The sequence below is a fragment of the Streptomyces tauricus genome, from assembly GCF_014650955.1.
Lineage (GTDB): Bacteria > Actinomycetota > Actinomycetes > Streptomycetales > Streptomycetaceae > Streptomyces > Streptomyces tauricus.
Genome location: NZ_BMVY01000014.1, coordinates 1 through 57,671, shown reverse-complemented (window position 1 = coordinate 57,671; position 57,671 = coordinate 1). Strand labels below are relative to the sequence as shown.

41 protein-coding genes and 2 pseudogenes (1 of these 43 running past the window's edge) are annotated in these 57,671 nt (G+C 71.2%); 21 read left to right on the top strand and 22 right to left on the bottom strand.

Annotated features, from left to right (window positions below; genetic code table 11):
• On the top strand, positions 1-219 hold the 3' portion of the coding sequence (locus tag IE278_RS22030) for a contact-dependent growth inhibition system immunity protein (RefSeq protein ID WP_246570512.1). Its footprint begins 177 nt before the window's first position; the window shows 219 of its 396 coding nt (coding positions 178-396); the start codon falls outside the window, past its left edge; it ends in the stop codon at positions 217-219.
• A 43-nt stretch (positions 220-262) separates the two neighbouring features.
• Here the strand turns inward: IE278_RS22030 and IE278_RS22025 are convergent.
• The 7 genes and pseudogenes from IE278_RS22025 to IE278_RS21995 form a co-directional block, all read right to left on the bottom strand.
• Positions 263-1,156: pseudogene (locus IE278_RS22025) on the bottom strand (IS5 family transposase).
• 240 nt (positions 1,157-1,396) lie between these two features.
• The gene (locus IE278_RS22020; protein WP_189774860.1) at positions 1,397-4,540 is read right to left on the bottom strand and encodes a type I restriction endonuclease subunit R; all 3,144 of its coding nucleotides are present in this window, start codon (positions 4,538-4,540) and stop codon (positions 1,397-1,399) included.
• The gene (locus IE278_RS22015; protein ID WP_189774858.1) at positions 4,540-5,664 is read right to left on the bottom strand and encodes a restriction endonuclease subunit S; all 1,125 of its coding nucleotides are present in this window, start codon (positions 5,662-5,664) and stop codon (positions 4,540-4,542) included. The genes IE278_RS22020 and IE278_RS22015 overlap by 1 nt, the downstream gene beginning before the upstream one ends.
• Positions 5,665-5,732: 68 nt before the next feature.
• Positions 5,733-7,481 carry an HsdM family class I SAM-dependent methyltransferase gene (locus IE278_RS22010; RefSeq protein WP_189774856.1) on the bottom strand — a complete coding sequence of 583 codons (1,749 nt, stop codon included), beginning with the start codon at positions 7,479-7,481 and terminating at the stop codon, positions 5,733-5,735.
• Between the two features lie 461 nt (positions 7,482-7,942).
• Positions 7,943-8,266, bottom strand: a complete 324-nt coding sequence (locus IE278_RS22005) for a helix-turn-helix domain-containing protein (protein ID WP_189774855.1) — start codon at positions 8,264-8,266, stop codon at positions 7,943-7,945.
• Positions 8,266-8,634: a type II toxin-antitoxin system RelE/ParE family toxin gene (locus IE278_RS22000; protein ID WP_189774853.1), complete on the bottom strand. Its 369-nt coding sequence runs from the start codon at positions 8,632-8,634 to the stop codon at positions 8,266-8,268. Before IE278_RS22000 ends, IE278_RS22005 begins: the two co-directional genes overlap by 1 nt.
• 85 nt (positions 8,635-8,719) lie before the next feature.
• Positions 8,720-9,160, bottom strand: a complete 441-nt coding sequence (locus IE278_RS21995) for a VOC family protein (RefSeq protein ID WP_189774851.1) — start codon at positions 9,158-9,160, stop codon at positions 8,720-8,722.
• Between the two features lie 299 nt (positions 9,161-9,459).
• Between IE278_RS21995 and IE278_RS21990 the strand changes: the two genes are divergently transcribed.
• Both IE278_RS21990 and IE278_RS21985 read left to right on the top strand, forming a co-directional pair.
• Positions 9,460-10,353, top strand: a complete 894-nt coding sequence (locus IE278_RS21990; RefSeq protein ID WP_189774849.1) for a prohibitin family protein — start codon at positions 9,460-9,462, stop codon at positions 10,351-10,353.
• Positions 10,354-10,500: 147 nt separating this feature from the next.
• Positions 10,501-10,866: a PH domain-containing protein gene (locus tag IE278_RS21985; protein WP_189774847.1), complete on the top strand. Its 366-nt coding sequence runs from the start codon at positions 10,501-10,503 to the stop codon at positions 10,864-10,866.
• 100 nt (positions 10,867-10,966) lie between these two features.
• On the opposite strand, the gene IE278_RS21980 is transcribed toward IE278_RS21985, so the two are convergent.
• Positions 10,967-12,172 carry an MFS transporter gene (locus tag IE278_RS21980; RefSeq protein WP_189774845.1) on the bottom strand — a complete coding sequence of 402 codons (1,206 nt, stop codon included), beginning with the start codon at positions 12,170-12,172 and terminating at the stop codon, positions 10,967-10,969.
• An 83-nt stretch (positions 12,173-12,255) separates the two neighbouring features.
• On the opposite strand from IE278_RS21980, the gene IE278_RS21975 reads away from it, so the two are divergent.
• A complete protein-coding gene (locus IE278_RS21975; protein ID WP_189774843.1) occupies positions 12,256-13,446 on the top strand; it encodes an ArsR/SmtB family transcription factor in 1,191 nt (396 codons plus the stop codon).
• A gap of 9 nt (positions 13,447-13,455) precedes the next feature.
• Entirely contained in the window at positions 13,456-13,983 is a 528-nt protein-coding gene (locus IE278_RS21970) for a glutathione peroxidase (protein ID WP_189774841.1), read from the top strand.
• 78 nt (positions 13,984-14,061) lie between these two features.
• Here IE278_RS21970 and IE278_RS21965 read toward each other — a convergent pair whose 3' ends face one another.
• Both IE278_RS21965 and IE278_RS21960 read right to left on the bottom strand, forming a co-directional pair.
• Complete coding sequence (locus IE278_RS21965; RefSeq protein ID WP_246570510.1) at positions 14,062-16,332, bottom strand: DUF8823 domain-containing protein; 2,271 nt, start codon at positions 16,330-16,332, stop codon at positions 14,062-14,064.
• A 181-nt stretch (positions 16,333-16,513) separates the two neighbouring features.
• Positions 16,514-19,390: a D-alanyl-D-alanine carboxypeptidase family protein gene (locus IE278_RS21960; RefSeq protein WP_246570508.1), complete on the bottom strand. Its 2,877-nt coding sequence runs from the start codon at positions 19,388-19,390 to the stop codon at positions 16,514-16,516.
• 240 nt (positions 19,391-19,630) lie between these two features.
• On the opposite strand from IE278_RS21960, the gene IE278_RS21955 reads away from it, so the two are divergent.
• The 4 genes from IE278_RS21955 (at position 19,631) to IE278_RS21940 (ending at position 23,749) form a co-directional block, all read left to right on the top strand.
• Positions 19,631-20,386, top strand: a complete 756-nt coding sequence (locus IE278_RS21955) for a GOLPH3/VPS74 family protein (RefSeq protein WP_107015497.1) — start codon at positions 19,631-19,633, stop codon at positions 20,384-20,386.
• Between the two features lie 510 nt (positions 20,387-20,896).
• Complete coding sequence (locus tag IE278_RS21950) at positions 20,897-21,754, top strand: helix-turn-helix domain-containing protein (protein WP_107015496.1); 858 nt, start codon at positions 20,897-20,899, stop codon at positions 21,752-21,754.
• 225 nt (positions 21,755-21,979) lie between these two features.
• A complete protein-coding gene (locus IE278_RS21945) occupies positions 21,980-22,180 on the top strand; it encodes a DUF397 domain-containing protein (RefSeq protein WP_189774838.1) in 201 nt (66 codons plus the stop codon).
• 393 nt (positions 22,181-22,573) lie between these two features.
• Positions 22,574-23,749 carry an ADP-ribosylglycohydrolase family protein gene (locus tag IE278_RS21940; RefSeq protein WP_189774836.1) on the top strand — a complete coding sequence of 392 codons (1,176 nt, stop codon included), beginning with the start codon at positions 22,574-22,576 and terminating at the stop codon, positions 23,747-23,749.
• 165 nt (positions 23,750-23,914) lie between these two features.
• Here the strand turns inward: IE278_RS21940 and IE278_RS21935 are convergent, their stop codons facing one another.
• Positions 23,915-25,480, bottom strand: a complete 1,566-nt coding sequence (locus IE278_RS21935; protein ID WP_189774834.1) for a sodium:solute symporter family protein — start codon at positions 25,478-25,480, stop codon at positions 23,915-23,917.
• A gap of 173 nt (positions 25,481-25,653) precedes the next feature.
• A complete protein-coding gene (locus IE278_RS21930; RefSeq protein ID WP_189774832.1) occupies positions 25,654-26,439 on the bottom strand; it encodes an SDR family oxidoreductase in 786 nt (261 codons plus the stop codon).
• A gap of 88 nt (positions 26,440-26,527) precedes the next feature.
• Between IE278_RS21930 and IE278_RS21925 the strand changes: the two genes are divergently transcribed.
• Both IE278_RS21925 and IE278_RS21920 read left to right on the top strand, forming a co-directional pair.
• The gene (locus IE278_RS21925) at positions 26,528-27,379 is read left to right on the top strand and encodes a hypothetical protein (protein WP_189774830.1); all 852 of its coding nucleotides are present in this window, start codon (positions 26,528-26,530) and stop codon (positions 27,377-27,379) included.
• Positions 27,380-27,461: 82 nt separating this feature from the next.
• Positions 27,462-27,965: a DUF2165 domain-containing protein gene (locus tag IE278_RS21920; protein WP_189774828.1), complete on the top strand. Its 504-nt coding sequence runs from the start codon at positions 27,462-27,464 to the stop codon at positions 27,963-27,965.
• On the opposite strand, the gene IE278_RS21915 is transcribed toward IE278_RS21920, so the two are convergent.
• Positions 27,962-31,336, bottom strand: coding sequence for a tetratricopeptide repeat protein (locus tag IE278_RS21915; RefSeq protein ID WP_189774826.1), 3,375 nt, complete (start codon positions 31,334-31,336; stop codon positions 27,962-27,964). The two genes, IE278_RS21920 and IE278_RS21915, sit on opposite strands and share 4 nt — an antisense overlap.
• 248 nt (positions 31,337-31,584) lie before the next feature.
• Between IE278_RS21915 and IE278_RS21910 the strand changes: the two genes are divergently transcribed.
• Genes IE278_RS21910 through sigJ form a run of 4 tightly spaced genes read left to right on the top strand, consistent with a single transcriptional unit; the run spans position 31,585 to position 34,162 of the window.
• A complete protein-coding gene (locus tag IE278_RS21910; protein WP_189775060.1) occupies positions 31,585-31,986 on the top strand; it encodes an ATP-binding protein in 402 nt (133 codons plus the stop codon).
• 57 nt (positions 31,987-32,043) lie between these two features.
• Entirely contained in the window at positions 32,044-32,469 is a 426-nt protein-coding gene (locus IE278_RS21905) for a hypothetical protein (RefSeq protein ID WP_189774824.1), read from the top strand.
• A complete protein-coding gene (locus tag IE278_RS21900) occupies positions 32,454-33,236 on the top strand; it encodes an SDR family oxidoreductase (RefSeq protein WP_189774822.1) in 783 nt (260 codons plus the stop codon). Before IE278_RS21905 ends, IE278_RS21900 begins: the two co-directional genes overlap by 16 nt.
• A gap of 29 nt (positions 33,237-33,265) precedes the next feature.
• Positions 33,266-34,162, top strand: a complete 897-nt coding sequence (gene sigJ / locus IE278_RS21895) for an RNA polymerase sigma factor SigJ (RefSeq protein WP_189775059.1) — start codon at positions 33,266-33,268, stop codon at positions 34,160-34,162.
• A gap of 25 nt (positions 34,163-34,187) precedes the next feature.
• On the opposite strand, the gene IE278_RS21890 is transcribed toward sigJ, so the two are convergent.
• From IE278_RS21890 to IE278_RS21880, 3 genes are all read right to left on the bottom strand, one after another.
• Entirely contained in the window at positions 34,188-34,760 is a 573-nt protein-coding gene (locus IE278_RS21890) for a hypothetical protein (RefSeq protein WP_189774820.1), read from the bottom strand.
• A gap of 106 nt (positions 34,761-34,866) precedes the next feature.
• Positions 34,867-37,452 (bottom strand): bifunctional FO biosynthesis protein CofGH, encoded by a 2,586-nt coding sequence (locus IE278_RS21885; RefSeq protein WP_189774818.1) that lies wholly within the window; start codon positions 37,450-37,452, stop codon positions 34,867-34,869.
• Between the two features lie 80 nt (positions 37,453-37,532).
• The gene (locus IE278_RS21880) at positions 37,533-38,381 is read right to left on the bottom strand and encodes an LLM class F420-dependent oxidoreductase (RefSeq protein ID WP_189774816.1); all 849 of its coding nucleotides are present in this window, start codon (positions 38,379-38,381) and stop codon (positions 37,533-37,535) included.
• Between the two features lie 215 nt (positions 38,382-38,596).
• On the opposite strand from IE278_RS21880, the gene IE278_RS21875 reads away from it, so the two are divergent.
• Positions 38,597-40,141, top strand: a complete 1,545-nt coding sequence (locus tag IE278_RS21875; protein ID WP_189775058.1) for a CehA/McbA family metallohydrolase — start codon at positions 38,597-38,599, stop codon at positions 40,139-40,141.
• A gap of 71 nt (positions 40,142-40,212) precedes the next feature.
• Here the strand turns inward: IE278_RS21875 and IE278_RS21870 are convergent, their stop codons facing one another.
• On the bottom strand, positions 40,213-42,060 hold the full coding sequence (locus tag IE278_RS21870; protein ID WP_189774814.1) for a protein kinase domain-containing protein: 1,848 nt from the start codon (positions 42,058-42,060) through the stop codon (positions 40,213-40,215).
• Between the two features lie 109 nt (positions 42,061-42,169).
• The gene (locus IE278_RS21865; protein ID WP_189774812.1) at positions 42,170-43,747 is read right to left on the bottom strand and encodes an alpha/beta hydrolase; all 1,578 of its coding nucleotides are present in this window, start codon (positions 43,745-43,747) and stop codon (positions 42,170-42,172) included.
• Positions 43,748-44,007: 260 nt separating this feature from the next.
• Between IE278_RS21865 and IE278_RS21860 the strand changes: the two genes are divergently transcribed.
• From IE278_RS21860 to IE278_RS21845, 4 genes are all read left to right on the top strand, one after another.
• Positions 44,008-44,403: a nitroreductase/quinone reductase family protein gene (locus tag IE278_RS21860; protein WP_189774810.1), complete on the top strand. Its 396-nt coding sequence runs from the start codon at positions 44,008-44,010 to the stop codon at positions 44,401-44,403.
• Between the two features lie 468 nt (positions 44,404-44,871).
• The gene (locus IE278_RS21855) at positions 44,872-48,441 is read left to right on the top strand and encodes a CHAT domain-containing protein (protein ID WP_189774808.1); all 3,570 of its coding nucleotides are present in this window, start codon (positions 44,872-44,874) and stop codon (positions 48,439-48,441) included.
• On the top strand, positions 48,428-49,162 hold the full coding sequence (locus IE278_RS21850; RefSeq protein WP_189774806.1) for a hypothetical protein: 735 nt from the start codon (positions 48,428-48,430) through the stop codon (positions 49,160-49,162). The genes IE278_RS21855 and IE278_RS21850 overlap by 14 nt, the downstream gene beginning before the upstream one ends.
• On the top strand, positions 49,159-49,890 hold the full coding sequence (locus IE278_RS21845) for an RES family NAD+ phosphorylase (protein ID WP_189774804.1): 732 nt from the start codon (positions 49,159-49,161) through the stop codon (positions 49,888-49,890). Before IE278_RS21850 ends, IE278_RS21845 begins: the two co-directional genes overlap by 4 nt.
• An 11-nt stretch (positions 49,891-49,901) precedes the next feature.
• Here the strand turns inward: IE278_RS21845 and IE278_RS21840 are convergent, their stop codons facing one another.
• From IE278_RS21840 to IE278_RS21825, 4 genes are all read right to left on the bottom strand, one after another.
• A complete protein-coding gene (locus IE278_RS21840) occupies positions 49,902-50,522 on the bottom strand; it encodes an FHA domain-containing protein (protein ID WP_189774802.1) in 621 nt (206 codons plus the stop codon).
• Positions 50,519-52,600 carry an AAA family ATPase gene (locus IE278_RS21835; RefSeq protein WP_246570504.1) on the bottom strand — a complete coding sequence of 694 codons (2,082 nt, stop codon included), beginning with the start codon at positions 52,598-52,600 and terminating at the stop codon, positions 50,519-50,521. The genes IE278_RS21840 and IE278_RS21835 overlap by 4 nt, the downstream gene beginning before the upstream one ends.
• A 61-nt stretch (positions 52,601-52,661) precedes the next feature.
• The gene (locus IE278_RS21830; RefSeq protein ID WP_189774800.1) at positions 52,662-54,362 is read right to left on the bottom strand and encodes a hypothetical protein; all 1,701 of its coding nucleotides are present in this window, start codon (positions 54,360-54,362) and stop codon (positions 52,662-52,664) included.
• Positions 54,359-56,929, bottom strand: a complete 2,571-nt coding sequence (locus tag IE278_RS21825) for a protein kinase domain-containing protein (RefSeq protein WP_189774798.1) — start codon at positions 56,927-56,929, stop codon at positions 54,359-54,361. The genes IE278_RS21830 and IE278_RS21825 overlap by 4 nt, the downstream gene beginning before the upstream one ends.
• A 355-nt stretch (positions 56,930-57,284) precedes the next feature.
• Between IE278_RS21825 and IE278_RS21820 the strand changes: the two are divergent.
• Positions 57,285-57,671: pseudogene (locus IE278_RS21820) on the top strand (macro domain-containing protein); the annotation flags it as partial.

Genomic DNA, 57,671 nt, shown 5'->3' with positions numbered 1-57,671 from the left:
GCCCATCTACTGTCGCTGGCGGTGGAGGTCATTCGGGCCAACCCCCTGGCGGAAGGCGACATGTATGAGGGCGATCTGCTGGCTGCCGTGCTGACCAGGAATGTGGTGGTCTGGAACGAGTTCCCCGAACTCGGGCGAGAGGTCCGTCTGATCGTCTCGGAGCTGGCCGACGTGCCGCCTGCTCTGAAGCGCGAGGTCGAGGGGTTCTTGGCCCAGTAGCTCACCGACAGCAGCTGCCGTCGGTGAGGGGCCAGCGGGCTGTCTACGAGGATTGCCGCACGAGCGGTCGTGGCTCGGGGCGCATCGCAGCACGTCCCCGGGTGAGCCGGCGGACCATGATGCCGATCATGGCCCATCGAATCATCGTCTCCGAGTGGGCCGGGCTGGTCTCGTAGTCCCGGGCAAGGCGCCGGTGGGCGGTGAGCCACGAGAAGGGGCGCTCTACCGCCCACCGCTTGGGCTGGACCTGGAAGCCGCGCTGGCCAGGATCCTTCCGAACGATCTCCAGGTCACGGCCGAGGATGTGAGCGGGCCACTCGACCAGGCGGCTGGCGAAGCCCTGGTCGGCCCAGATCTTCCGGACCCCAGGGTGGTCCAGGCGGGTCCACAGCAACGGCCGCTTCGCGCCATCGCGGTCCTACATGCTCGCCGCAACGACGTGGACGGCCAGGAGCAGGCCGAGCGTGTCGGTGACGATGAACCGCTTACGGCCCTTCACCTTCTTGCCCGCGTCGAAGCTCCTGGTGGCCGCCGGGACGGTGTCGGCGGCGCGGACAGACTGCGAGTCGATCAGACCCGCGCTTGGCTCGACGTCGCGGCCGTCGGCTTCACGGACCTGGCCGCGCAGGGCGTCATGGATGCGCTCGACGATGCCGTCATCGTGCCACCAGGTGAAGTACCAGTACACCGTCGGCCAGGGCGCGAAGTCCTTCGGCAACTGTCGCCAGGCACACCCAGTCCGCACCACGTAAAAGATCGCATCGACGATCCGCCGCCGCGGATGCTTCTCCCGCCGCCCACCTTTCGGCCCCACCCGCGCCGGCGGGAGCAACGGCTCCACCAGCGCCCATTGCTCATCCGTCAGATCCGACGGATACCCACTCCCGACACCACTCACGGCGAGCTCAACGAACCCCTCAGCAACGGGACACGGCAGATCTCAAACGCGGTCTCAGGCCCTCGTTGCCGTCATGGAGGTGAGTGCTCCAACGGCTGATGCTGGTTTCACGGCTTCCCGAGTCAGAGTTCGGTTTCGTGCCGTGCTGGTCAGTGGCCGTCTCCGCGCTGCGCTCGGCTTACTGCATCCGGGCGCTCGGGCAGCAGTGCCATGGATCCTGCTCGCCCTCACCTCCGCAGCGGTGTGGTCTGCTGGGGCGGGACATGGGTGCTGCCGTATCTAAGAATCCACCTGCTGATCGACCGCTGCTTCGTAGAAGGCATCCGCGAGGGCGACGATGATCGAGTTGATGGCCGGCCCGTCGGTGAAGAAGTAGTCAGCCATCGTGTTATGGGCGTCCTGGTTATCTGCGACCGCCTCCGAAACTGCTGCTTGGAAGTCTTGTGACTCCATGAACTGCTTCTTGGAGTTCACCTTGGTCTGGTTGATCAGGTTCGGGTCAGCGAGCAACCGCTGGACGAGCCCCTGCACGAACTCCCGGACCTGGGACTCGGCAAACGATTCGGCGCCGAAGAGGTCGTTCATCTTGGCTATGACGACCTGGAGCGCGACGTACTTCGGATCCTTCTTCGAGCCCGTGCCAGCGGCGCTGATGCCCTTCAGCTGACCGTCGCCCACCAGTGAGATGTCAACCGAGATCGCTTTGTCGTGCTTGACCCCGACCAGCACCACGTCAGAGAGGTCGACGTCGGCCGTCCAGGCGGACTCGGCGATGACCTTCTCCAGCAGGCGCAGGAAGATCGAGAGCATCTCCATGTAGGGGTCGCCGTAGTCGACGATCTGGGACATGAAGTCATAGAGGCGTACGTAGGTGGAGACGTCTTTGCGGAAGAGGTCGAGCGCGTTGAGCGTGACCTTGTCCTCTTCCTCGATCGCTCGCGTATAGCGGCGGCGGAAGTCGTGCTGCGCCGGGCTGATCGCCGCCGAAAGCGCGTTGTTCCCTTTCCGAGTCACCCACAGCTCGGCGACCTTGCGGACGTCGTCCTCCGTGTAGATTCCTGCCTGGGCGAGCTTGTTAGCCAGGTGGACGACGACGTACGGATCGGTCTCGGTCTCCAGGGTCGCGTTCTTGAAGTACGGCTCGAAGGCTGCCTTGATGTCCTCAGGCTTGTTGGCGAAGTCGATGACGAACGTCTTGCGCTTCTGCTCCCCACCAGCTGTGCGGTGAGTGCGGTTGAGCCGCGAGAGTGTCTGCACCGCGGTGACTCCTGACAGCTTCTTGTCGACGTACATCGCCGAGAGCAGGGGCTGGTCGAAGCCGGTCTGGAACTTGTTGGCGACCAGCATGATCTTGTACGTGTCGCCCTTGAAAGCCGCCGCCAGATCAGCCCCGGCGCCGGGGTTCATGTTGCCCTCGGTGAACTCGTCATCCTTCGAGGGCTGCGGGCCCCAGTCGCTATGCCAGGTCTCGTCCTCAGCCATCGTCACCCCGGCGGAGAAGGCGACCAACGTACGGTAGTTGTACGAGGCGTCCTCGGCGCGGCGCCTGGCGATGTAGGCGTCGATGGCCAGCTTGTACTTCACCGCGGACTTGCGTGACCCGGTCACCACCATCGCTTTCGCCTTGCCTTCGAGGAGGTAGGCGACGTTGGCGTGGAAGTGCTCGACGATGATCTGCACCTTCTGGCTGATGTTCGTCGGGTGGAGCTGCACCCACCGCATCAGACCCTTACGGGCCGCGGACTCCTCGACCTCTTCTCCGTCGCCGCTCTCGGCCCTGCCGGCGATCTTCAGCGCGGTGTCGTAGTGCTGGTAGCCCTTGAGCACGTCGAGGATGTAGCCCTCCTCGATCGCCTGCTGCATCGAGTACAGGTGGAACTCGCACGGTTTGCCGTCGTTCCCCTTGCGACCGAACAGTTCCAGCGTCTTGTTCTTCGGCGTCGCGGTGAAGGCGAAGTAGGAGATGTTCTCCGACTCGGCCCGCTCAGTCATCTCCGAGGCCAGCACCGACTCCACATCGACTTCGCCGCCCTCCTCGATCTCCTTCACCTCCTCAGCGGTCAGCACCTGCTTCAGCTTCGAAGAGATCTGACCCGACTGGGAGGAGTGCGCCTCATCGGCGATGACGGCGAACCGCTTGCCCTTCAGGCCGGCGTCGGTCCGGATCTCGTCCAGCGCATGCGGGAAGGTCTGCACCGTCACCGCGATGATGAGCTCGCCGTTCTTCAACGCCTGTGCCAGCAGACCCGACTTCGACTTCGCGCCGGCCTTACGGACGTCTTCGGGGCTGATAGTCGCGACGATCTTGCCGGTCCCGTCGATCTGCCGGATCGCATCCTGCAACTGGGAGTCGAGCACGGTGCGGTCCACGACCACGATGACCGAGTCGAAGAGCTTCTGGTCATCGACATGCAGCCGCGCCAGCCGGTGGGCCGTCCAGGCGATGGTGTTCGTCTTCCCCGACCCGGCCGAGTGCTCGATTAGGTACCGCCGCCCGACACCCTCCTCCTTCACCGCCTCGACGATGTTCGTGACGGCCTCCCACTGGTGGAACCGCGGGAAGAGCATGCTCGTACGCCGCACCGACGTGCCGGTGGTGACGTCCCACTCCTCCTTGGTCTGCACGATCATCAGCCGCCCGATGATGTTCAGCCAGGCGTGCTTCTCCCAGACGCGTTCCCACAGGTACGCCGTCGCCGACCGCCCGTCCGCGCCGGGCGGGTTGCCGGCACCACTGTCGAAGCCCATGTTGAACGGCAAGAAGTGGGTCTTCTCCCCCTCCAGCCTCGTGGTCATCGCCGCCATGCTGTTCAAGACCGCGAAGTGCACCAGCGCCCGGTGACCGAACGACAGCAACGGCTCCGGCCGCCCGTTCGTCAACGGATTGCGCCGCTGTTTGTACTGGTTGACCGCCTCGTCCAGCGACTGAGTGAAGTCCGTCTTCAGCTCTACCGTGGCCACTGGGAGCCCGTTGACAAAGAACACCAGATCGATATTGCGCTGATCGGCGGTCGAGAAGTGCACCTGCCGCACCACCCGCACCCGCATCGCCTCGTAGTGCGCGGTGGTCGACTCGTTGAGCGAGGTCTCCGGACGGAACTGCGCCATCTTCAACCGACCACCGCCGATGTACTGCACCCCGTTACGCAGGATGTTCAGCGTCCCCCCGCCATGCTCCAGCGGCCGGTCGAGCGCCGCGGTCAGCACGTCGAGGAACTTCGCCTGCGAGCCCGCCGCCTTCAACGCCTTCTCGTACGCTGGCCTCTGCGTCTCCTCCAGCCACGCGAACAGATCGACGGGGAACAGCGCACGCTCTCGGTCGTACTCACCACCGTCATGATCATTCGCCGAGTACAACCAGCCGTGATCCCGCAGGTGCTCACAGATCTCCGTCTCGAAGACCACCTCGTTGTGGTCGGCCATCACGCCGCCTCTCGTACGTCGATCTGCCCCGTAACCGCCGCAGTGATCAACGCTGCCCTCCGCTCCCGGGCGAGCTCGATGAACCGCTCGGTCTCCGCAATGAGCGATCCGATCGCGGCTGTCTGCTCGTCGAGGGCCGCGACGGCTCCTCTCTGGTCTTCGATAGGCGGCAGCGCAATAGGAAGGTTGCCGACCGTCCACTTGTTGGTAGCAGCAAGGTTCGTCGTCTGCTTTGCCGTAGTACGGAAATAGGCCCGCGCGACCGGACCATCGAGCCAATAGACCAGAAACTCCGAGTCGAGACTTTCGTTTGGCCTGACTGCGAAGATGTGGTTTTGATGCAGCATATTGGGCAAGTCACCGTGCCAGAGTGCTCCTCGCCCCAACTTATCGATGTCCCCGCCCTCGGTCATCAAGACATCCCCACGCTGGAGCATAGAGCGAACAGCGCGCTCAGAAGGAATGCGGACCGTCTTGATCATACCTAGATCCACGTACCCAACCTGGACATTCGCGACGCGCAGGTACGGCCACTCGGCATCAGCCGAGTCGCCCGCACCGCTCAATGTCACCCCTGTCTGAATCGTCGAAACGTACTTCAGTCTGGTCATGGCGTCGCTCAGCTTGGCCAAGGTGCTCGCGATTACAGCTGCACGCCGTTCGCGGAGCATCTCGATCAGGCGCTGCTGCTCCTCGATGAGCGTGTCGATGCGGGACGTCTCGCGGTCGAGGTAGCCAGCAATGGCGCGCTGCTCGTCGATCTCTGGAAGGAGCACGTCGATCGTCCGAAGGACGGTAAATGGAACCTCCGTCGTGCGAATGCCGCCGTGCTCACCTCCGGCTGAGATCCCACGCTCACGTGCGATGAGTTCGCTGGTGAACCACGAAGATTTCATAAGATGGACGATGTAGCGGGGATCCATTCCCTGCCGAGGCCGCATCACTTCGTAGTGGTAGGTGACCAGTCCATCCTCATGAGCGACGCCCATCGCACCAGAACGGATCTTCATCTTATTGAAGACAATGTCCCCTTTGCGGCACACCTTGTAGGCATCGAGCGACTCTGCACGTTGAGGTGCGTCCGTCAGCTCGCTGCGCCGTACCACACCCTTGGTCTGCGACACAGACATTAGCGGGAGATCAACGCCAGGAATCCTCTCATCGATCTTCTGAATTGCTGCGCCCAACCGGGTCATCCCTCAACCTTCCGCAAGAGGCCCAGAATTTTCGCGACCTGCTTTTCCAGATCGGAGTCGATCTCGGCGAGTGGCCGGGGCGGAACGTATTTATAGAAGTGACGAGTGAAGGGAATTTCGTAGCCGGTCTTGACCTTGGCCCAGTCGATCCAGGCGTCATCGGGGACATGCGGCTTCACCTCGGCATCGAAGTATGCCTGGATGACCTCGATCTTGCCCGCCGGGCCGACGGTGGAGCCGCCGTAGGTGAATGGCACGTTCTCCGTATCACGTTTCTTGGTGTCCGGTTTCGGTTTACCCTTGCGGTCGGTGATCGGTTTGCCGTCCTCATTCAGCAGGGGTCGCTCGACGGTGATGGTCCAGTAGCCGAACTCGTCGTTGCGCAGCACCTTGGAGGTGCCGGGGTCGGCGTTGGTGAAGTCGGCATACAGCTTGACGACCTTCGCGCGGTCGTCGTCGCGGATCTCACGTCCCTTGGAGCCGAGATTCTTACGCATCTTGGTCCAGAACGACGTGCCGTCGATGAGTTGGACCTTGCCTTGGCGGTCGGGATGCTTGGTGTTGTCAAGGATCCAGATGTAGGTGGCAAGGCCGGTGTTGAAGAACATGTTGGTCGGCAGCGCGACGATCGCTTCGACGAGGTCGTTCTCCAGCAGCCACTGGCGGATATTGCTAGGGCCGGATTCAGCGGCGCCGGTGAACAGGGGGGAGCCGTTCATGACGATGCCGACGCGGCCTCCACCGTCCTCAGGTGCGCGCATCTTGTGGGCCAGGTGAAGCAGGAAGAGCATCTGGCCGTCGGAGGTCGCCGGGAGGCCGGGCGCGAAGCGGCCGTAAGGGCCAGCAGAGTCGCGCTCCGCCGTGATCGCCTTGGCGTACTGCTTCCAATCCACTCCGTAGGGCGGGTTGGACATGCAGTAGTCGAACTGGCGACGCTTGAAAGCGTCGTCGGTGAGCGTGTTGCCGAAGGCGATGTTGGTCGCGTCGTGGCCCTTGGCGAGCAGGTCCGACTTACAGATGGCGTACGACTGCGGGTTGTACTCCTGGCCGTACAGGCTCAATTTGGCCTCGGGGTTCTGGGCGAGCAGGTGCTCCTCGGCCAGGGAGAGCATGCCGCCAGTGCCGGCGGTGGGGTCGTACAGCGAGCGGATGATGCTCCCCTCGGTGAGGTCGAGGTCCTTCTCGGCGAAAAGCAGGTCGACCAGTAGCCGGATCGCGTCGCGCGGCGTGTAGTGGTCTCCGGAGGTCTCGTTCGCAGCCTCGTTGAACTTGCGGATGATGTACTCGAACGCGTCCCCCATGTCTGCGTTGGACACCACGTCGGGATGCAGATCGACGGCGCCGAAGGACTTAACGATCTCGCGCAGGAGCCCGGCCCTTTCCAGAGCCAGGATCTCCTTCTTGAAGTCGAAGTACTCGAACACGTCTACGTCGGCGGAGAACCGGTCGATGTAGTCAGCCAGGTTGTCCGCCAGTCCGTCCGCATCGGCCAGCAGGTTGGCGAACTCGTAGTTGGAGATGTTGTAGAAGGTCCGCCCCGTGGCCTTCTTGACCTCGACCTTGAGCCGGTTCGGGTTCTCGAACTTCGCCGCCAGCTCTCGCACTGTCGCGCGATCGGGCTCGAGGATGCAGTCGAGCCGCCTCAGGATCGTGAACGGGAGGATCACTGTCCCGTACTGGTTGGGGCGATAGGGGCCCCGAAGCTGATCAGCGATTGACCAGATGAAGCTACCGAGCGTGCTCACAAGTTCCTCACGAGAATCGTCTAGCAGTGCCGATCACTTTGCCAGAGGCAGCAGCCACCGTCCCATGGTTCAGCCATGGGCCCTCTTGACATGCTCTTGCCGACCGGCCCGGGGCTTGCACGTGTTGCCGGAGAGGCAACTCCGCAAGGCGTTGGAAGATGGCAAGAACGAACCGGGCGCGGCAGACGACACTACGGCGGGATGGAGATGCGCCGGCACGACACCGAGGTGCCTCAGGCGCGTGAGCGATGCGTGAGCGGACTGCCTGATACAGGGCGGCATGAGCCGGATCAAGTGGCTCGCCGCGCGGCTCTGAACAGGGGAAACAGCACCGCGCGGCAGCGCCAGGCACCACCCGGCAAGGATTCGATCCCACTCCTAAAGCGGGTGTCGCAGGTTCGAATCCTGCCGGGGGCACAGCAAAGGGCACCTACGGAATCTCGTAGGTGCCCTTCAGCGACTCAGGCGGCGTGCGGGGTGAACGTGACGTGCGAGTCGCCTTCGTCGATGGTCAGGTTGAGAGTGCCGTCCAAGGCCTTGGCCAAGCGTCGCAGCAGCGGAAGAGTCGGCACGGTGTCGCCGCCCTCCGTCCGGGAGACCTGGGGCTGCGTCATCCCGGCCCGCTCCGCAAGCTCCGTCTGGGACAGGCCGAGCTCGATGCGACGGTCGTAGACCGCTTGACCCAGGTCGCCGGCCAGGCGGGCGTCGGCGTACTCCTGGTCGTACTCCACGGCCTCCCCCGCGAGTTGCCGGGTCCGGCGCGTCTTCCACGTGCTGTGGTTCATCAGCTCTCCTTGCGCCGCTCGTACCTGTGCTGGGCATGGCCGTGCTCGGCCTCGCAGACCTTCTGGGCCTGGTGCGCACGCTCGACTTCCACTGCTTCACGCATCCTCGTCTTACGGAAGACCGTCAGCAGCACGATCCGTTGCCCCGGTGCCAGCCAGTACGGAATGCGTACGGCCTCACCGTCCAAGTCAAAGCGCAGCTCCCGGAGCTTGCCTCCCAGATGCCGCGAGTACGGCTCGCCGAGGGTCGTCGGCTCGTCCAACAGTCGGTCCGCCTTGTCCTCGACCCGCCGGTAGAGACGGAACGGAAGGAGTTCCAGCCAATCCCGCACCTCAGGCTCGATCTCGATCTGCCACGGCTCCGTCATGCAACCAACGGTATATACCTCGGAATGCATACCGCAAGCCGAGACCCTGCTCGGCCCAGCCACGCGAGCGTTCCTGACCCCCGGCTCAGGTCAGTTGCTCCGCCAGGCCGACGATGATGCCCTCCGGGCCGCGGACGTAGCAGAGCAGGTAGCTGTCCTCGAACCGGGCGATCTCGCCGAGTAGTTCGGCGCCGTGCGGGCGCAGGCGGGTGACGGTGTCCTCGATGTCGTCGACCGCGAACATCACGCGGTGCGTGCCCAGGATGTTGTGCGGCCGGTTGCGCGGCCCGTCGCTGATCGCGGCGGGGCTGCGGTACTTCGCCAGTTCGAGCCGGCTGTGGCCGTCCGGGGTCCGGACCATCGCGATGTCACAGCGGACGCCGTCGAGTCCGGTGCACTGGTCGGCGACGAGGCCCTCGACCCGCGCCCTGCCCTCCAGCTCCATACCGAGTTCCACGAAGAACGCGATGGCGGCGTCCATGTCCTCGACGACGATGCCGACATTGTCCATCCGCTGAATCGCCATGCTGATCTCTCCTTGTACGTCGGGTCGGGTGCCAGGTCGTGTCCACGGCGTGTTCTCCGTCGTACGACCGGTGGTGACCAGTGGTGGTCGCTGATGTCTCTGGGACGGAGCCGGTGCCGCGTTCTCGACATCCGCGATCCCCCAGCTCCTCTCAGCTCCGGCACGATCCCGGCCGATCGCGTCCGCTCGCGTCCGCTCCCGTCCGATCATCCAGTCACCCCCCACCCGTAACCCGACCTCGCTACGATGCGCCGCGCCGCGCCTGGGGGGCGCGGGTTCGTGTTTCTAGGGGGAAAGCTGTGTTCGTACTGTCCATCCTGCTGCTCATAGCCGCGGTGGTGCTCTTTCTCGTCGGCCGTGGTGGTGGCCGCACCACCTCGGGGTGGAAGCTCGGGGCGGCGCTCAGTGCCGTGGCGGGTCTGCTGGCCGGCGTCTTCGCCTGTGTCCATGTCGTGAGCGCCTACGAGGTCGGCGTGCCGGTGACCTTCGGCAGGATCGGTACGCCCTTGTCCTCGGGCGTGCACTTCAAGTCGCCGTTCACCGACGTCACGTCCTTCTCCACCCGCCCGGTGGACCTGAACCTCAACGACGACGACGTGGTCGAGGTGCGCTCCTCGCAGGGCGGTGTGCTCTACGCGGACGTCACCATCAAGTGGGCCGTGGTGCCCGCCAAGGCGGTCGGCCTGTACCGGCTCGCGGGCAGCGAGGAAGCCGTCGAGGAGCGGCTCGTGCTGCCGGACAGCCGCGAGATCATCCGCAACGTGTTCGCCAAGCACACCAGCGAGGAGGGTTACGCGTCCGCGCGGGAGCAGATCGGCTCGGAGATCGCCGATCTCGTGAAGGAACGCCTGGCGCCGCGCGGGATCGACGTCACCTTCGTCAACCTGCGCAATGTGCGGCCCTCGAAGAAGCTGCAGGAGCAGATCGACAAGAAGATCCAGCAGGAGCAGGCCACCGAGCGGGCCACCGAGGCGTCGCGTACGGCCAAGGCGGATGCGGAGCGCAGGCGGATCGAGGCGGAGGGCATCGCCCGCGCCAACAAGATCATCGACAAGTCGCTGAGCGACAAGGTGCTGTACAACCAGTGCCTGGAGGCGTACAAGGAAGCCTCGAAGGCCAACCCGGTGTACGCCGTCCCGTGCGGTACCGGCTCGGACGGCACGCCGGTCATCGTGGACGGCAGCAAGAGCTGATGCCACCCGGGCCCCGCTGAGCCGGGGCACAGAGCGGCTGCGTTTCCGGGCTGTCGCGCTCTTGCGACAGCCCGGAAACAGAGCATTGCTCCGCATGGGCTCCGGTGCGAGGATCTTGGGACTTCAACCACCTGATGGGGGTTCGTCATGGCGCTGTTCGGAAACGCGCACACCGTCGATCCGGCGAAGGCGCAGAACGACTACGCGCGACTGCTCGGGCAGAACGAGCAGGTGTACGCCGCCTTCCAGTTGATCCGCGACACCATCCTCTTCACCGACCGCCGGCTGATCCTGGTCGACAAGCAGGGCATCACCGGTAAGAAGACGGAGTACCACTCCGTTCCGTACCGCAGCATCACGCACTTCGCCGTCGAGACCGCCGGGACCTTCGACCTCGACGCCGAGCTGAAGATCTGGATCTCCGGCACGCCCACGCCCATCGAGAAGACCTTCACCAAGGGCGTCGACATCTACGAGGTCCAGGCGATCCTCACCCAGTTCGTGGCGCGATAACCGAGCGGGATCGGCTGCCGGACCGGCGGCAGGGGCGGCGGTGGCAGCCACCCCTGCCGCCGTCCGCCGCAGTCGCCCTGCCGCCGTCGCCCCGCCGCTGTCACGCCGTGTCCCGTGCGGGGGACGGCGGCCGTACGGAAGACGGCTGGCGTACGGGCCTCAGCCCCCGCGCCAGCGTCAGCGTCACCGCGATCGACGCGACCGCCGTCGCCGCCATCGCCGTCGCCGGTGACGTCAGTTGGGCCGCCGTGCCCGCCAGCGCCGCTCCCACGCCCTGCATCGCCAGCATCCCGGACGAGTGCAACCCCAGTGCGTGACCGGCCAGTTCGGGCGGTGTCACGGCCATGAGGCGTTCCTGCTGCAGGAGGCTCGCGCCGAAGCCGACCGAGGCCAGCGCGGCGAGCGCCGCGGCCAGGGACGGGCGCGGGTGCAGGGCGAAGAGGAGATACGGGGCCGCCAGCAGCAGGAGCAGCGGCACGCCCAGACGGGGGCGCAGGGCCGGACCTGCGAAGCGGGCGACCGCCACGTCCCCGACCAGCATGCCGAGCGCCGCGCACGCGAAGAGCAGGCCCGCGTGCGCGGGAGCGTACGGGACGTAGAGGGACTCGCAGCCGACGATCAGGCCGTTGGGGATCCAGAGGGCCAGGTAGAGGTGGCGGCGGGGGCCCGAGGAGATCAGGGTCGTGTTCGTGTGCCAGGTGGCGCGTATCGACGGGCGGCCCTTCGCCCTCGGCGGGCGGGGGCTCAGGGCGCGGTGGGCCACCGCCGCGGCCGTCACGTACAGGGCTGCCGCCGTGAGCAGGGTGCCGCGCGGGGACAGGAGCGCGATCAGGACGCCTCCGGTGGCGTAACCCGCGATCTGGGTGAACCCGTTCGCCATGTTGAAGACGGAACGGCCCACGATGTAGGCGTCCTTGGGCAGGATCTCGTTCAGCAGGCCCCAGCGGACACCTCCGCCGAGGGAGGCCACCAGACCGAGGGCGAGGATCAGCGCGAAGACCGTCCAGAGGGGGGCGGGGAGCGCCAGGAGTGCCGTACCCGCCGCGAACGCCAGCGCCGTGCCCGTCAGCGTGGCGCGCGGGGGCAGCCGGTCGGCCGCCGACAGGAGCGTGGTCGCGCCCAGGACCTGGGCGAGCGAGGGCCCGAACATGCTCAGGGCCGACAGGAGAGGTGAGTCCGTGGCCCGGTAGACCAGGGTGCCGAGCGCGAGTCCGCTCATCGTCTGGGCCGCCACCTGCGCCGAGGAGGCCAGGAAGAGCGGGGTGAACTCCGGGGTGCGGAAGAGGGACCGGTACGTCGTTGGCATGCGCCGGAGTCTCGGGTCCTCGCCCGGGCGACCGTTAGTGTTTCGCGTCCGTGCGAAACGACCATGAACCAAGAGGGGCGGAAATGGGCTGGTGGCAGGTCAACGCCGACACCCTCGCCGGCAGCCGCTTCGTGCTCTCGCCGCTCGCCGAGACCTTCGCCTGTCTGAAGGCACTGCACGTCCGGAGCGCCGCGCATCCCGGCGAACGGGTCTGGCTGGACACCCATCTGCCGGGCTACGAACGGCGGTTGGCGTCCGATCCCGTCACCGCCGCCCTCGTCCGGGCCGGGTTCGGCCGCGAGTGGATCGCCGACTTCCTCACGCCCACCCCGCGCGGCGACGAGGACTTCGCCACGGAGGTCGCCCGGGTACGCGGGGCCTCCCCCGAGGCCGCCCGCGCCCACCTCGCCGTCGCCCTGCGCGGGCCGCTCCCCGCGATCCTCCGGGACCGCGACGACCTTCCCGAACGCGCCGCCGACCTGCTCACCCACGTCTGGACCGAGGCCGTACGCCCCGACTGGCACCGCCGGCGGCGCGTGCTCGAAGCGGACGTCGTGGCCCGCACCGCCCGGCTGAGCCAGGAGGGCTGGGCGTCCGCGCTCGGGGCGATGCGGCCGGGGATGCGCTGGCTCGGCGAGAACCGGCTGCAGGTCAACCTGCACGAGTACCCGCCCCGCGAGATCTCGGGCGCCCGGATCGTCTTCGTACCGGTGACTCCGCAGCGGCACGGGTGGGTGTCGTGGGACGAGCCCCCGCAGCGCCCGCACCCCGACACGGGCCCGCGCCGGTACGGGGTCGTCTACCCCTGCTCGGGCGTACTGGCCCATGCCCGGCACGGGCACACGACCACCCCCGCCTCCGACACCCCCGACCTCCACGTCGCCTCCGTCGCCGCTGCCGCTGCCGTCTCCGTTCCGGGGAGTCTCGCGCGGTTGCTCGGCGGCGCGCGGGCCCGCGTACTCGTTCTCCTCGGGTCCCCCATGAGTACGAGCCAGTTGGTCGCCGTCACCGGGCAGGGACTCGGGTCCGTCGGCCGGCATCTGAAACTGCTGCTCGACGCCCGACTGGTGGGGCGGCGGCGCTCAGGGCGGTCGGTCCTGTACTTCCGGACGGCCGAGGGCGATGTTCTCGTCGAGGCACAGGGGACGCAGGTGGCGCAGGTCACTCAGGCGGCACAGGAGACGCAGGTGCCACAGGGGACGCAGATGGCTCAGGCGGCACAGGGGACGCAGGTGACGCGGGGTGGCGGTCCGGGGTCGGCGGGGCGGAGTTAGCATCCGCTCATGACTACTGACAACGCCTCCGCCTCCGCTGCCGCCTCCGGCGCCTCCGCTCTCGACGTCGACATCGATGCGCTGCAGGGCGGTTCCGCGGATCTCGGCCAGTACAAGGGCCAGGCCGTGCTCATCGTCAACGTGGCGTCCAAGTGCGGGCTCACCCCGCAGTACGCGGGCCTGGAGCGGCTGCACGAGCGGTACGCGGCGCAGGGCTTCACCGTGCTCGGGGTGCCGTGCAACCAGTTCATGGGCCAGGAGCCCGGCTCGTCCGAGGAGATCGCGGAGTTCTGCTCGGCGACGTACGGCGTGACCTTCCCGATGACCGAGAAGGTCGACGTGAACGGGGACGCCCGCCACACCCTCTACGAGCGGCTCACCGGCTTCGCGGACGGCGAGGGGCACACCGGCGACATCCGCTGGAACTTCGAGAAGTTCCTGATCGGCCGGGACGGCACGGTGGTCGCGCGCTTCTCGCCGCAGACCGAGCCGGAGTCCGCCGAGGTCGTGTCCGCGGTCGAGGCCCACATCGGCTGAGCGAGCGCCGGTCCGTCACCGCTGAGGTGCGGGCCCGGTCGGCTGGGCTCGTCCTCCTCAGTGCCCCGGCGGCGCGCGCTACCCCTCGCTGCCGCGGACCTCTTCCCGCAGCTCCTCGGGGCATCCTGTGCCCCGGGGCAGCTGGTAGGGGGCCGCCAGCCGGTACGTGCCGGCCCTCGGCGCCAGCAGTTCCGTCCACTGGTCGCCCTGCGCGTCCTCTTCCGTCTCCATCAGGCAGCCGTTGACGTTGTCGTACGACTTCGGCTCCCCGTCCTCCCGCTTCTTGGACTCCTCGGTCTCCTGCGGGGGCTTCACGCTCTTGCCCTCCGCGTCGACGAGCCCGAGCCACGGCGAGTACGGGATCCGGATGAGCACCCGCCCCGCCCGCTTCACCTCCAGGGTCAGCTCCCCCTGCTCGGCACGGTCGACGACCGCGGGCGGGTCGGCCATCGGCGTCGGGTCGGTGACCTCGAAGAGCTGCCAGTTGGCGTCGCCCCAGACCTGCTTCAGGTACGGCATCCCGCGCTGGACCAGTTCGCGCTCGCGTTCGCCGCCGTCGCCGTCGGGCTCGCCCTTGGGGACGACGACGTAGTGGACGGCCCAGCGCTGCAGCCACTCGTGGTAGTTCGCGGAGTTGAGGGTGTCGTCGTAGAAGAGGGGGTTGCGCTCCATGTCCGCCTGCCGGTTCCAGCCGCGGGCGAGGTTGACGTACGGGGCGAGGGCGGACGCCTCGCGGTGGGAGCGGGCCGGTACGACCTCGACGCGGCCCTTCTCGGCGCCGGCCTCCTGGAGCTGGTTGACGAGGGGGGCCAGTTCGCGGGCCCAGGACGCGGCGGGCGTCGTGTGCACGATGTCGTCCACGGCCTTGAAGGCGATCCAGCCGTTCACGGTCACGAAGGCCAGCAGGATCGCGTACCACTTGCGTGAGCGCGGCGCCGTGAAGGGCAGCGCGGCGATCAGCGTGACGCCGCCCAGCAGCATCGGCAGCCGGCTGATGTTGGAGCCGATCTGCGAGCTGATCAGCCAGACGAGGACGACGGACAGGCCGTACACCGCCGCGGTGATCCGGACCGTCTTCCACTCCTTGGGTACGAGGAAGAAGGCGCAGGCCGCGGACGCGAACGGCAGCAGGACCGACCCGAACATCATCGGCTGCGTACCGGAGAACGGGAACATCCAGGCCGAGACGCCCACGACCGCGGCGGGCGCGATGCCCAGTGCCCACGCGCCCGGGCGGCGTTTCTGCAGGAACAGGGCGACGGCTACGAAGCCGACGAAGAGGCCGGCCACCGGGGACGCGGCGGTCGCCGCCGCGGCGAGGGGGGCGGCGCACAGGGCCTTCGCCCAGCGCTTGTAGCGCCAGCGGTAGGGCCAGCAGAAGACGACGGCGGCGGCGCCGAGCGCGAAGACCATGCCGAGACCGAAGGTGACGCGGCCGGAGATCGCGTTGCACAGGAGCGCGAACACTCCGGCGGCCGCGGCGGCGACGGGGTTCCTTACGGCCCGGCTGCGCATCAGCACGAGCATGAGCAGGCCCGCGGAGAGCGTCCCCGCGATCATCATCGTCGTCCGCACACCGAGCACGGCCATCAGATACGGGGACACCACGCTGTACGACACGGGGTGCATGCCGCCGTACCAGGCCAGGTTGTACGCGGACCCGGGGTTCCGCCCCACGAACTCCGCCCACGCGTCCTGCGCGGCGAGGTCGCCGCCACTGTTCGCGAACGTGAAGAACCAGATGATGTGGAGAACGCCGGAAAGGGCCATGGCGAGGATCGCGGGATGCCGCCCGAAGCGACGCAGCCGGGTACGTCCCCGCCCACCACCTCCGCGTCCACCGCCACCGCCGCCGACTCCGGGCCCGTCGGCCGGCTCGGCGGCGGGGTCCGGCCCGGCATCGGGGTCCGACTTGGCGTCGCGGCTCCGGGCGGTGTCGCCCTGCGAGCCGGACGCGGGGGCGACCGGCTTGGTGTCTGCGGCAGGGGCGGCGGCGGGAGTCGGGCGGGAGTCGGCGTCCGCACCGGCGGCTGCGGCCGAGTGGAAGTCGGCGTCCGGTCCGGTGGTGGGAGCCTGCGCGGCCGCGGCGGCAGTAGCCGGTCCGGGGTCGCTGTCCCGTCCGGAGACGTCCTTCCGGCCGGAGTCGTCGTCCGGTCCGGCGTCAGGGTTCCCGGCCGTGTCGGACTTCTTGGCCTCGTCGGGGCCCTCGGCACCGTCGGGGCACCCGGGCTCCACAGGGTCGGGGGTCGGCTCCGGGGGGTCGACGTGCCGTGTGCGCACGCTTATTCGCGGGCCGGCCCCTCGGCTCGGCTCGGCGTCGTCGGCATGCGTCGGCTCCGCTGTCGCCACGTGCTGGCACTCCCGTGTCCCGTTGTTCCACTCTCGGCCGGGCCCCGCGGCGGGCGGCCTTGCCCCATCCTGGCGACGCTAGCACGCACCCCGCCGGGGAGCTCCTGGGTGGTGCTCCGTCGGCGGGGTGCGGGCGGTCGTTCTGTTCTGTTCCTCTGTTCTTCGCGGGCGTACGTGCCCGTCAGCTCACGCGCGTCAGCTTGGCGCCGAAGCCCGGTTCCGTGAGGTCCGACTGCAGCGCGACCGGAATATCGACCGCGTCGCCCGTCGTACCGTCCCCGACGCTCAGCGAGCCGACCTCGGTTCCCGCCTTCGCCTCGTGCGGGATGGCCGTGCCGCCCTCGTCCAGCTTCAGCTTGACCGTCTGTCCGGCCCAGCCCACCGCGGAGACGTCCTTGGTGGCGACGACCGGTACCTGACCGCCGAGCCCGTCGTCCACGTACCCCACGACGTCACCCTTCTTCAGGATCTTCCGCGAGGTCAGCGCCTCCTGGGCGGCGATCATCGCCGTCTTGCTGACCGCGTTGACCGTGTCGATGATCGGCGGCGTGTGCTGGCCGAGGATCGCGCCGACGACGATGACGTTCTCGCCGCCGACCTCCTGCGTGGCGGCGAAGAGCAGGTTGCCGCCGGCCTTGGTGGTGGAGCCGGTCTTGATGCCGATGGCGTTGTTGTACGGCACCAGGCGGTTGTAGTTGTCCCACTTCTTGCCGGACGGGTCCACCCAGCTCGGCAGCTTGGTGATGTCCACCAGCGCCTTGATGTCCACCAGCTCGTTGCCGAGCTTCACCTGGTCCTCGGCGGTGGAGACGGTGGTCTCCTTCAGCCCCGAGGGGTCGGTGTACTTCGTGTTCTTCATCCCCAGGTCCTTGGCGGCGGCGTTCATCTTCTCGACGAACTTCGCCTCGGAACCCGCGTCCCAACGCGCCAGCAGCCGCGCGATGTTGTTCGCGGACGGGATCATGATGGCCGCGATGGCGTCCTTCTCGGTGAGGGTGTCGCCCTCCTTGACGGTGTTGAGCGTCGACTCGCCCTGCGCGTCGAAGCCGCCCTCCTTCTCCGCCTTCGCGTCGACCTCGATCTTCTCGCCGTCCGCGCCGGCCTTCAGCGGGTGCTCCTTGAGGATCACGTACGCCGTCATGGCCTTGGCGACCGAGCCGATCGCGACGGGCTTCTGGTCCCCGAACGAGTCGACCGTGCCGATGCCGTTGACGTCCATCCAGCCCTGGCCCTCCTCGGGCCACGGCAGGGAGACCTTGTTGCCCTCGAAGGCGTAGGTCTCGTCGGCGGTCAGCGCGAGGGTGGGGGACGGCAGCGGACGTACGGCCTGTACGACTGCAAACACCACGGCCAGCAGGAGTACCAGGGGCGTCCAGATCTTGACCCGGCGCACGATGGTACGGACCGGGGTCTGGCGGGGCGGCGGGGTGTTCGTCAGCTCCGCCAGCAGGTCCAGCGGGGGCCTCGGCGGGAGGGGCTGCTGGGTCGTCCGCTCGGGGCCGACCTGCGGGGCGCCGGCGGCGGGCGGGGCCGAGGGCGAGACGGACGGTCCCGGCGGCGGGACGGCGGGCCTCGCCTTCGGCGGGGCGGGCTCGTCGAGCGGCTTGAGCGCGACGAACTTGCTGGTGCGCTCGGCGGGGGCTTCGTCGTCCTTGGGCGCGGGTTCGGTCTTCGGCGCGGCTTCGGCCAGGGACGCGGCGGCCGACTTGGCATCGGCCTTCGCGCCGACGCCCTTGTCCGGCCCGACAACCTTGTCCGAGTCCGCGGCCTTGCCAGGCCCGGCGGCCGGCTTGGCGCCCGGTTTGGCGTCGCCCAGCTTGAGCATGGTCGTGGGCTGGTCCACGGCCGCGGGCCGCTTGAAGATCGCGGTGGCCTGGTCGACGGGCGGCTCGGGCTCGCCCTCGCCGGGCGTGGAGTCCGGCTTCGCGGCGGGACCCGAATCGGCCTCGGAGCCAGACTTCGAAGCGGCCTCCGGCTTCGCCGCGGAGTCCGCGTCGGGACCGGCGTCCGGGTCCGACTCGGCGTCCGCGTCAGCGTCAGCGGCGGGAGCCGCGTCCACGGGCGGCTTCGCCGCAGGGGCGTCCACCTTGCGCTTGGCGTCGGCCTTGGCCCCGCCCTGCGCGTCGGCGACGCTTTCGTCGCCAGCGGCGTTCCCGTCGACCTTCGCGTCAGCGACGTCTCCGCCGCCCGCGGCGGCCCCCGCGCTCCTGCCGGAGGCAGAGGCCCCGCCCTTGGGCGGAACGTCGGCGTCCGAGGCGGCGTCGGCCCGCGGAACAGCGCGCTCAGCCGGTGCGTCCGCCGGAGCGGCACCCGCCGACCCACCCTTCGCCTCGGCCTTGGCCCCGCTCTCGGCCTCGCTCTTCGACGCGGCCGGTGCCTCGTCGGCCACGGAATCCTCCGGCTCGGAGTCCGGGTCCGTACCGGCACCCGAGCCCGCTTCGCCTGAGCCGGAGTCGGAGTCGGAGTCGGAGTCGGAGTCGGCACCAGTGGCCGTACCCGAGTCCGACGCCCCGGAACCGGCGTCCGGGTCGTCCCCGGCCGAACCCGAACCCGAGCCCGACACCCCCGGCTCCACACCGCCGGCGTCGGCGTCCGCATCGGCGTGGGCGTCGGCGTCGTCCTCACGCCGCCCCCCGCCCTCCCCCGCGCCCGGCGCAGCCGAACCCGCCTCCGCGCCCGCAGGAGCGCCCTCAGGCGCCTCCTCGTCCGCTGTGGCGACCCAGGCCGCCACGGCGGACCGGAGTCGCGCGTCACCGCCTCCGGTGCCCTTCCCGGCCCCCTCGGCAGGACTCTCCGGCTCCGCAGAACCGTCACTCCCCTGGGAACTCCCGGCAGCCGGCACCGCCTTCTCCTCCGTGCCCTCGGGACCCGCGGAACCCGCCGCCTCCGCGGAGCGCTTCGTCGAGAACACCGCGGTGGCCGTGTCCACCCGGGCAGCCGCCGTCACGGCCTCCCGTGCGACCGCCAGCCGCGGATCCGGAACCGGAACCTTGCTCCCCGACGTCGGTTCTGCCGACGACTCGTGCTGCTTCGACCTGTCGGGGGACTCGCCCGCCACCGATGCCTCCTCCGTGCGCCACACACCGTGCGCCCAACCGAACCATGAACCCGTTAAACAGTGCACACGCGGCCCGGACACTCGTGTCCGAACCATCTACCAGTGTCCTGTGTGAGGGATTGACCCCTGCGGTAGACGAGAACGACATATCTACTGGTTCCACTACGAACCGGTCACGTGCTCTCGACAGACCAATGTGAGAGGGGTCACCCTGTCATTCATCCACGCGGGGAGGCATGGATGGGCAGGAGCCGCAGAACACTTCCGGAGGAGCTTCTGCTGCTGGCGTTGGACCCGACCACGGGTACCACCGCACAGCCGCAGTCGCTCGACCTCGGTCTGGCCGGAGCACAGCTAGTGGAGCTGGCGCTGGCCGGACGGATAGCCCCAGACGGGGATCGTATCGCCGTGGTGGCACCACGGCCGACCGGAGATCCGACCTTGGACTGTGCGCTGGAACTACTCCGCAGGCGGGGTGCTCCAGTACGCGCTGTGAACTGGATCGGCGGGCCCCGACTGGGGTTGCGCCAGACATATCTCTCGCATCTGGAGCGATGCGGCATGGTTCATGCCGTGGCGGGCCAGATGTGCGGGGTGCTTCCGACGACTCGCTACCAAGCGACGGACACGGAGATCAGCCGGGAGATCAGGGCCCGGCTGGACAGCGCGATCCGCACCGGCGTCCCGCCGGACCCGCGGACCGCCGCACTGGCCGCGCTGGCGCATGCCGTCGGCCTGGGCAAGCACCTCTACCCAGGGAACGAAGGGCGCTCGTCGCGCTCCCGACTCCGGGACCTGATCAGGCACGACCCCATGGGCGGACTCGTGGCGCACGCCGTGATGGACGTCCAGAACGGAGTGGCCGCACAGCCACGCCGCAGCCCGGCACCGACCGGCCGTCAGGCCGCCCCGGGAGCCAGGCCCGCACCGGAGCCCGCGAGGGGCGTCCCGATGCAGCCGCACCGCAGTTCGATGGCACGCGCCGTGGCCCACTGAGCCGCAGGTCCACGGCACATACCCACCGAAACGCGATCGCGGCACCGCAGCACCGCACGACCGCAGTCCCCGAAGTACCGCTGTATCCGCCGTACTCGTAACCGCTGTATTCGTCATAGCTGTATTCGCTGTACTCGCTGTATCCGCAGCACCCACCGTGCACCACGCCTCGCGCGTCACGCACGTCAGCGCCGCACCGCAGTCCCCAAGACCCGGTTCGGGAGCCGCTGGGCCGCGCGGGGCGACGGGCCGTACGTCCGGACGACGACACGGCCCGCCGCCCCGCGCGTCCGCATGTCCCCCTGATCGCCTGTCCCTTGATGCGTCCGTCCATGGTCGCTTGTCGCCCTATCGGACGCCAGGTGGCGGCAGGTGGCGCAAGGTGGCGACAAGTGGCGCGTACGCACTGCATATCCGCTGTTTCCCAGCGGTAGCAAGCACCTTGGTGGCAATCTGCTCAACAGCAGATACGCAAAGTACAGGCAGTCCGCAGCCGGAGGTGCACGTCCCGTGGCGTCCAACGTCAATCCCACCGTCAGGCGACGCCGGTTGGGCCAGGAGCTGCGAAGGCTCCGGGAGCTCAAGGGCATGACGGCCGAAGAAGTGGCCGAGCGGCTGCTCGTCTCGCAGTCGAAGATCAGCCGCCTGGAGAACGGGCGGCGCAGCATCAGCCAGCGTGATGTCCGTGATCTGTGCGGGGTGTACGAGGTCGAGGACGTCCGGATCGTCGACTCGTTGATGCAGATGGCCAAGGACTCGCGCCAGCAGGGCTGGTGGCACTCCTTCGGCGACATCCCGTACAGCGTCTACATCGGTCTGGAGACCGACGCGGCGAGCCTGCGCGTGTACGACCCGCTGGTCGTGCCGGGTCTGCTGCAGACCCGGCCGTACGCCGAGGCGCTGATCCAGGGCGCGCTGCCGGAGGCGGCGGCCGGCGACATCGACAAGCGCGTCCAGGTGCGGCTGCGCCGACAGGAACGTATCTCCGACCTGGAGAACCCGCTGCGGCTGTGGGCCGTCCTCGACGAGGCGGCGCTGCGCAGGACCGTCGGCAACAAGCAGGTGATGATCGAGCAGTTGGAGCATCTCGTCGAAATGTCGCACGTGCCGCACGTGACGGTTCAGGTCATCCCGTTCGCGATGGGCGCCCATCCGGGGGTCAGCGGCCAGTACGCCATCCTCGAATTCCCCGACGCGGCCGACTCCAGCGTGGTCTACATCGAGGGCGTCACCAGCGATCTGTACCTGGAGAAGGCGAACGACGTCCAGAAATACAGCGTCATGTACGAGCATCTGCGGGCGCAGGCGCTCAACGCGGACCAGTCGCGGGAGTTCATCGCGGACGTCGCGAAGGACTACGCGCACTGAGGTAGGCCGGAGAGCGGCGGAAAGATACACCCTCCTCCTATCCCGGCGGAAGACTCCGCTGGCATATGTCACCCGGTCGAGTGAATAGTCGCTTCGTACGCCGATGTTGGCGAGTAGCGTCGATCACGCCAAGGGGGAACAACCTTGGCGCAATCCGAACCGTGGGTACCGGATGGAACCCGCAACTCGGTGACAGCTACTCAGCAACCGGCCACCGGAGTGAACATGGCAATCAAGCAAGGCGTCACGGACACGTGGACGAAGTCCTCGTACTCTCAGGGAAACGGCGCGTGCGTCGAGGTCAAGTCCCCCGTCACGGCGGCGATGGCCGTCCGCGACTCGAAGGTCACCGAAGGGCCCGCGCTGGCCTTCCCGGCGGAGTCCTGGAACGCGTTCGTGGCAGAAGTGAGCCGGGGCACCGTCTGACCACGACGGAGGCCTCGCACAGCACGTCCGCGCCCGAAGAGACACCTTCGACGACAACTGCATACGCAACGTGAAAGAGCCCTCTCGACTGGCCCGCCGTCCTGGCCGAGGGGGCTCGACCCTGTCCGCACCCCGCCTCGAAGATCCTCCCGCAATTGTGCGCATGCTGCGCAGGTATTGCGTATGAAAGTCGTCGTCATTCCTGTGGATCTTCATTTCCCGGTGGCCGCGTGTCGGCCCGCCGACGGAAATGCATACCGATCGCTGACAAACACGCTCAGTCGTCCCACTGTTCGCATACCGATCCGGCTCTCAACCGACCGTTCCCGTTCGATTACAGTGCTGACTTGTCGGCCGTAGGGCGGAATCGGATCGGGATCTCGGGAGGCCTCGGTGGGTGCGACAGCCGGTGCCGTCTGGGGCCGTGCCGAACAGCAGGATTTCCGCAGCCGGGTGCGAGGCACGCTCCTCGGCGCGGCCGTGGGCGACACGCTCGGCTCGCCCGTCGGCGACCTCTCGATGGAGCAGATCCGCGCGGCGCACGGCGCGGAGGGGCTCACCGATCTGGCCCACGGGTACGGCAGACGCGGGGCCGTCTCCCATCTCACCCAGCTGACCCTGTTCTCGATCGACGGGCTGATAAGGGCCCAGGTCCGCCGGGACACCGGTGCCTGGCATCCGCCGACTGATCTGCACCGGGCGTATCTGCGGTGGGCCGCCACCCAGCGCGACTGGGGGCCGGACGAGCGGCGCAAGGAGGACGGGTGGCTGGCCCGCGAGGAGTGGCTGTACGCGCGCCGTGATCCCGCGCGTGCCTGTCTGCTGGGCCTCGGCGACGAGACGATGGGCACCCTGGACGCGCCCAAGAACCCCGATCAGCGGGGCGTCGAGGCCGCGACCCGCTCCGCGCCCTTCGGACTGCTCGTCGGGTGGGAGCCGCAGCTCGTGATGCAGCTCGCGGTGGAGTGCGCGGCGCAGACGCACGGCCACCCGCTCTCCTACCTGTCGGCGGGGGCGTACGCCGTCGTCGTGCACGGTCTCGCGCGCGGGGAGAGCCTCGACACGGCCGTCCAGCGGGCGCTGCAGCTGCTGGCACCGCGCCCGGGGCAGCAGCCGGTGGCCGAGGCGCTGCAGCGGGCGCTGGGGGCCGTACGGCAGGGCATGCCGTCGCCGTCCCGGATCGAGGATCTGGCCGGGGAGGGCACGGCCGAGGGGCTGCTCTCGGTGGCCGTGTACTGCGCCCTGGTCGGCGAGGACACCCGGCACGGGCTGTGTCTGTCGGTGAACCACGGCGGCGCCTCGGGTGCCACCGGGGCCCTCACCGGGGCGCTGCTCGGCGCCCTGCACGGCGAGACGGCCCTGCCGCCGTCCTGGCTGGCCGAGCTGGAGGGGCGCCCCACCATGCTCGTCCTCGCCGACGACTTCGCGATGGAGATGACCCAGGGTCCGGCCCTGCACGGCCCCGCGGGCTCCTCCCCGGGCTGGCTGGCCCGCTACCCCCGCGGCTACGCGGCCCTCTCCGGCACGGGCGCCACACCGGTCCCGGCCGGCCTGACCGCCCGCGGCTGACCCCCCGCCGGGACTGACCCGCCGGGGTGCCGCACAAGGGCGAGGCCCGCCGCGCCATCGCCGCGAACGAGTGAGGGTGGCCGCTCGTCAGGAAGCGGCCACCCTCACCTCGTACGTACGGGCTGCACGTACGAGTCGTTCGCGAGTCGTTCGCGCGGTTCGGTGTCAGTCCCTGCCCGGCGCGCCCACCACGTCGTCCGCCGGTCCGGCCGGGGTCGGGATCGCCGCGGCGGCGGATCCCCCGTCATCGCTGTTGATCTTCGCGATGAGCGCGTCCCGCTCCGGGGTGTCCTCGGGCTTCACGTAGCCGATGAGGATGTAGAGGACGAGGGAGACCGCGAGCGGGATCGAGACCTGGTACTGGAGCGGGACGCCTCCGTCGACGTTCCAGCTGATCGGGTAGTTGACCAGCCAGAAGGTGACGAGGCCGACGGCCCAGCTGATCAGCGCGGCCGTCGGACCGCTCTTGCGGAACCACGGGAGCAGGCCGAGCATCAGCGGGATCGCGATCGGGCCCATCAGACCGGCCACCCACTTGATGACGACGGTGATGATGTCGCCGAAGAAGGCGGAGTTGACCTGGGTCGCGATGGCCATCGACAGGCCGAGGAAGAGCAGCGTGGCCCAGCGCGCGGCCAGCAGCCCCATCCGGGTGTCCCACTCGCGTGCCTTGCGGGAGACCGCGGGCATGATGTCGCGGGTGACGACGGCCGCGATGGCGTTGGCGTCCGAGGAGCACATCGCCATCGTGTGGGAGAAGAACCCGACGATGACCAGTCCCAGCAGCCCGTGCGGCAGCAGGTGTTCGGCCATCAGCGCGTACGAATCGGCCGGCACGTCGGTCTTGATGATCAGCGGCGCGACCCACATGGGGAAGAACAGCACCAGCGGCCAGATCAGCCAGAGCGAGGCGGACAGGATGCCCGAGCGCGTGGCGGACTTCGCGGAGTCCGTGGCCATGTAGCGCTGGGCCTGGTTCCACATGCCGCCGTTGTACTCGAAGGTCTTGATGAACAGGTACGCGATCAGGAAGACCATCATGTACGGGCCGGCCAGCGGCTTGGTGTGCCCGTCGAGCGCGGGCTCGTCCCAGACGCTCCACAGGGTGCTGAAGCCGTTCAGTTCGGCCATGACGGCGACGAGCATCGCGATGCCGGCGACGAACTGGATGATGAACTGGCCGAGTTCGGTCAGCGCGTCCGCCCAGAGTCCGCCGACCGTGCAGTAGACCGCGGTCACCGCCCCGGTGATCATGATGCCCGTGTTGAGCGAGACACCGGTGAAGACGGAGAGCAGGGTCGCGATGGCGGCCCACTTGGCGCCCACGTCCACGATCTTCAGCAGGACGCCGGACCAGGCGAGCGCCTGCTGGGTGGGCAGGTTGTAGCGGTTCTTCAGGTATTCCAGGGGCGAGGACACGTGCAGTCGTGAGCGCACCCGGTTGAGCCGGGGCGCGAACACCTTCGCGCCGATCGCGATGCCGATGGCGATCGGGAAGGACCAGGTGACATAGGAAGTGACGCCGTACGTGTAGGCGATGGCCGCGTACCCGGTGAACATGACCGCGCTGTAGCCGGACATGTGGTGCGAGATGCCCGACAGCCACCACGGCATCTTGCCGCCGGCCGTGAAGAAGTCGCTGACGTTGTCGACCCGTTTGTGGGACCAGACACCGATCGCGACCATCACGCCGAAGTAGCCGATGAGCACGGCCCAGTCGAGACCGTTCATATGCCCTCTCCCAGGATCGTCAGGGTCGTGAAGCGCGTGCTCATCGTGGGTTCGATGGCATGACTGCGACAACAGCCCGTACAGTCAAGGCGAGGTAAAATAGTTCTGCTTACTGACCTGGGTTCATACCCATGAACATTTTCGTCCCGGTCCCCGAACGGGACATGTGGCCGCTATCGCATCAACTCCCCCGCGTTGACCAGCAACGACTGTCCCGTGATCGCCCGCGCCCGGTCCGAGGCCAGAAACACCACGGCGTCCGCCACGTCCTTGTCCGTGGCCAGCTCGGGCAGCGCCATCCGCGAGGTCAGCCGCTCCAGCACCTCGGCCTCCGGTACGCCCTCGGTGTACGCCGTGAACTGCACGTACGCCTCCACCGGCGGGCCCCACATCCAGCCCGGCAGCACGGTGTTCACCCGGATCCGGTCCGGGCCCAGCTCCCGTGCCAGCGAGTACATCGCGCTGGTCAGCGCGCCCTTCGAGGCCGCGTACGCCGCCTGGCGCACCTGGGAGGGGGCGGCGACGGACGACTGCGTGCCGATGACGACCACGGATCCGCCGCGCTCCTTCAGCGCGGGCAGACAGGCGCGGGTCATCCGCAGCGTGCCGAGCAGGTTCACGTCGAGGACGGCCTGCCAGGTGGTGAAGTCCGCGTCCTGGAGGCCGCCGAAGTAGCTGTCCCAGGCGGCCACGTGGACGACCGCGTCGAGCCGCCCGAACCGTTCGCGGGCCAGCGCCGCGAGCGCCTCGCACTGGCCCTCGTCGGTGATGTCCGTGGCCCGGTACGCCGTGTGGGCGCCGTCCGGGTCGAGTTCGGCGGCGGCCTTGGCGAGGTTCGCCTCGGTGCGCGCCCCGAGCACGGCGTTCCCGCCGTCCCGTACGACGGCCGCCGCGACCTGGTGACCGAGTCCGGCGCCGACCCCCGACACGACGACGGTCCTGCCCTGGAGCAGTGACATTGCGGCCCTCCCGGCTCTGGCGGTTGATCTGACGGTCCGTCAGAGTAGGGGCGTCCGCAGGAGGAAGGAAGAGGGGAAGGGGAGCGCCATGCCCGACGACCCGGCTGTCGACACCCGCAGCGAGGTGTACGCGGAACTGGCCGCCGTCGGCCCGTACGGAGTGCGTCCCGGCCATGCCCTGATCACGATGGTGGAGCCGCATCCGGGCCACGAGTACGCGTACAACCGCTGGTACGAGGACGACCACTACTACGCGGGTGCGATGGCGATGCCCTGGATGTACGCGGGGCGGCGCTGGGTGGCCACCCGCGATCTCCAGTTGCTGCGCCGGCCGGAGAAGTCGGCCGTCGCGCAGCCGGTGACCGCCGGCTGCTACCTCTCCACGTACTGGGTCACGGACGGGCGCCACGACGACCACATGAAGTGGACCGTGGGCATCAACAAGCGGCTGAACAGGGACGGCCGGGTCTACCAGGACCGCACGCACGTCTTCACCGCGTTCCAGGACCACGAGGCGACGGTGTACCGGGACGGGGCCGCCGGGCCGCGCGACTTCCACGCGCTGGACCATCCGTACGCGGGGCTCGTCCTCCAGGTCGTCGACGCCGAGTCCGCCTCCGGGCGGGCCGAGTTGCTGGAGTGGCTGCGGTCGCGGCACCTGCCGAAGGTGCTCGCCGGATCGCCCGCCGCCATGGTCACGGTCTTCCGGCCGACGCCGCTGCCCGGCGACCGTATGACGTACGTGAAGCAGGTCGAGGGTGTCGACACCCGGCTGACGCTGCTGTGGTTCCTGGAGGCGGATCCGCGGGAGTGCTGGGAGGAGTGCTTCACCGGGCTGGAGGCGCCGGTCGCCGAGACGGGTCTCGGACGGGTGGAGTTGGTGGCGCCCTTCGTCCCGACGGTGCCGGGGACGGACCGGTACGTCGACCGGTTGCGGTGAGGCGGATATTCGGTGGTTCGCGTGGCAGGGATGGTGTCAGGTGTTGCTCGGGCAACACACCTGACAACGAGGGGACTTGAGCATGTCCGCAGCACGTGCGTTACCGATCACCGCGACCCTGCTGACCGGCACGGTCGCGCTCTACATCACGCTCGTGGCGTTCGGGAACATCACCGACTTCGGCACCAACCAGCAGTTCGTCCAGCATGTCCTGGCCATGGACACCACGTTCAAGGACGACGACCTGATGTGGCGGGCCGTCGAGTCGAAGGGACTCCAGGACGCCGCGTACGTCGCGATCATCGTGTGGGAGACGGTGGCCGCGCTCGTCCTGATCCTGGGCACGTACCAGTGGGTGCGGCGGGATGTGGTGCGTGCGCGGCGCACGTCCACGGCGGGGCTGTTGATGTTGATGCTGCTCTTCGGGGCGGGGTTCATCGCCATCGGTGGCGAGTGGTTCGCGATGTGGCAGTCGGAGGACTGGAACGGGTTGGACGCGGCGATGCGGGTGTTCTTGCTGAGCGCGGTCGTGCTGATCGTCATCCACCTGCCCGTGGATCGGGAGGTGAGGGGCGGGGAGGTCTAGGAGTCGCTCCCCGGAGGGGTGTGGTGGGACTCCAGGGCGCTGCGGGCTCCTGCTGCCTGGGCCAGCAGGGGGGTTATCCGGGGTTCGTCGGCCTCGGGGGCCTCACTGAGGTCTTTGAGGATCTGGGTCAGGTTGGCCAGGTCGTCCCAGTCGGGGGGTGTGGCCAGGAAGTCGGCCAGGCCCTCTTGGGCGGCGGGCCAGTCGGACAGGGCGCAGCCGAGGAAACAGCGGGCCTGGGTGCGTTCCGGCTCGGTCAGTTCGGTGTCGGAGCGCACCAGGGCCGCCAGTTCCCGCCAGAGCGGTTCCGCCGCCGACAGCCCTTCCGACTGGCTCACGGTCATCGCCAGTTCGAAGGTGCCGGGGACCGGCTCCTTCGCGCGGACCCGTTCGGCCATCAGGCGTGCCTGCAGCCACTGCCCGTTGTGGCGGTGCACCTCGCAGCGCAGGTCGTCCAGGTCGTCCGAGGCGTCCGCCGCGGCCAGCCGGACCGCCGCCTCGTCCCAGCGGTCGCACTGCGTCAGCAGTTCGATCGCCGCGCGGCGCGCCCACGCCGCCTGCGACGCGGGGGCAAGCGCGGCGCAGCGGTCCAGGTCGGCGAGGGCGCGCTCGGTCCGGCCGGTCGCCACGCAGACCCGGGCGCGCAGGGCGTACGCCTCGCTGTCGTCCGGGCCCAGTGTCACGGCGCGGGAGAGATCATGGAGGGCGTCCTCGTACTGCCTCCTGAGGAGGTGGATGCCGCCCAGTCCGGCCAGGCAGGCCTGGGCGGTCTCGTCGTCCGGGCTCCCGTCCAGTAGGCGGCGGAAGACCGCGACCGCCTCCTCGTACCGGCCCTCCTCGCGGTACTCCGTGGCCAGTTCGTAGCTGATCCAGTCGATGTCCGGGGCCGTGTCGACGGCTCGCTCCAGGTACGCGAACATGGCCGGCCGGTCGCCGAGCGTGTCCTTCACGCGGGCCGACATCACCAGCGCCCACGCGTAGTCGGGCCGCAGCTCGACGGAGCGGCCGAAGTCGGCCAGGCTCTCCTCGTAGCGGCCCAGCTCGCTCAGGGCCGCGCCGCGGCTCGCCAGGGCGGAGGCGTAGTCGGGTCTGAGGGCGAGCGCGCGGGTCAGTTCGGCGACGGCCTCCTCGGGGCGGCCGGCGAGCCGGTAGGCGTCCCCCCGTTCCGAGGCGACCCAGGCCGCGTCGGGTGCGGCGCGGACCGCCCGGTCGAAGTCGGCGAACTCCTCGTCCGGTTCGCCCCTGGTGCGGCGCAGGCGGGCCCTGCGCACCAGCGCCCAGGCGTTGTCCGGCTCGATGCCGAGCGCCCGGTCGAAGTCGGCGAGCGCCTCGTCGTACCGTCCGAGTGCGTGCCGGCACACGGCCCGGCCGGTCAGCGGCTCGGCGTCGGCCGGGGCGAGGGCGACTGCGCGGTCGAAGTCGGCGACGGCTTCCTCGAAGCGGCCCGCGACCCGGTAGGTCTCCGCGCGTCCGGCGAGGATCCACCCGGTGCCGGGTGCCAGTTCGTCCGCGCGGTCGAGTGCGGCCAGTGCCGCCGGGAAGTCGTCCAGCCGCTGGTGGGTGTAGCCGAGGCCGTAGTGGGCCCAGGCGAGCCCGGGATCCAGCTCCAGGGCCCGGCCGTACTCCGCGAGGGCCTGGCGGTACTCGCCGGCGTAGCGCAGCTCCCGGCCCCGCAGGGTGTGCGCGAGAGCCCGGCCCGCCGTGTCAGGGCCGGGGCGGGCCAGCAGCAGGGCCATCGCGCCGGCGATCCCGGCCGTGTCGTCGTCGAGCGCCGCGCCCAGCCGCGCGCCCCGGTCGGCGAGGTCGGTGTCGTCCGTGTCGTGGCCCGCCTCCTCCAGCATCCGCGCCCAGCCCCGGCCCAGGACGGCGTCCTCGCGGCAGGCCTCGACGAGTGCCCGCAGCGCCGGGCCGAGCGCGGCGGGCGGGCGCGCGCAGAGCAGGTGGTAGGTCTCTTCGAGGCGCAGCTCGCGCCACTCCTCGTCGGCCCACAGGTTCTCGGTCTCCCGGCCGGCCTCGGCCTCGGTCCGCCAGCGGGCGAACGTCTCCGCGAGACGTCGGTGGCGGGCCGCCCACTCCCGCCGGGAGCGGCGTCGCTCCAGGCGCAGCATCGGGGCCCGTACGACGTCGTGGTAGCGCACGCGGGACCCGCGTTCGCCGACGAACGGCAGCCCGGTCAGCCAGTCGTACAGTTCGTCCAGCCCGCCCGGCACGTCCGTGCCGCCACCCGTGCCGCCGTCCGGGAGGTCCACTAGGGCGCGGAAGACGTCCGCGTCCAGGTGCCGGGGCAGCGCGCAGACGCGGGCCACCTGGCGGCGGGTGTCGTCGGTCTCCCACTGCAGGAAGCGTTTGACGGCGCCGGCGCTCGGGTCGTCCACGTCGTCCGGGGCGCCGGGGCGGGTCTCCGCGAGCGTCGACACGAGGACAGGCAGGCCGCCGGTGAGGCGCAGCACCTCCTTGACGACCGGTTCGGCAACGACGCCCTTCCCGGCGAGGAGCACGCGTGACTCGGACTCGGTGAACGGTGCCAGCGCCACGTCGGCCACGGAGCCCGTGCCGCTCCAGCGGGCGGTGTCCAGGGGGCGCTGTCCCGCGGTGACCACCAGGACGGTGGCGGGCAGTCCGCCGTCCGCCTCGTGGCGCGTGACCAGGTCGTACAGCCACGGGTCGAGGAACGGGCCGGTCCGTTCGTAGGTGTCGAGGAACAGGACGATCCAGCGGGTGGCGGTGGCGACCGCGCGCAGTTCGCGGAGCAGGACCGGGGTGAGTACCTTCTCCGGGGTCATGACCAGGTCGATGTCGTCGGGGTTGCGGAAGCGGGCGCTCAGGCCGGTGCGCAGGCGGTCCGCGCCCTGGGCGAGCAGGTCGGCGGGCAGGGCGCCCGTGATGAGGCCGGCGCCCGGTACGGCGGCCTCCACGGCTGCGAGGCCGAGCCCGACGGCGGTCCTGCTCCCGGCGGACGCCGGCTGCGGCTGCGGCGGCTGTTCCGGTGTGAGGGCGGCGAGGGCGGCGGCCTCCGCCTCGTGGCGCCGCTCCCGGTACACGGCGAGCCGCCGCTCCAGGTCCTTCAGCCGCCGCCCCTGGCCGGCGAACTGGTGGCACACCTCGGCCATCGCCTCCGGCACGCTGCCGGCCCGCTCGTCGACGTACGCGGTCAGCGCGCCGCGTTCGCGGGCCAGTTGCCGCAGCTCCTGGAGCAGGAAGGTCTTTCCGACGCCCGCGGTGCCGTGCACATGGAAGCGGAAGCGCTGCCGGGCGTCTCCCACGGGGAGGTCGAAGTTCGCCAGGAACGCGGCCCGTTCGGCGTCCCGTCCCACGAATCCGGCGCGGTTGCCCTGCTGGATCAGCTCGTGCCACGACGGCCCTGCCTGCGCCACCGGTCCGCCTCCTCGCCACGCCGGGTCTCCTGCTGCTCCCAGTGTGGATCAACTCGGCGCCGGTGGGCCAGGAGTTGGTGAGCGAGGTGTCGACGTGCCGTCTCGACCGGTCGGCCCCGTGCTGCCAGAGTCGTAGCAACGGACCGTGTCAGGAACCGGGCCGGGACGGGCGAACGCGAAGGCGGGCCGAAGTCGTGGAGTCAGTCGACGGTGAGAGCGGGCCGGGCGCGCACGTCGTCTCCACGGTCATGACGCTGAGCGGTGACACCTCGTGCATCGCCGCGGCACGCCGTCTCGCGGCCGACTTCCTCACCCGCGCCGGCGCCGAGCAGCGGGTGGCCGTCTCCGCCCACGCCCTGGGCCTCACCCAGCTGGTGGTGAGCGAACTGGTCACCAACGCCCGCAGACACGCCCCGGGCCCGGCGCTGATGGAGCTGCGCATCGCGGACTCCACGGTGGAGGTGACCGTGCAGGACAGCGTCCCGGTGCGGCCCACCATCCATGCCTCCGACCCGCAGCGCATCGGCCGGCACGGCCTGGAGATCGTCGCGGCCGTCGCCGAGGACTTCTACGTCCGCCTCGAACCGACGGGCAAACGCGTCACCGCCCACATCGCCCTGACCGACACCCCCCGTGATCAAAAGCCCTGAGCGGCCAGGTCGCACCGAACCGCCTCACACTTTCCGGGGCCGTCTCGTCATACAGGCATGAACACGAGAATCCGGTACGCCACCCTCGGCTTCCTGGGCGTGACCGCGCTGTACACCGGGGGCTGGGCCTACTTCGCGCCGAAGGCGTGGCACGCCACCTTTCCCGGGTTCGGGATGAGCTGGCTGCCCCAGCTGGGCCCCTACAACGAACACCTCGCCAAGGACGCCGGGGCCATGTTCCTCGCGCTGGCCGTGCTCACGGCCATCGCGCTGCGTTCCGTGCGGAACAACCGGCTCGTGCAGACGACCGGAGCGGTGTGGCTCGTCTTCAACGTGCTGCACCTCGGCTACCACATGCAGCATCTGGGCATGTACGGCACGCGTGACCAGGTCCTCAACGTCGTCGTGCTGACGGCCCTGGTCCTGGCGTCGGCCGTACTCCTCGTACCGGTCAAGGGAGATCCGTCATGCGCGTCGCGGTAGCCGGCGGGACCGGGCTCGTCGGCGGTCACGTCGTCCGGGAGCTGACAGCGGCCGGGCACGAGCCGGTGGTGCTGGCCAGGTCCAGGGGTGTCGACCTCGTGACCGGTACGGGGCTGGACACCGCCATGGCGGGGGCCGAGGCGGTCGTCGACGTCAGCAATCTGGAGACCACCCGTGCCAGGACGGCGATCGCGTTCTTCGAGAGCGCCGGGCGCCGGCTGCTGGACACCGGCTCGCGGGTCGGCGTACGGCACCACGTCGTCCTGTCGATCGTCGGGCTCGAACGCGTCGGCCTCGGCTACTACCAGGGGAAACTGCGGCAGGAGGAACTCCTCACGAAGGACGGGGCCGGGGGCGTTCCGTGGACCGTGCTGCGGGCCACGCAGTTCCATGAGTTCCCGCTCCAGGTGCTCGACCGGGTCCCCGGGCCGCTCGCCGTGGTTCCCCGGATGCGGACGCAGCCGGTGGCGGCCCGTGAGGTCGCCCGGCACCTCGTGGAACTCGTCCTCGGGCCGCCGCAGGGCATGGCGCCCGAACTGGCCGGGCCCCGGGTCGAGGACCTCGTCGACATGACACGGCGGCTGCTGCGGGCCCGCGGGCAGCGCCGGCTGCTGCTGCCGGTGAAGATGCCCGGCCGGGCCGGTACTGCCATGGTCGAAGGGGGCAACCTGCCGACCGGGTCCGCCGGACCCCGTGGCACCCAGACCTTCGACGAGTGGCTGGCCGAGAACGCCGGACAGGGGCGGAAGGAGGTACGGGGCGAGTGAGCGGTGGCGATCTTGGCCTCGGGTCCCTCATGGCCGAGCGGCGGCGGCTGCTCGGGCTCGGCTACCGCATGCTCGGCTCCGTGCAGGACGCCGAGGACGTCGTCCAGGAGACGTACGCCCGCTGGTACGCCCTGTCCGAGGCCGAGCAGGAGGCGATCGTCGCGCCGCTGGCCTGGCTGACCCGGGTCGCCTCACGGATCTGCCTCGACCAGCTGGCCTCGGCGCGCGTCCGCCGTGAGCGGTACACCGGTGAGTGGCTGCCCGAGCCCGTCAGGGGCGGCGCCACCACCTGGACCAGCGCGGGCGGCGAGGAGGGCGGGGGCGGCAGCGATCCCGCGGACCGCGTCACGCTCGACGAGTCGGTGAGCATGGGCATGCTCGTGGTGCTGGACTCGGTCACCCCCGCGGAGCGCGTGGCTTTCGTCCTGCACGACGTGTTCGGGGTGCCGTTCGCCGAGATCGCCGAGACGGTCGGCCGCTCCCCCGCGGCCTGCCGCCAGCTCGCCTCCTCGGCCCGGCGGCGGCTCGCCGAGCGGCGGCCCGTCGGTGGTACGACGACGGAGCACCGGCGGGTCGTGTCCGCGTTCCTCGACGCGTGCGGGACCGGCGATCTCGACGCGCTGGTCGCCCTGCTGGACCCGTCGGTCGAGGCGCGCAGCGACGGCGGCGGCCGGGTCCGCGCGGCCCTGCGGCCGGTCGTCGGCCCGGACAAGGTGGCCCGGTTCCTGCTCGGTCTCCTGCGCAAGGAGCCCGGGCTGGAGGTCGTGGAGGACGACGTCAACGGCTCCCCGGGGGTCGCGGTCCGGATCGCCGGGGCGACCGTCGCCGTCGTGGGCCTGGGTGTCCGCGCGGGCCGGGTCAGTGATCTGTGGCTCGTGGTCAACCCGGACAAGCTGCACGCGTGGACCGACGCCGAACCGGGCTGAGCACCGGCTCGCGCCGTCACACCTGCTACTTGACGACCGCGACCGTCGTCCCCGCCGTGCCGAACTTCCACACCGCGTCCCCGTCGGCCGCCTTCATCCGGACCCCGCCCGTCGTCGCACCCGAGGCGGGCGGCGGCGGGGAGGAACCGTCGAGGGCGTTGGAGAAGGCGACGTTGACGCCGGACGCCACGGCGAAGTAGACGATGTTCTCGATCTCCACGCCGTCGCTGCCGGTCGCGGCCTCCCGTCGGGTGCCGACCGTGTACGTGCCGGGGTCCGGGCTCACCGTGCCCTGCCACACCGTGAAGGTGCGCCGGGGCGCGTCGCTCGCGTCGACCAGCCACACCCGCTTCTGGCCGAGGGAGTAGACGATCCGCCGTCCCGTGCCGGAGCCGTCCGGTACGGCGACCGGCGCGGACTCGTCGGGCGAGGCGGAGGGCTTGGCGCTGGCCGAGGGGCTCGGCTTGTCGCTCGCCGAGGCGGTGGGCTGGGGCCCGTCCCCGGCCTTGACGGCCAGGACGGCCACCAGCACGAGAGCGGCCGCGGTCAGACCGGTGACCCAGGCCCACGAGGGAAGCCGTCGGGCAGGCACGGGCACGCATCTCCTCAGCTCTGACTCACCCCGTCGGAGGGTCCGATCATCCTACTCCGACGGGGAACTCCCTCCGGAACCGGCGGCCCCGCCGGCTCCGGAGGACGGCCCGCTACTCCAGGACCGGCAGCAGCTCGGGCAGGTGCCCGTCGGAGACCGCCGCGGCCCGCTGGCGCTCGTCCGGCACCTCCCCGTACAGCGTGGTCCGCGGCTTCGCCGGGCGGCCCGCCGCCTCCGCCACCGCGATCAGGTCCTTCACGGACTTGTACGAGCCGTAACTCGACCCCGCCATCCGGGAGATGGTCTCCTCCATCAGCGTGCCGCCGAGGTCGTTGGCGCCGGAGCGCAGCATCTCGGCCGCGCCCTCCGTGCCCAGCTTCACCCAGCTGGTCTGGATGTTGGGGATGTGCGGGTGGAGCAGGAGCCGGGCCATCGCGATCACCGCGCGGTTGTCGCGGGTCGTGGGGCCGGGCCGGGCGATGCCCGCCAGGTACACGGGCGCGTTGGTGTGGATGAAGGGCAGGGTGACGAACTCCGTGAAGCCGCCGGTCTGCTGCTGGATCCGGGAGAGCGTACGGAAGTGGCCGAGCCAGTGGCGGGGCTGGTCCACATGCCCGTACATCATCGTGGAGGACGAGCGGATGCCGAGTTCGTGGGCCGTGGTGACGACCTCGATCCAGGTCGCCGTGGGGAGCTTGCCCTTGGTGAGGATCCAGCGGACCTCGTCGTCGAGGATCTCCGCGGCGGTGCCGGGGATGGAGTCGAGGCCCGCCTCCTTCGCGGCCGTCAGCCACTCGCGGATGGACATACCCGTACGGGTCGCGCCGTTGACGACCTCCATCGGTGAGAAGGCGTGCACGTGCATGCCGGGGACGCGCTCCTTCACGGCGCGCGCGATGTCGAAGTAGGCGGTGCCGGGCAGGTCGGGGTGGATGCCGCCCTGCATGCAGACCTCGACGGCCCCGACGTCCCAGGCCTGCGCGGCACGGTCGGCGACCTGGTCCAGGGAGAGCGTGTAGGCGTCCGCGTCGGTGCGGCGCTGGGCGAAGGCGCAGAACCGGCAGCCGGTGTAGCAGACGTTGGTGAAGTTGATGTTCCGCGTGACGATGTACGTGACGTCGTCGCCGACCGCCGACTTGCGGACGTCGTCGGCGATCCGGCAGAGCGCGTCCAGGGCCGGGCCGTCCGCGTGGAGCAGGGCGAGGGCCTCGTCGTCGGTGAGGCGGGTCGGATCGTCGGCGGCCGTCGCGAGGGCCCCCCGTACGTCCGTGTCGATACGGGACGGGACCATGCCGGGCGCCGCGGCCTCCCGCAGCGCGTCCCAGTCGCCGTACACGTGGTCGTAGTCCTCGCGCCGGTCGGAGGTGCGGCCCTCGGTGTCGATGGACGCGTGCAGATCCGTCCGCCCCGACGACGTGAACGCCTCCTCGGGCTCCTGCCAGGGGTGGCCCTCCACGACCGCGTCCGGCACGGCGAGCCCGGTCTCCGGGTCGGCGAGCGCCCGTACGTGCGGGAGCAGCCGCGGGTCCAGCCACGGCTCGCCGCGCCGCACGAACTCCGGGTAGACGCAGAGGCGTTCGCGCAGTTCGAAGCCCGCCTCGGCGGACTGCTCGCGGAGCAGGTCGATCTGCGGCCAGGGGCGCTCGGGGTTGACGTGGTCGATGGTCAGCGGTGAGACCCCGCCCCAGTCGTCGATCCCGGCGCCGATCAGCCGCGCGTACTCGGAGTCGACGAGGTTGGGCGGCGCCTGGAGGCAGGCGGCGGGGCCCATGATGTGCCGGGCCACGGCGACCGTCGCGATCAGCTCGTCGAGTTCGGCGTCCGGCATGCCGCGCATCGCCGTGTCCGGCTTGGCGCGGAAGTTCTGGATGATCAGTTCCTGGACGCCGTGGTAGGCACGGGAGACGCGCCGCAGCGCGAACAGGCCGTCGGCGCGCTCCTCGTACGTCTCGCCGATGCCGATCAGCAGTCCGCTGGTGAAGGGGACGGAGGAGCGGCCCGCGTCCTCCAGGACCCGCAGCCGGACCGCGGGCTCCTTGTCCGGGGAGCCGTGGTGCGGGCCGCCGGGCTCGCTCCACAGCCGGGTCGCGGTCGTCTCCAGCATCATGCCCATGCTCGGCGCGACGGGCTTGAGCCGCTGGAAGTCGGTCCACGACATGACACCCGGGTTGAGGTGGGGCAGCAGGCCCGTCTCCTCCAGGATGCGGATGGAGATGGCCCGTACGTACGCGATCGTGTCGTCGTAGCCGTGCGCGTCGAGCCATTCGCGCGCCTCGGGCCAGCGGTCCTCCGGCTTGTCGCCGAGGGTGATCAGGGCTTCCTTGCAGCCGGCCGCGGCGCCCTTGCGGGCGATGTCGAGCACCTCGTCCGGGGACATGAACATGCCGTGGCCGGCCCGGCGCAGCTTGCCCGGGACGGTCACGAACGTGCAGTAGTGGCACTTGTCCCGGCACAGCCGGGTGAGCGGGATGAAGACGCTCTTCGAGTACGTGATCACGCCGGGGCGGCCCGCCGCCGCGAGGCCCGCGTCCCGCACCCGCGCGGCGGACGTGGTCAGGTCGTCCAGGTCGGCGCCGCGCGCCTGGAGCAGCACGGCGGCCTCGGTGACGTCGAGGGCGACGCCGTCGCGGGCGCGTTTGAGCGCGCGCCGCATGGCGTTCTCGGTGGGCCCGGTTCCGGAGGTCGCGGAAGTCGTCATCCTTCGAGCATACGATCGCAGTGATCAGGCCTTACGGGTGTGCCGCGTCACAAACGGCTCACCGGCGGCGCCCCCGCGGCTCACCGGACGAACGGCGCGAACTCGTCCAGCACCCGCAGCACCTCTCCCTCACCGGCCGGCGGCAGCTGGAGGACGACCTCCTCGACGCCGAGGTCCGCGTAGTGCGCGAGCTTTCCGGCGCCGGGCAGTACGGCGTAGGGCACGACCTGGAGGTTCTCGGGCTCGCGGCCCGCCTCGGCCCAGGCGGTCCGCAGCACGGGCAGCGACTCGGTCAGGCCCCGGCCGCCGATGGGCAGCCAGCCGTCCGCGTACTCGGCGATGTGCGCGAAGAGCTTGGGGCCGGCCGCTCCCCCGATGAGCGTGCGCGGCCCGACGAGCGGACCGCGCGGCTTCTGCACGGGCTTGGGGTAGGCGTGGCTGGCCCGCACCGAGTCGAACCGGCCCTCGTACGCGGTCGGTTCGGGCGACCACAGGGCCCGCATCAGCGCCATCCGGTCGCGGCCCAGCTCCCGCCGCGTACGCCACTCGACGCCGTGGTCGGCGGCTTCCTCGACGTTCCAGCCGAAGCCGACGCCGAGGGTGAAACGGCCACCGGAGAGGTGGTCGAGGGTCGCGACCTGCTTGGCGAGGTCGATCGGGTCGTGCTGGGCGACCAGGGTGATGCCGGTGCCGAGCCCGAGGGACTCGGTGACGGCCGCCGCCTGGCCGAGGGCGACGAAGGGGTCGAGGGTGCGGCCGTACTCGGGCGGCAGTTCACCACCCGCCGGGTACGGGGTGGCCCGCTCCACGGGGATGTGGGTGTGTTCGGGCAGATAGAGCCCGGCGAAGCCGCGTTGCTCCAGCTCACGGGCGAGCCGGGTCGGAGTGATCGTCTCATCGGTGAGGAAGATCGTCACGGAGATGCGCATCCCCCATCTCTACCGGCCCGCGGTACAGCTGTCCATACCGACCGGTCGGCATTCACAGGTGCGCGTGTTCACACCGCGTCGTCCGAGTGGTCCGTTCCCGAAAGCTGCCGATCCCCTTCCCTTGCCCCGCAGTTCACGGCTGAATACGAGGCTGGCAGGCACCACACCCACGCCATCAGTGCCATGTGACTCACGACGACCTGGGGAGCAGCAGCATGTGCGAGGACGACCACAGCGGTGACCACGGCGTCGGCAGACGCGCCCTGTTCGTGACGGGGGCCGCCGCCGCGCTTACGTTGGGAAGCGTGAGCTTTCCGAGCGAAGCGGCCGACGCGGCCCAGGCCTCCGAGACCCGGACCGTCCGCGGCACCCTGCCCACCGGCTCACCGGACTTCGTGTACCTGCCCGTCGAAGTCCCCTCCGGGGTGCGGGAGATCAAGGTCGCGTACACCTACGAGCGGCCCGCCGTCCCGGCCGGCACCGCGGGCAACGCCCTGGACATCGGCATCTTCGACCAGCACGGCACCGAGCTGGGCGGCAGGGGCTTCCGGGGCTGGTCGGGCGGCGCGCGCACGGAGTTCTTCATCCGCGCGGACGACGCGACACCCGGCTACCTCCCGGGCCCGGTCCGCGAGGGCACCTGGCACATCGCGCTGGGCCCGTACACGGTGGCTCCGCAGGGCCTCGCGTACGAGGTCACCATCACGCTGACGTACGGCGAACCGGGCGAGACGGTGAAGCCCGTGTACCCGCCGTCGCGGGCCAAGGGGCGCGGGCGGGCCTGGTACCGGGGCGACTGCCATCTGCACTCCTGGTACTCGGACGGCCGCCGCACCCCCGCCGAGATCGCGGCGCTCGCGCGGGCCGCGGGCCTGGACTTCATCAACTCGTCCGAGCACAACACGCACTCCGCGCACGCCCACTGGGCCGACCAGGCGGGCCCCCACCCGGACGGCGAGCTGCTGATCCTGCTGGGCGAGGAGGTGACGACGAGGAACGGTCACGTCGTCGCGCTCGGCACGGACCCGGGCACGTTCGTCGACTGGCGCTACCGGGCCCGCGACAACCGCTTCGGCAAGTACGCGCGCCGCATCCGCCAGGCCGGCGGTCTGGTCGTCCCCGCCCACCCGCACGCCACCTGCGTCGGCTGCAACTGGAAGTTCGGCTTCGGCGAGGCGGACGCGGTCGAGGTGTGGAACGGCGCGTACGGGCCCGACGACGAGGTGTCGCTCGCCGACTGGGACAGCATGCTGGTGGCCTCCGTACGGGAGGGCCGGGGCGGCCGGGACTGGATCCCCGCGATGGGCAACAGCGACGCCCACCGCGACCCCGACCCGGTCGGCACCCCGCAGACCGTCGTCCTCGCCGACGAACTGTCCCGCGAGGCCATCCAGGAGGGCATCCGCGCCGGCCGCAGTTACGTGGCCGAGTCGAAGGCGGTGTCGCTGTCGTTCTCGGCGACCGGCCCGAAGGGCGAACACGCCGGCATCGGCGGCCGGTTGAGGGTGGACCGCGACGACCCGGTCACCGTCCGCCTGGAGGTCTCGGGCACCCCCCGCTGCACGGTCCGCTTCGTCACGGACCAGGGCGTCCTGCACACGAGCGCCGTCCTGCCGGTGGCGGGCTCCGGCACGGTGGAGTGGCGTACGACGGCCCAGTACGCGGCGTACGTGCGCGCGGAGGTGCGGCACGAGGCGGCGGCCGGGCCGTTGCCGGGGGCCCTGGCGGCGTTCACGAACCCGATCTTCCTGGGCCGGTAGGGCGCTGCTTCGCCGCCGGTTCGGTGAGGGCCGGGCCGCTGTGCTGCCCGGCCCTCACCGAACCCGGTCGCTCAGGCGGTCCCGATGCCCCGGGCCTCCGCGATGCGGGTCTGCTGCATGGACGTGAGCCGCTTGACGAAGAAGACGGCTGCCACGGCGCTCACGACTCCGGCACAGGCGGCGATCTGCATGTCGATGATGTCGGCCATGGCCTCGGAGGCGGTCTCGTTGCCGTACCAGTCACTGAAGAAGCTGTTCGCGTACGCCAGGACGTAGCCGATCCAGCACCACCACCAGGTGTGCATCAGCCATCGCCCGGCGCCCCGGGCCCGGCCCGCCGTCGCCGTCCAGATGTCGTTGGTCAGCTGCTTGGGCATGAAGAGGTTGACGCCCGGGATGAACCAGGCGCCCGCCGCCATGCCGGGCGCGAAGCGCAGGCGCACCGGCGCGAAGGCGTCGGCGTTGTTGCGCATGCGCTGGAACCAGAGCGGCCACACGATCAGCAGGGCCAGGCCCACCGCCGATTCGAAGAGGTCCAGCGCGTCCGTCGCGAGGGTCAGCACGTCGTAGTCCTGGATGACACCGGGGTTGGCGTCACCGCCCTGCGCGTCGAGCCGGAGATAGGCCTCGCCCAGGACGGCGCCCCGGATCAGCAGGGGCAGGGTGTAGAGGCCCAGCAGGAGCGACAGTCCGATGCCCAGCCCACGCGCCGAGCGGGCCGGCGGGCGTGGCGAGAAGTAGTGCGGCGGGGGCCGCAGACTGCCGGGCGGAGGGCTGCCCGCGTGCAGGCTCCCCGGCGGAGGGCTCTGCTGCCACGGGGGCGGGGACGGGTTGTGCGCGGGGTCGTACGACACGGGAGGCCCGAAACCCTGTACGGGGGCCTGCGGCGCGGGGGCCTGTGCCGAGGCGTGTGCCGGAGCCGGGGCATGAGCCTGGGCATGGGCTTGGGCCCGGGCGGCGAGCGCGTGACTCTGCGGTAGCTGCGCGCCCGGTGCGCCCTGCCGGCTCTCCGGGTCCTCGCTGTTGAGGAGCCGCACGGCGTGGCGGCCCAGCTCGGCCAGCACCTCGCCCGGCAGCCACGCGCCGCCGGTGTCCTCCATGCTCTCGATACGCGCCAGCAGCGTCTCCAGCGACGGCCGTTGGGACGGGTCCTTCGCGAGACACGAGGCGATCAGCTGGTCCCAGGGAGCGGGCACCCCCGCCAGGTCCGGTTCCTCGCTCGCGATCCGGTAGAGCAGCGAGTGGATCCCGCCCTCACCCGTGCCGAACGGCAGCTTGCCCGACGCGGTGTACGCGAGGACGGCACCGAGGCAGAAGACGTCGCTCGCGTACGTCACGCGCTCGCCGCGCACCTGCTCGGGCGACATGAAGCCGGGCGAACCGACGACCGCGCCCGTCATCGTCAGCCCGTCGGTGGACTGCATGGCCGGGTCGAGGGCACGGGCGATACCGAAGTCGATGACACGCGGCCCGTCGATCGTCACCAGGACGTTGGACGGCTTGAGGTCGCGGTGCACGAGCCCGGCACCGTGGATGGCCTGCAGCGCGCGGACGAGCCCGATACCCAGGGCCCGTACGGAGTTCGGGGGCAGCGGGCCGTACTGCTTGTCCACCACCTCGGCGAGGGAGGGACCGGCGACATAGCCGGTGGCCACCCACGGGGTCGCCGCCTCCGTGTCGGCGTCCAGGACGGGGGCCGTCCACTCGCCGCCGACCCGCTGGGCGGCCTTCACCTCCTGCGCGAAACGCCGCCTGAAGTCGGGCTTGCGGGCCAGCTGCTCCTGGACGACCTTGACCGCGACGGTACGGCCGCGGTCGGAGCGGGCCAGGTACACCCGCCCCATGCCGCCCTCGCCGAGTCTGCCGAGCAGCCGGTAATTGCCTATCCAGCCCGGATCGTCCGGGCTCAACCCGTCCATGTGTACTTCCTCTATCCCCGACACCCGCCGAATCGCCGCCGCATCGCCGCCGACGCCTTCGCAGCGAGGATAGGAGATGTGACGGCAGTGGCGTGCGTGAACCCTGGGTCTATCGGCAGTACTTGTCCCCCGCGGGCCGGTGCCCGGTGACCAAGTAGCGGGTGACGGCGCGGTCTCCGCAGGCGTTGCCGTTGCCGAGGTAGGCGTCGTGGCCGGTCGCGTCCACGGTCACCATGACGGCCCGCTGCCCCAGCGCGGCCCGGACGGCGCGGGCGCCGGAGAGGGGGGTGGCGGGGTCGCGCTCGTTCTGCACGAGCAGCACGGTGGACGGCCCGCGGTCGGTGATCCGTACGGGGGCGCTTTGCGGATGCGTCGGCCAGGCGGCGCAGGCGGTGGCGTTGCGGGGCATCCCGGCGGTGAGCGGGTACGCCGCGCGGCTGCGTGCGACTCCCTCCTCGTAGACGGCGGCCTCGGTCGGCCAGTCCCCGTCGTTGCAGAAGGTGGCGACGGCGACGGCGAGCCCGTTCTGCAGAAGGGCTTCGGGGGCGGGCTCGGGCGCGGGCGGGACCTCGCCCTTCTGCGCCGCCCGGATCAGCCGGGCCAGCGCGGGGAACTCGTCGGGCTCGTACAGCGCGTAGACCATGGTCTGGCGCAGGACATTGCCGTTCAGCTCGGCGGGATCGGCGCCCGGCCACGGGACGGGCTCGCGGTCGAGCCGCGCGGCGAGCCGCAGGAAGAGCGCCCGCACGCCGGCGGCCGTGTCGGCGAGGCGGTCCGGGTTCCCCGGCGCCGAGGCCCACTCGGCGAAGGCCGGGAAGGTGTCCTCGACCCCCGTCTCGAACGCGGCCCAGGCGCCCCGGGCGAACTGGCCGCCGCTGCGCGCTCCGGTCGCGTCCGGGTTGCTGTCCAGGACGAGCCGGTCGGTGCGGTGCGGGAACAACTCGTTGTGGACGGCGCCGGCGTAGGCCCCGTACGAGACGCCCCACGCGGACAGTTTCCGCTCACCGAGGGCGGCGCGGACGCGGTCGATGTCGCGGGCGTTGTTCGCGGTGCTGATGTGCCGGATCAGGTCGCCGCCGTTGCGCTCGCAGGCGGCGGCCGTGCGGCGGGCGGTCGCCATGTTCTCGTCGACGGACCCGTCGGCGGCGGGCCAGGGCCAGAACCGGGTCTGGGCGAGGTCGGCCCGGTCGAGTCCACAACTGACGGGCGAGGACCGCCCGACGCCGCGCGGATCGAACCCCACCAGGTCGTACGCGTCGCGCACCGCCTGCGGCAGCCGCTGCCCCTTCCCGGAGATCTCGTCGAGACTGCCACCGCCGGGACCGCCGGCGATCATCAGCAGGCTCCCGCGACGGACGGCCGGCCTCTCGGCGGGAATCCGGGACACGGCGATCCCGATCCGCGCGCTTCCCGGGTCGGCGTAGTCCAGGGGTACGTGGACGGTGGCGCACTTCTGCCGGGGGTCGAGGCCGCTTCCTTCACACGGGCCCCAGGTGAGGGGGGTGTGGGAGGCGAGGGAGGTGTGGGGATCGGCGGTCGCGGCCGGTGCGGCCCGTGTGGCAGACGCGGCTGTCGCGGCCGGTGCGGCTGTCACGGCCGGTGCGGCTGTCGCGGCGACAGGCAGGGTCAGCCCGAGGAGCACACCGGAGGCGCCGAGGAGGGCGGTCTTCCGCTTGGTCTTCATCATGCTGATGAGCTTCACGGACGGGGTCCGACGGGCCCATCCGGCCAACTGGCCTGTCGGACGGGCGGTTTCCCGCACCGGGGCCGCGCGTGCTTGACGTCGTGGGGACCATGGTTCTGCCGCCGGAGAAGGGCCGCAGGCTCCTCCACGGCATCACCCGACACCTGGGAAGGGACTCGCGATGACCACCGGCGTACGGCAGAAGTCGTCCCCCGGCGCCCTCGGGGCGCCGTCCGGCGTGCGCAGGGAGAGGTGGGGCCGGTATGCCGCGTGATCGAGACGTCAAGTTCCGGGTCGTCACCGCGGTTCAGCGCTATGTGGCGAACCCGTTGTCCCGCCGGCTGCCGTTCCAGACGCTGGTCGAGACGACCGGGCGTACCTCCGGGCTGCCCCGGCGGACACCGGTCGGAGGGCGGCGGGTCGGGCGGGAGTTCTGGTTCGTCTCCGAGTACGGCGAGAAGTCGCAGTACGTGCGGAACATCCGGGCCGATCCGAAGGTCCGCGTCCGCGTCGGCGGGCGCTGGCACCACGGCACCGCCCAGCTGTTGCCGGATGACGATCCGCGCGCCCGGCTGGCGTCCCTGCCCCGCATGAACAGCACGGCCGTCCGCCTCTTCGGGAAGGACCTGCTGACCGTACGGGTCGATCTGACCGACTGACCCGCCGCCGGAGGTGAGGAGGGGGTGGCCGCGGGCCCTGGGTCTCCCCCGGTCCGTAACCCAGGACGGCGCGGACACCCCCTTGCACGATGGTGGGTCCCGCCCATGTCGCCCGCTGCCCCCCAGTCCGGTTGTTTACCGGCTGGTACGGCTGAAATACGGCTGAAAGCACCTCACGGCCCTCCGTCCGACGCCACCATATGGGGCGAACGGGATCCGGGGGAGGCGCGCGTGACGGTGAGCGGGACGCAGGGAAGTGCCGGGGGAACGGGTGGCACGGGGGAGACGTCAGGGGGAGCTGATACCGAGGCGGCCGCGGGGGCAGGGTGCGGCGGGGAGGGGTCGGGAGGGCTGTTCGAACGGGCCGTCGCACTCGGTCGGGAGTGGGCCGCCGTCGGTGCGGGGCCCGGCGCGGGCAGCGGAGCGGAGGCATCCCCGCCCCGACCCGATCCCGGCACGACCGACCGCATGCTGCGGGAACTGGCCGAAGCCGAACCGGCCGTAGGGGAACGCGAACGCGCGGCCCTGCGGATGGCACGCGGAAGCCTGCTGGGGCTGCGCCATCTGGCCGGCGGGGCCGCGGCGCCCGCCGAGGAGCGGGCCGAGGCGATCTCGCTGCTCCGGGAGGCCCGGGTCGCGGCGGTCCCCGTCACGGAGCGGGAGATACGGTCCCGCGAGGCCGTACTCCGGCTGCTGATCCGGCTGTTGATACCCGACCTCCCCACGCTCGGCGGACCGGGGCGTGGCCGTACGGACTTCACCGAGATGATGAAGGTCGGGGCCGCCTACCTCACACCCGGCGGGCCCATGAGGGACGACTTCACCGAGGTCGTGACGCTGCTGGAGGAGCTCGCCGAGACGGCCGATCCCGCGTCCCGGCCGGAACTTGAGCGCTGGACCCAGACCATGCGCATGCTGAGCGGCGTGGCCGGCGACCGGACCTCGATGCTCGAACTGGGCGAGCGGATGGACGCGTTCGGGGCGATGCCGCCCCACCTCGCGTCGGTCATGGGCGCCGCCATGGAACTCCTCAGGGCGATGCCCGACGACGACCCGGCCGCCACTTCCGCCTCCGCCTCCGCTTCCACTTCCACCTCCGCCTCTGCTTCCGGCTCCGCGTCCGCGTCCGCGCCCGCCGCCGCCCCTGACCTGCACCACGCGGACGAGTTGCTGCCGATCATGGAACTGATGGCGCCCGGCTTCCTGGGGCCGGACGAACTGCAGCAGGCCGCCGCGGACCTGCCGCGTGGCACCTGGCAGGAGCAGATCACCGCCGGTCTGATCAGCATGGGCATCGGACTGCGCGAGGGCGACGCGGAGCGGCTGGTGGAGGCGGGCGAGCCGCTGCTGGAGGCGTTCCGCGACGGGGACGTCCCCAACGGGGTGTCCCCCGTCCTGCTCGCCGGCCTGCTGTCGGGCTCCGCGCTGATCGGCGGCAACCGCGAGGACACGGCGGGCATGTACCGGCTGCTCACCGAGAGCTTCGGCCGCGGAGACGTCGTACGCCACATGCCGCCCGGCCCGATGGGCAGGGAACTGGCCGACTCCGGGCGGGCCCTGCTGCTCCATCAGCGCATGACCGAGGCGGACGACGACGACCTCGACACGTTCGACGACATCGCCGACGTCCTGCTGGACATGCGCCGTGAGCTGACCGGGCACGACAGTTCGGCGACGCTCGTCCTGTTCACCCTCGGCGCGCTGCAACTGCGCCGGGCCATGGCCATCGGGCGTGCGGGCAGGGCGGTGGGACCGCCGATGCGGCGGGCGCTGATGTATCTGCGGGAGGCGCAGGAGCACCCCGGCACGCCGGTCGCCCTGCGCGGCGTCATGGCCTCGGCCGGAACCGTGATCAACGCGCTGGAGCAGTACGTCGACCCGTCCTCCAGGACCGTCCTCGCGGAGATCGACCAGGTCCACGCCTCCCTCGGCGGCACGGCCGTCTTCGCCGACCAGGACATCCGCACCCGGCTCGGCATGGCGCTCGCCCTCACCGTCGAGCACGAGCGCCACCGCGATCCGGCCGCGCTCGACGCCGCGCTGCGCGAGATGGAGAGCGCCCGCGCGGCGATCACCGACCGCACCGGCTGCGCCACCGCACAGGAGGTCTACCGGCAACTGGCCCAGCTCCATCGCGCCCGCGGCGCGCCCGGCGACACCGCACGGGCGCTGGAGGCGACCGAACGGCTGCTGGAGAAGGTCGCCGAGGACGTGCTGCTGCAGGTCGGCGCCGAGCACGGGCTCGCGGCGGCCCGGGTCGCCGCCGACTGGGGCGTGAAAGCGGCCTCCTGGGCGGCGGAGGCGGGCGACGCGGCCACGGCGCTGCGGGTCCTGGAAGCCGGGCGCGCGCTGGTGCTCCGGGCTCTGGCGGCCTCCGCCGGTGTGCCCGAGCAGTTGGAGGCGCACGGCGAGCACGAACTCGCCGCGCGGTGGCGGGAGGCGGCGCGCTCCGGCGAGTCCCGCCCTGCCGCTCCCGGCGACCCCGCCCAGACCCCGGACACGCTCATCCCCAGCACCCTGCGCCGCCGTGCCCTGAGCGCCCTGAGCGCACTGAGCACCCCGCGGCTGCGCACGACGCCGGACGGAGCGGCGGGCGGCGAGGCGGCGGACGGAGTACCGGGCGAGGCAGCCCACGAAGCAGCGGGCGAGGCGGCGGGCGGGCCGGACTGGAGCCTTGTCGCCGATACGGCACAGCGCGTCGGCGTGGACGCGGTCGTCCATCTCCTCGTGGCGGACGGGCCAGGACCCGGGTGGGGCCTGGTCGTACGGCCCGGCATGGCGCCCCTTCCGCTGCCGCTGCCCGGACTGGCCGCGACGGAGCGCGGCCCGCTGGAGCGCTACCTCGACGCCGCCCGCGACCGCTCCCTGCTCACCGCGCCCGGCGTCTCCGTCACGGCGGAAGGGCGCGCCGAGGCGGTCGCGGCCTGGGAGGCGGCCCTGGAGGAGCTGTGCGACTGGGCGGGAGCGGCCGTGATGGGGCCGGTCCTCGACGTCGTACGGCCAGGTCGGCCCGCGCGGCCCGAGGACCCGGTGCGGCTGGTGCTGCTGCCCGCCGGGAACCTCGGATCCGTGCCCTGGCACGCGGCGCGGCTCGGCGGGCCCGCCGGATCGGTGCGGGAGCGGGACGTGTACGTCGTCGACCACGCCGTCGTCAGTTACGCGGCGTCGGGCGCGGAGTTCCTGCGGTCCGCCGCGCGCGCCCGGCTGCCCGTGGCCGCCGCGCCCGTCCTGGTGGCGGACCCGCGGGCGACCCTGCCGTACGCGGAGCACGAGATCGACGGGCTGCGGACGTCCTTCTACCGGGACGCCCGCTGCTACGGCTACTTCGTGCGCAACATGTGGGACGTCGACGGCACCCCCGGCGAACTGCTGCCGCTGCTGCCCGGCGGTACGGGCGAGCGGCCCGCCACGCTCGTCCAGCTCAGCGTGCACGGGTTCGCCGGCGGCCGGCCCACCGTCTCGGGACTCCTCCTGCACACACCCCGCCGCACGAAGACCGACGGCAACGACGACACCGACAACGAGGGCAACGGCGCGCAAGCGAGGGACGGGGACGATCCGGGGGTCCTCACCGTCCGGCAGTTGCTGGGGGCGTACGACCCCGACGACCGGAACACGGCCGGCCCGCTGGTGGTGCTCAGCGCCTGCGAGACGGACCTCAGCTCCCGCGACCACGACGAGGCCCTCACCCTCACCACCGCCTTCGTGGCGTGTGGGGCCGCGGACGTGATCGGCTCCAAGTGGGGCCTGGACGACGCGAGTGCGGCCGTCCTGATGTACGTCGTCCACCACTTCCTCGCCGAGGGCGCGGACCCCGCGCTGGCCCTGCGCAGCACCCAGCTGTGGGCACTCGATCCCGCCACCCGACCCCGACTGCCCGGCCTCCCGCGGCCACTGGCCGCCCGTGTCGGGCTCGACACGCCGCTGCCCGTGGCGGCCTGGGGCCCCTTCATCCACCAAGGCAGTCCCGCACCCGCACAGGGCCGCGCCCCCGGCCGGGCCGGCCGACACGGAGGGAACACCGTTGAACACCGATGAGCTGCTGGCTCTGCTCGTCCGCCACCGCGAGGACCTCAGGCGATGGCTGGACGACGACCAGTACCGCACCTTCCTGACCATGCTGGAGCGGCTGCGCGAGGCGGGCACCGACCCCGAGCGGGTCGCCATGGCCACCATGGCCGTCGTCCGCTCCCTGTGGCCCGTGCCCGACGACGCCGGCGAACTGGCCCGCGCGGTGCACCTCCACGGCCGTTCGGTCGCCGTGACCGCCGTCGTGCCGTCCCAGGACGCGGTGCTCGCGGCCCTGGAGGCGCTGTACGCGGCACCTTCGTCGACGCCGCCAGGACCTCGACGCGAACCCGAACCCGAACCCGGGCCCGAACCCACGGCGGAACCCGCGACCGTCGCCGCCGTCGTCGCGGCGGCGAAGCGGCGGCTGCTCGCCGAGCCCTCGCGTGCCGCGGCCCCCGTCGGAAGCCCGTCCGCCGGGTCGGAGCCCGCCGACGTCATCGTGCTGGCCGACCCGGAGAGCGGCCCCCGCAGCCCGGACTTCCAGTTCGATCCGGGTACCGGGCGACCGCGGGACATCGTCGTACGCGTCAACCGCATCCTCCTCGCCGACCGCGACCCGTGGGGCGCCGCCGACTGGTGGCTGGGCGGGAACTCCTGGCTGGGCGGCCGGCCCGCCGCGCTGATCGGACAGATCCCGGACGAGCGGCTCGCGGACGCCGCCCTGGCTCTCATGGAGGAAGGCCGATGACGCGGCAGCTTCCCCCGGAGGTCGCCATGGCGCCCCGGACCACGGTCCTTCCCGCCGGCACCCCGCTGTGGCGCTGTCACCGCAGCGACTACCGGGCGACCGCCTTCAAGAAGGTCGAGGCGCACACCCTGTTCGGCGGCAGCCGCTTCGACTGCACGGCCGACGACTCGTACCCCTACCTGTACGCCACCCTCGAACCCACCACGGCCCTGGCGGAAGTACTGCTCAGGTCCATGGACTTCGACCCGGTGCTCGGCAGCAGGATCGTGCCGTGGGCGCAGGCGAGCCGGTACACGCTGACACGGGTCGTCACCACGGCCGAGCTGACGCTCGTCTCGCTGCGGGCCGAGGAGGACCTGGCGGCCGTGTGCCAGGACAGCTGGCTGCTCGACTCCGAACCGGACGACTACCCCCGGACCCGCTACTGGGCCCAGGAGCTCCGGCGGCAGGCCAAGGACGCGCAGGGGCTGCTCTGGCAGTCGCGGCGGCACCGGCCGCGCGAGGCGGTGGTGCTGTTCGGGGACCGGTGCGGCGACGAACCGCTGGCGAGCGGTACGGCGGCGGCGTCGGCGTCGGACAGGGCGGATGCGGCCGATACGGCGGTGGACACGACGGCCGCCTACGACCTCTCCACGCCCGCGGGCCGTGACGAGGCGAACCGGCTGCTGGCTCCCCTGCGTGCCGTGATCATGCCCCCGCAGGACCGAGAACCGGGCCCGCGGGACTGAGTAAGGGGGGTCTACGCGTCGGGCTCGACCGTCAGCAGCGTGAACGCGAAATGGCGGCCGAGCCCGACGACGTCCCCGTCGCGCAGGGGGACCCGGGCACCCCGTTCGATCCGCTCACCGTTGACGTACGTGCCGTTCGTCGTGCCGCTCGGGTGCTCCGTCAGCCACACCGAGCCGTCGGGGGTCAGCTCGACGGTCGCGTGGCGGCGGGAGACCCCCCGGCCGTTGTCGTCGGAGAGGTCGACCGCCAGGGCCTGGCCCCAGACCGGATGGCGGCCCAGCCGGAGCGGGGGGCCCGCGCCGAACCGGCGGTCGATCGACGCCCCGGGGCTGATCAGCCGCAGGTGCCGGGTCGACTCCTGGCACTCGGGACAGGCGGACGACCCGGCGGGCACACCCTCACCGCAGGACCAGCAGGGGCGGGACGGCGGCGCGGGTGGCGGGGGTGCGGGTGGCGGGGGTGCGGGTGGAGGGGGTGCGGGTGGAGGGGGCCCTGACGACGGAGGGAAGTTCCCGTCCGGCAGGAAGGGCGGCCCCTCGTCCAGGTCGTCGAACTCGGGCAGGTCCCCGTCGTCCGCCAGCCCTTTGTCCACATGGCGCGGGGCACCGCCGGAGCCGTCGTGCGAGCTCACGGGGCGGTCGCCCGCTGCGGGGGCACCGCCCCGTCCGCCGACGCGTGCAGGTCCAGTTCGACCCCGCCGTCCTCGTGGATCGTGACCTTCGAGACGGTGACCGTCGTGCCCTCGGCCAGCGTGCCGAGGTCGAACACCCCGCGTGCCAGCGGGTTGATGAGGTGGGTCTCCAGTTTCATGCCGATGCCCCGGCCGCCGTTGCGCAGGTTCTCGGTGCAGACGTCGGCGAGGACCTTCCTGGCCCCGGCCAGTACCTCCAGCCGCAGGCCGCCCTGGCGTTCCATATGACCGATGATGTTGTCCAGCTGCCCCTGGAAGATCTCCTGCGCGGTGGTCTCGCCGATGTACTGGAAGACGACGACGTTGCCGCCGAGCCGGTTCAGCAGCTCCGGCCGCTGCAAGGAGTGCTCGAAGTAGTGGCGTACGTTGTCCAGGATGTCCTGTTCGAACGCCGCGCGCTCCTCCGGTGTGGCGGGCAGGGGGCCGGTCGACCAGTCGTTCCCCGCCGGTGAGGGCTGGGGGCGGCCGTCCGGGCCCGGGGGGCCGTGGACGCCCAGGTTCGAGGTGAAGATGAGGACGCACTCGCTGAAGTACGTCGTCACTCCCTGGCCGTCCGTCAGCCGCCCGTCCTCCAGGACCTGGAGGAACTTGTCGAGGACGCCCCGGTCGGCCTTCTCGATCTCGTCGAAGAGCACGACACGGAACGGGTCCTCGCGCACCGCACGGGTCAGTTCGCCGCCCGCCTCGTAGCCGACGTAGCCGGGCGGGGCGCCCACCAGCCGGTCCGCCGAGTGGGGGGCCGAGAACTCGCTCATGTCGAAGCGCAGACAGGAGTCCTCCGAGCCGAACAGGGTGGTGGCCACCGCCTTCGCCAGCTCCGTCTTGCCGGTGCCGGTCGGCCCCGCGAAGAACAGCACCCCGCGCGGCCGGTGCACGCTCGCGGCGGACGCCTGGGCGCCGGACAGGCCGAGCGCGGCCCGCTTCAGCACGTCCAGGGTCTGGGTCACCGCCTTCTCCTGGCCCCGTACCCGCCGGCCGATGGCGGCCTCGCCGTCCCGGATGCTGTCGGCCACCGCGCCGCCCGTCCACGGGTTGCGGCTGACGCCCAACTCGTAGATGCGTACAGCCTGTTCCATGCGGTCGAAGGGGATCTTCGAGGCGCGGGCCAGCCGCATGCTCTCCCGCATGGCGCGCAGGGTGAGCCCGGTGGCCGCTCGCGCGAACCGCTCGGTCTCCTCGGCCGTCGGATCCTCCCGGACGCCCCGGTTGACCAGGGGGCCCACGTCCAGGCCGGGAACCGTCTCGGGTACGCCGGCCCGCTCGGCGAGCAGTTTCGCCATCCGGCGCCGCTGGCCGAGGTCCGGCACGGGCACGCCGATGCTGCGTACCCGTACACCGCTCGTGACCAGCCAGGCGGGCAGGTCCCGTTCGCCGTCCGCGAGCCAGATGACCGGGTTGAACAGGGCGCGGCCCGACTTGGGGCGGACGAAGGGCCGCGCCTCCTGGGCGATCTTCAGACAGCGCAGGAAGAACGTCCGCTCGTCGTCGCTGAGCTGGTTGACCTGGGTGGGGATGCGCGAGGCGTAGTCGACGATCAGGGCGGCGGGCAGCGGCTGCTGGTAGTCCTCGTAGCGCGGGTCGTCCTGCCGGGGGCCGGGCCGCTCACCGGCCCAGCCCTGCGCGAACGACTCCAGGACCTTGGCCATCTGCTCGGTGTCCGGCTCGTCGGAACGGCCCGGCACTTTACGGGTGTTGCGCTGCAGCAGCGTGTTCATGCCGTCCTCGTCGCCGCTGTGGACGACGCTGAAGCCCCCCACCGCGTCGTAGCGCAGCAGACTGTTGTACCCGGCGCGCCGCAGCGGATCCCACAGCAGCTCCTCCAGGCCCAGGGCCCGGTACCGGCGGCGGCCGTCGGTGAGGTCGTCGGCGACCACGTAGTCGTCACGGATGTTCCCGTGCAGCACGTACTGGGAGTGGACGCTGAGCGTGTGGACCAGTTCCGCCGCGAAGGGCGGCGGGGTGGTCCGGGTCACGCGCAGCTCGTCGAGCGGTGAGACGAAGGAAGAGCTACTGGCCAAGGGTCGGTCCTCCGGAGCGGCGGGGAAGGTCTGTCGGGCGGTCGATGTCCATCAATGTCTGTCAATGTCCGTCGCGCTGCCGGTGCTTGGGCTGCTGGGGCGGACGGCGGCGGGCCCGGCCGGCCTGCGCGGGCCGTCCTGCCGGTGCCGCCTTCTTCCCGGCCGCGCTTCCGGTCGCGTCCTCAGCCGCATGGGTGCGGAAGGCGTCGGTGAGGCCCGGGGCCGGCTCGCCCATGAGGACCCCGCTCTCGGTCCAGGCGAACTCGGCCCGCACGCCCTCCACCTCGCTGAGCGGCCCGAGCTCGTCGACGTACGCGGAGCTCTCCGCGCACCGCTCGGCGTCCAGCGCCTGCCGGTGCCGTACGACGTCGGGGTCGGCGGCCTCCTCCGCGGTGAGCGGGCGGCGCATGGTGAGTACGCGGGCCTGGCCGGAGGCGTTGAGCCGGACCCGTAGCCAGTACTGGCCGCCCCAGGCCGCGGGCGCGAAGTCCCAGTGCTCGGCGTCGGCCCGGGCGTGCACCGACCCCTCCCCCCACTGCTCGGTCGCCCGGCGGAGTGCCGCCACCAGGTACGCCCGGTGCAGCAGGGCGGAACGCACCGCGAGGGCCTGCTCGACGAGCCGCTGGTCCGCCGCCGACGCGGGCACACCGTCCCGCAGGACACGCTCCAGTACGTCCACGGCGGCGGGCGCCTGCGGCAGGGGGTCGACGCCCTCCGGCGCGGGGGCCCGGAGCGCCTGCAGACGCAGCGCGGCGTCCCGGCGGGCCTCTTCGGACCGGCGGGCCCGGGCCGACTCGTTGTGCGCGATGATCGCGGCCTCGTCGAGGTAGCGCCGTACCGCCCGGGGCCGCCGGGTCACCGCCCGCCGGGCCTCCAGCAGACAGTCGTCGATCAGTTCCCGGCTCTCGGAGGAGAACGCCAGCGGCAGACCGGCCAGCAGGCGGGCGCCCTCGTCCAGGACGTCCTCCTCGGTGAGCGCGGTGGCCGGGGGCGTGTCCGGGGCGGTCCCGGCGCGGGAGGCCGTGTCGGCGGCGGACCCGGGGGCCGCGCCGCCCTCGGCGTACTCCAGGAGCGCCCTGCGGCGCTCCTCGCGCAGCCGGTCGTACCAGTCGGCGCGCTCCGGGTCCTCCGTGTGCTGGAACGGCAGCCGCGCGGTGGCCCGGGACGCGCGCTGGGCCTCCACCCGGCGCAGGGCCCGCTCGGTCGCGGCGAGCCGCTTCCACAGCAGGTCGAGCGGGACGCCGACCGGCTGCACCGGGACGGGCAGCGGCGGGTCGCCGGGGCCTGTGGGTCCCAGGCCCAGGACCGTGATCCGGGCGTTCAGGCCGGCCGCTGCCTCGGCCGCGCGCCGCCAGCACTCGCTGCCGTTCTCCAGCGACATCTGGCGGTGGGCGAGGGCTTCCTGGTCGGCGGCGACCTTGTTGTTGAAGGCGGCGAGTGCCACGGTGCCGCGTACCGCGAGGCGGGCGACGAGCAACGCCCCGCTGAGGTCGGCGAGGCCGAGGAGCGCGGGTACGACCAGGTCGTGCACCTGGTCCGCGGCGACGTCCAGCGAGTGGTCGACGGCGCGGCCGACGGCTTCACCCGCGTGGGTCGCCCCGTCGGACACCGCGCCCGTCACATCCGTGACGCCGCTGGTGTCCGGCATGGACAGGCCCGACACATCAGGCTGGGCCGCGTACCCGTATCCGGACCCGTACCCGGACGCGGAGACGTCCGGGACCACGGCGTAGAGATCGGTACCGGCGTACGCATTACTCACGCCACTCCTCCAGAACGGGAATCGGACCGGGCACCGGGTCGGGATCCGGACGGGGACAGAGGGGCGGAAGGGTGCCGGGAAGGGCCGCGCGCGCCGGGGACACCGGGGAGGGGTCCGGCGCCGGTGCCGGTGCCGTCGCCGTGGCCGGTGCCGTCACCGGACCCCGGCCCGGACCCGGGTCCGGGTCCGGGTCCGGGTCCGGGTCCGGGCCACGCAACCGGTCGCGTGTCGGGCCCGAGCGGCTGGGCCGTCAGAGGGTTGTTGCGGTGGGCCTCCGTGCGGTAGCGGTGCCAGGATCTTGTGCGTAGGGCCGCCGAGATCAGCAGCGCCAGTACCGTCGCCAGCGGCCAGATCCACACCGCCAGTACGAACGTGCCGACCACCGTGCCCAGGGCGACCGCCGCGGTCAGGCCGGCCCACAGATACCGCCGCCACCCCCGCACCGTGATCCGGCGCGTCACCGGCAGGGCCCGGCGGGTGAGCACGCCCATCACCGAGTACCGCGGGTGGTACAGATGGCCGACGTACCACGCGGTCCAGCACTCGATGGCCAGCAGCGCCGCCAGCGACGGGACGCTCAGCAGCCAGGCCACGAGCACGGTGGACTGCGGCGCGACGGCGTACACGTCCGCCACGCCCACGACGAAGGCGTGCGGGAAGAACAGCAGGAGCGCGCCGCCGGCCGCCCGGCCCAGCATCACGGGCAGTTCCAACTGCCGCCGGATCAGCCGCTGCTGCCGTGAGCGGGTGTCCATGGCCGCGAGCTGCCGGAGGTTCTCCCGGTCCAGCCGGATCCGCCGGGCCTGCTCCCGCGCCAGGGGCAGCAGCCGCAGCGTGAGCAGCAGCGTGACGGGATCGTCGGTGTCCTCGGCCAGGCGCAGGAACCAGGGCACCTGCGCGGGCAGGGCGAGCACCGCGTCCCGCAGTTCCATGCGCAGCGGCCGGGCGACCGTGGCCGGGTCGACGGCCAGTTGGAGGAGTTGGGCGAGGAGGAGCGGCCCGTCGGCGGTCGCGGCGCGCAAACCCCCGCGGTCCTCGGCGAGTTCGGGGATCTGCGGCAGCCGGGCGACGGCCGCCCGCCACCGCTCGCCGTAACGGTTCCAGCGGTCGTCGACATGTGCCAGTTCCGCGCCGCCGCGCCAGGTGGCCAGCCGGGGCAGCAGTCGGCCCTCGCGCAGTTCGGTGAGCACGGAGACGCACTCCCGGTCCCCGGCCGCCGCCCGCCGTGCGAAGAGCAGCAGGTGGCCCATGCCGAGGGGGAGGTCGCGGTAGCCCGGCTCCTGCCGTGGGGCCAGCCAGTGGACCAGGTCGATCAGGGTCGCCGGCTTCGGCTTGCGCTTCAGCGCCTCCAGCAGTGCGTCGAGGGCGGCGGCGCGGTCGTCGTCCGCCGTGGGACGGAAGTGGCCGAGCCACGCGCACAGCCGTTCGCGCTCCTTCCCCTTGGCGAGCCGGCGGGCCATGGCCGCCCAGTCGGCGGCGAACTCCGCGCCCAGTTCGGACGGATGGACGCACACCCGGCCCGCGTGCTCGAAGCGCGGTGCGTCGGGCGGCGGCGCCGTCGGCTCCTCCCCCGTCGTACCGGCGCGCGGCCCGGGCCCCGCGCGTACGACCCGGGGGCTGCGGTGCGCCAGCCAGTCCGCGACCTCCTTCGTGCCCCAGCGGTCCTCGTGACGCCAGGTCAGCAGCCCCTCGCACAGCAGGCGCAGCCGCGGGTCGCCGATGCCGGAGAGGTCGATGTCGCCGTCCTGGACCGCGTCCATGATCGAGGCGCCCTCGCGGTGCGGGACCGGATGCCGGCCGAGCGCGGCCTCGGCGACGACGATCCCGAACGACCACCAGTCGTCCTGCGGCCGCACGGTCTGGATCCGGAGCTGCGCCTGCGGCGACATGTATCCGGGCGTCCCGGCCCAGCCGCCGCCCGTGTCGCGCGGGGAGTCGGCCAGGGAGATGCCGAAGTCGATGAGCACGACGCTCCCGGGCCGCCCGTACTCGGTGAGGACGAGGTTGGACGGCTTCACGTCCCGGTGCACCACGCCCGCCTCGTGCAGCGCGGTCAGCGCGCCGTGCACCCGTACCACCAGCGCCCGGACGGCGTCGGAGGACAAGGGGCCCGCGTGGCCGCGCAGTTGGGTGGCGAGATCGGTGTTGCCGTGCGAGGGCAGCACGTGGAAGGGCGCCCCGCGGTCCGCGCCCACCTCCGGGACGTACGACAGCCCCGCGTGCAGGGGCCGGGACAGCCGCCGGGTGACCTCCGGGTCGGGAGCCGCGTCGGGGTGGTACCACTTCACGATCCGCTCGGGCTCCGCCGTGCCGGGCTCCCGGCCGCCGACCCGGAACACGGCCGCCCGCAGTTCGGCGGAGCGTCCCTCCTCCGCGACGCGGTGCACCGTCCGCTCCTCCTGCCGCGGCAACCGCTCGCGGGTCCGGAACCGGTGGGCCAGCGAGGGCGGCAGCTCGATCGGGGCGCCGCGGGGATCGGGCGCGGCCATACCGCTGACGGGATGGTCGGGCTCGACGAAGGTCGGCGGAGCGGGGTCGCCGGCGTCGTCACCGCAAGGAAAGGCCATGGAATTCACCTGCGCACGGAAAAGAGGGCCCGGCGATACCGGAGTGGACGCGTGAAGGGCAAGACAGAGGCAGCGGACGTATCGGAAAACGCCCCGCGATGAATGCGGCGATCCGGAAACGATCACCTTGAAGAAATTGAAGGCAGTGAAGGCAGTGAAGGAACTGCCGGCATGGAAGGCGTCGAGGGCGTGGCTCGGCGCAGGAAGAGGCCTGGACCGGAAGAGTAGCGGGACCCGCACCGCGCGCACCGGGAAACGGTGAAATTCGCGGGACATACCGAGAACGCGACACCATCCGCCCCGTCCTTTCCGAAGGCCGGGTGCCCGCGGTGCGCGCACGGCTATGTTGACCGGCATGAACGGCATGAACGGCTTGAACGGCACGAACCCTGATGGGCTGCCCGATCGCGCCGCCCTCGTACGGGAGTTGCGGCAGCTTCGCCGCGGTGGCCTGCCCGCACTCCATGCGCTGGTGCCCGAGGCGCTGCGCGCCGTCACGCTGCACGCCGGGTACGCCGCCGGCGAGGACGACCTGGCCGACGGGGCGGAGCGGCTGCTGGTCGCCGCCGCCGAGCGGCTCGGCGCCGACGACCTGATAGGCCGCGCCGCCCAGTACACCTTCGGGCTGCTGCCCGGCCGCCGCGGCGACCCGGCGGCGGACCGTCGGCGGGCGGCCGCCCGGGTGTACGGGGTGACCGACGAGCGCTTCCGGCACAGCCAGGAACGCCAGGTCGTCGAGCAG

Excerpts from the sequence above, each read along its gene's own strand:
- IE278_RS22000 (WP_189774853.1), bottom strand. The coding sequence starts at position 8,634 with ATGACGGAGCCGTGGCAGATCGAGATCGAGCCTGAGGTGCGGGATTGG.
- IE278_RS21920 (WP_189774828.1), top strand. The coding sequence starts at position 27,462 with ATGTCCGCAGCACGTGCGTTACCGATCACCGCGACCCTGCTGACCGGC.
- IE278_RS21900 (WP_189774822.1), top strand. The coding sequence starts at position 32,454 with ATGCGCGTCGCGGTAGCCGGCGGGACCGGGCTCGTCGGCGGTCACGTC.
- IE278_RS21845 (WP_189774804.1), top strand. The coding sequence starts at position 49,159 with ATGACGCGGCAGCTTCCCCCGGAGGTCGCCATGGCGCCCCGGACCACG.
- IE278_RS21855 (WP_189774808.1), top strand. The coding sequence starts at position 44,872 with ATGCTGCGGGAACTGGCCGAAGCCGAACCGGCCGTAGGGGAACGCGAA.
- sigJ (WP_189775059.1), top strand. The coding sequence starts at position 33,266 with ATGGCCGAGCGGCGGCGGCTGCTCGGGCTCGGCTACCGCATGCTCGGC.
- IE278_RS21955 (WP_107015497.1), top strand. The coding sequence starts at position 19,631 with ATGGGCAGGAGCCGCAGAACACTTCCGGAGGAGCTTCTGCTGCTGGCG.
- IE278_RS22005 (WP_189774855.1), bottom strand. The coding sequence starts at position 8,266 with ATGAACCACAGCACGTGGAAGACGCGCCGGACCCGGCAACTCGCGGGG.
- IE278_RS21880 (WP_189774816.1), bottom strand. The coding sequence starts at position 38,381 with ATGCGCATCTCCGTGACGATCTTCCTCACCGATGAGACGATCACTCCG.
- IE278_RS21995 (WP_189774851.1), bottom strand. The coding sequence starts at position 9,160 with ATGGCGATTCAGCGGATGGACAATGTCGGCATCGTCGTCGAGGACATG.
- IE278_RS21905 (WP_189774824.1), top strand. The coding sequence starts at position 32,044 with ATGAACACGAGAATCCGGTACGCCACCCTCGGCTTCCTGGGCGTGACC.
- IE278_RS21860 (WP_189774810.1), top strand. The coding sequence starts at position 44,008 with ATGCCGCGTGATCGAGACGTCAAGTTCCGGGTCGTCACCGCGGTTCAG.
- IE278_RS21825 (WP_189774798.1), bottom strand. The coding sequence starts at position 56,929 with ATGGCCTTTCCTTGCGGTGACGACGCCGGCGACCCCGCTCCGCCGACC.
- IE278_RS21985 (WP_189774847.1), top strand. The coding sequence starts at position 10,501 with ATGGCGCTGTTCGGAAACGCGCACACCGTCGATCCGGCGAAGGCGCAG.
- IE278_RS21980 (WP_189774845.1), bottom strand. The coding sequence starts at position 12,172 with ATGCCAACGACGTACCGGTCCCTCTTCCGCACCCCGGAGTTCACCCCG.
- IE278_RS21875 (WP_189775058.1), top strand. The coding sequence starts at position 38,597 with ATGTGCGAGGACGACCACAGCGGTGACCACGGCGTCGGCAGACGCGCC.
- IE278_RS21910 (WP_189775060.1), top strand. The coding sequence starts at position 31,585 with ATGACGCTGAGCGGTGACACCTCGTGCATCGCCGCGGCACGCCGTCTC.
- IE278_RS21870 (WP_189774814.1), bottom strand. The coding sequence starts at position 42,060 with ATGGACGGGTTGAGCCCGGACGATCCGGGCTGGATAGGCAATTACCGG.
- IE278_RS21885 (WP_189774818.1), bottom strand. The coding sequence starts at position 37,452 with ATGACGACTTCCGCGACCTCCGGAACCGGGCCCACCGAGAACGCCATG.
- IE278_RS21930 (WP_189774832.1), bottom strand. The coding sequence starts at position 26,439 with ATGTCACTGCTCCAGGGCAGGACCGTCGTCGTGTCGGGGGTCGGCGCC.
- IE278_RS21865 (WP_189774812.1), bottom strand. The coding sequence starts at position 43,747 with ATGATGAAGACCAAGCGGAAGACCGCCCTCCTCGGCGCCTCCGGTGTG.
- IE278_RS22020 (WP_189774860.1), bottom strand. The coding sequence starts at position 4,540 with ATGGCCGACCACAACGAGGTGGTCTTCGAGACGGAGATCTGTGAGCAC.
- IE278_RS21945 (WP_189774838.1), top strand. The coding sequence starts at position 21,980 with ATGGCAATCAAGCAAGGCGTCACGGACACGTGGACGAAGTCCTCGTAC.
- IE278_RS21935 (WP_189774834.1), bottom strand. The coding sequence starts at position 25,480 with ATGAACGGTCTCGACTGGGCCGTGCTCATCGGCTACTTCGGCGTGATG.
- IE278_RS21970 (WP_189774841.1), top strand. The coding sequence starts at position 13,456 with ATGACTACTGACAACGCCTCCGCCTCCGCTGCCGCCTCCGGCGCCTCC.
- IE278_RS21975 (WP_189774843.1), top strand. The coding sequence starts at position 12,256 with ATGGGCTGGTGGCAGGTCAACGCCGACACCCTCGCCGGCAGCCGCTTC.
- IE278_RS21925 (WP_189774830.1), top strand. The coding sequence starts at position 26,528 with ATGCCCGACGACCCGGCTGTCGACACCCGCAGCGAGGTGTACGCGGAA.